Annotated in this window: 47 protein-coding genes (1 of these 47 running past the window's edge); 29 read left to right on the top strand and 18 right to left on the bottom strand. The window is 37.5% G+C overall.

Features of this window, described 5'->3' with window-relative positions; all coding sequences use genetic code 11:
- The first annotated feature begins 299 nt into the window (after positions 1-299).
- Entirely contained in the window at positions 300-1,343 is a 1,044-nt protein-coding gene (locus tag QNJ50_RS06915; protein ID WP_300633507.1) for a D-glucuronyl C5-epimerase family protein, read from the top strand.
- A gap of 40 nt (positions 1,344-1,383) precedes the next feature.
- On the opposite strand, the gene QNJ50_RS06920 is transcribed toward QNJ50_RS06915, so the two are convergent.
- The 5 genes from QNJ50_RS06920 to QNJ50_RS06940 form a co-directional block, all read right to left on the bottom strand.
- The gene (locus QNJ50_RS06920; RefSeq protein WP_300633509.1) at positions 1,384-2,571 is read right to left on the bottom strand and encodes a glycosyltransferase; all 1,188 of its coding nucleotides are present in this window, start codon (positions 2,569-2,571) and stop codon (positions 1,384-1,386) included.
- Between the two features lie 70 nt (positions 2,572-2,641).
- Entirely contained in the window at positions 2,642-3,091 is a 450-nt protein-coding gene (locus QNJ50_RS06925) for a hypothetical protein (protein WP_300633511.1), read from the bottom strand.
- An 18-nt stretch (positions 3,092-3,109) separates the two neighbouring features.
- Positions 3,110-3,676, bottom strand: coding sequence for a hypothetical protein (locus tag QNJ50_RS06930; protein WP_300633513.1), 567 nt, complete (start codon positions 3,674-3,676; stop codon positions 3,110-3,112).
- Positions 3,677-4,297: 621 nt separating this feature from the next.
- Positions 4,298-7,117 (bottom strand): glycosyltransferase, encoded by a 2,820-nt coding sequence (locus QNJ50_RS06935; protein ID WP_300633515.1) that lies wholly within the window; start codon positions 7,115-7,117, stop codon positions 4,298-4,300.
- Between the two features lie 32 nt (positions 7,118-7,149).
- The gene (locus tag QNJ50_RS06940) at positions 7,150-8,988 is read right to left on the bottom strand and encodes a polysaccharide ABC transporter ATP-binding protein (RefSeq protein ID WP_300633517.1); all 1,839 of its coding nucleotides are present in this window, start codon (positions 8,986-8,988) and stop codon (positions 7,150-7,152) included.
- Between the two features lie 39 nt (positions 8,989-9,027).
- Between QNJ50_RS06940 and asnB the strand changes: the two genes are divergently transcribed.
- The 5 genes from asnB (at position 9,028) to QNJ50_RS06965 (ending at position 15,921) form a co-directional block, all read left to right on the top strand.
- Positions 9,028-10,962, top strand: coding sequence for an asparagine synthase (glutamine-hydrolyzing) (asnB, locus tag QNJ50_RS06945; RefSeq protein ID WP_300633519.1), 1,935 nt, complete (start codon positions 9,028-9,030; stop codon positions 10,960-10,962).
- 19 nt (positions 10,963-10,981) lie between these two features.
- Positions 10,982-12,103 carry a glycosyltransferase family 4 protein gene (locus QNJ50_RS06950; RefSeq protein WP_300633521.1) on the top strand — a complete coding sequence of 374 codons (1,122 nt, stop codon included), beginning with the start codon at positions 10,982-10,984 and terminating at the stop codon, positions 12,101-12,103.
- Positions 12,100-13,185, top strand: a complete 1,086-nt coding sequence (gene wecB, locus QNJ50_RS06955; protein ID WP_300633523.1) for a UDP-N-acetylglucosamine 2-epimerase (non-hydrolyzing) — start codon at positions 12,100-12,102, stop codon at positions 13,183-13,185. Before QNJ50_RS06950 ends, wecB begins: the two co-directional genes overlap by 4 nt.
- Before the next feature lie 411 nt (positions 13,186-13,596).
- Positions 13,597-14,583, top strand: a complete 987-nt coding sequence (locus tag QNJ50_RS06960) for a GDP-mannose 4,6-dehydratase (RefSeq protein ID WP_300633525.1) — start codon at positions 13,597-13,599, stop codon at positions 14,581-14,583.
- Positions 14,584-14,832: 249 nt separating this feature from the next.
- Positions 14,833-15,921, top strand: a complete 1,089-nt coding sequence (locus QNJ50_RS06965) for a glycosyltransferase family 1 protein (RefSeq protein ID WP_300633527.1) — start codon at positions 14,833-14,835, stop codon at positions 15,919-15,921.
- 194 nt (positions 15,922-16,115) lie between these two features.
- On the opposite strand, the gene pyk is transcribed toward QNJ50_RS06965, so the two are convergent.
- A complete protein-coding gene (pyk, locus tag QNJ50_RS06970; RefSeq protein ID WP_300633529.1) occupies positions 16,116-17,885 on the bottom strand; it encodes a pyruvate kinase in 1,770 nt (589 codons plus the stop codon).
- Between the two features lie 355 nt (positions 17,886-18,240).
- On the opposite strand from pyk, the gene crtR reads away from it, so the two are divergent.
- A complete protein-coding gene (crtR, locus tag QNJ50_RS06975) occupies positions 18,241-19,134 on the top strand; it encodes a beta-carotene hydroxylase (protein ID WP_300633531.1) in 894 nt (297 codons plus the stop codon).
- 519 nt (positions 19,135-19,653) lie between these two features.
- On the opposite strand, the gene QNJ50_RS06980 is transcribed toward crtR, so the two are convergent.
- From QNJ50_RS06980 to QNJ50_RS06995, 4 genes are all read right to left on the bottom strand, one after another.
- Complete coding sequence (locus QNJ50_RS06980; protein ID WP_027842462.1) at positions 19,654-19,941, bottom strand: hypothetical protein; 288 nt, start codon at positions 19,939-19,941, stop codon at positions 19,654-19,656.
- 191 nt (positions 19,942-20,132) lie between these two features.
- Complete coding sequence (gene aroH / locus QNJ50_RS06985; RefSeq protein WP_300633535.1) at positions 20,133-20,513, bottom strand: chorismate mutase; 381 nt, start codon at positions 20,511-20,513, stop codon at positions 20,133-20,135.
- Positions 20,514-20,783: 270 nt separating this feature from the next.
- On the bottom strand, positions 20,784-21,605 hold the full coding sequence (sppA, locus tag QNJ50_RS06990; protein WP_300633537.1) for a signal peptide peptidase SppA: 822 nt from the start codon (positions 21,603-21,605) through the stop codon (positions 20,784-20,786).
- 662 nt (positions 21,606-22,267) lie between these two features.
- A complete protein-coding gene (locus tag QNJ50_RS06995) occupies positions 22,268-22,564 on the bottom strand; it encodes a hypothetical protein (RefSeq protein WP_300633613.1) in 297 nt (98 codons plus the stop codon).
- A 530-nt stretch (positions 22,565-23,094) separates the two neighbouring features.
- On the opposite strand from QNJ50_RS06995, the gene QNJ50_RS07000 reads away from it, so the two are divergent.
- The 4 genes from QNJ50_RS07000 to plsY all read left to right on the top strand — a co-directional run bounded on the left by QNJ50_RS07000 (position 23,095) and on the right by plsY (position 27,203).
- Positions 23,095-23,892 (top strand): MlaE family lipid ABC transporter permease subunit, encoded by a 798-nt coding sequence (locus QNJ50_RS07000; RefSeq protein ID WP_027845410.1) that lies wholly within the window; start codon positions 23,095-23,097, stop codon positions 23,890-23,892.
- A 549-nt stretch (positions 23,893-24,441) separates the two neighbouring features.
- Positions 24,442-24,840 (top strand): DUF3119 family protein, encoded by a 399-nt coding sequence (locus QNJ50_RS07005; protein ID WP_300633540.1) that lies wholly within the window; start codon positions 24,442-24,444, stop codon positions 24,838-24,840.
- A 245-nt stretch (positions 24,841-25,085) separates the two neighbouring features.
- The gene (locus tag QNJ50_RS07010; RefSeq protein ID WP_300633542.1) at positions 25,086-26,354 is read left to right on the top strand and encodes a DUF3086 domain-containing protein; all 1,269 of its coding nucleotides are present in this window, start codon (positions 25,086-25,088) and stop codon (positions 26,352-26,354) included.
- 156 nt (positions 26,355-26,510) lie between these two features.
- A complete protein-coding gene (gene plsY / locus QNJ50_RS07015; protein ID WP_300633544.1) occupies positions 26,511-27,203 on the top strand; it encodes a glycerol-3-phosphate 1-O-acyltransferase PlsY in 693 nt (230 codons plus the stop codon).
- A 61-nt stretch (positions 27,204-27,264) separates the two neighbouring features.
- Here the strand turns inward: plsY and QNJ50_RS07020 are convergent, their stop codons facing one another.
- Complete coding sequence (locus QNJ50_RS07020) at positions 27,265-27,990, bottom strand: metallophosphoesterase (protein ID WP_300633546.1); 726 nt, start codon at positions 27,988-27,990, stop codon at positions 27,265-27,267.
- A 518-nt stretch (positions 27,991-28,508) separates the two neighbouring features.
- Here QNJ50_RS07020 and der point away from each other — a divergent pair.
- On the top strand, positions 28,509-29,870 hold the full coding sequence (gene der / locus QNJ50_RS07025) for a ribosome biogenesis GTPase Der (RefSeq protein WP_300633548.1): 1,362 nt from the start codon (positions 28,509-28,511) through the stop codon (positions 29,868-29,870).
- Between the two features lie 23 nt (positions 29,871-29,893).
- The gene (locus QNJ50_RS07030; RefSeq protein WP_300633550.1) at positions 29,894-30,892 is read left to right on the top strand and encodes an energy-coupling factor transporter transmembrane protein EcfT; all 999 of its coding nucleotides are present in this window, start codon (positions 29,894-29,896) and stop codon (positions 30,890-30,892) included.
- A 306-nt stretch (positions 30,893-31,198) separates the two neighbouring features.
- On the opposite strand, the gene QNJ50_RS07035 is transcribed toward QNJ50_RS07030, so the two are convergent.
- Entirely contained in the window at positions 31,199-32,413 is a 1,215-nt protein-coding gene (locus QNJ50_RS07035; RefSeq protein ID WP_300633551.1) for a serine/threonine-protein kinase, read from the bottom strand.
- 1,006 nt (positions 32,414-33,419) lie between these two features.
- Between QNJ50_RS07035 and QNJ50_RS07040 the strand changes: the two genes are divergently transcribed.
- From QNJ50_RS07040 to QNJ50_RS07075, 8 genes are all read left to right on the top strand, one after another.
- Positions 33,420-35,228 (top strand): chorismate-binding protein, encoded by a 1,809-nt coding sequence (locus QNJ50_RS07040; RefSeq protein WP_300633552.1) that lies wholly within the window; start codon positions 33,420-33,422, stop codon positions 35,226-35,228.
- 46 nt (positions 35,229-35,274) lie between these two features.
- Positions 35,275-35,754, top strand: a complete 480-nt coding sequence (gene acpS, locus QNJ50_RS07045) for a holo-ACP synthase (RefSeq protein WP_300633554.1) — start codon at positions 35,275-35,277, stop codon at positions 35,752-35,754.
- A gap of 148 nt (positions 35,755-35,902) precedes the next feature.
- A complete protein-coding gene (pipX, locus tag QNJ50_RS07050; protein WP_300633556.1) occupies positions 35,903-36,181 on the top strand; it encodes a transcriptional coactivator PipX in 279 nt (92 codons plus the stop codon).
- Positions 36,178-36,849, top strand: a complete 672-nt coding sequence (locus tag QNJ50_RS07055) for a YggS family pyridoxal phosphate-dependent enzyme (RefSeq protein ID WP_300633558.1) — start codon at positions 36,178-36,180, stop codon at positions 36,847-36,849. Before pipX ends, QNJ50_RS07055 begins: the two co-directional genes overlap by 4 nt.
- A gap of 469 nt (positions 36,850-37,318) precedes the next feature.
- Complete coding sequence (locus QNJ50_RS07060) at positions 37,319-37,930, top strand: cell division protein SepF (protein WP_300633560.1); 612 nt, start codon at positions 37,319-37,321, stop codon at positions 37,928-37,930.
- 229 nt (positions 37,931-38,159) lie between these two features.
- The gene (gene proC / locus QNJ50_RS07065) at positions 38,160-38,975 is read left to right on the top strand and encodes a pyrroline-5-carboxylate reductase (RefSeq protein ID WP_300633562.1); all 816 of its coding nucleotides are present in this window, start codon (positions 38,160-38,162) and stop codon (positions 38,973-38,975) included.
- Between the two features lie 435 nt (positions 38,976-39,410).
- A complete protein-coding gene (locus QNJ50_RS07070; protein WP_300633564.1) occupies positions 39,411-42,092 on the top strand; it encodes an RNA helicase in 2,682 nt (893 codons plus the stop codon).
- Between the two features lie 300 nt (positions 42,093-42,392).
- Positions 42,393-43,181 carry a class II aldolase/adducin family protein gene (locus QNJ50_RS07075; protein WP_300633566.1) on the top strand — a complete coding sequence of 263 codons (789 nt, stop codon included), beginning with the start codon at positions 42,393-42,395 and terminating at the stop codon, positions 43,179-43,181.
- Positions 43,182-43,493: 312 nt separating this feature from the next.
- On the opposite strand, the gene QNJ50_RS07080 is transcribed toward QNJ50_RS07075, so the two are convergent.
- From QNJ50_RS07080 to QNJ50_RS07090, 3 genes are all read right to left on the bottom strand, one after another.
- Positions 43,494-43,865, bottom strand: coding sequence for a hypothetical protein (locus tag QNJ50_RS07080; protein WP_300633568.1), 372 nt, complete (start codon positions 43,863-43,865; stop codon positions 43,494-43,496).
- Between the two features lie 570 nt (positions 43,866-44,435).
- On the bottom strand, positions 44,436-46,730 hold the full coding sequence (locus tag QNJ50_RS07085; RefSeq protein WP_300633570.1) for a glycosyltransferase: 2,295 nt from the start codon (positions 46,728-46,730) through the stop codon (positions 44,436-44,438).
- A gap of 1 nt (position 46,731) precedes the next feature.
- Positions 46,732-47,784, bottom strand: a complete 1,053-nt coding sequence (locus QNJ50_RS07090; protein ID WP_300633572.1) for a DMT family transporter — start codon at positions 47,782-47,784, stop codon at positions 46,732-46,734.
- 341 nt (positions 47,785-48,125) lie between these two features.
- On the opposite strand from QNJ50_RS07090, the gene QNJ50_RS07095 reads away from it, so the two are divergent.
- The 4 genes from QNJ50_RS07095 to QNJ50_RS07110 all read left to right on the top strand — a co-directional run bounded on the left by QNJ50_RS07095 (position 48,126) and on the right by QNJ50_RS07110 (position 51,851).
- On the top strand, positions 48,126-48,611 hold the full coding sequence (locus QNJ50_RS07095; RefSeq protein WP_300633574.1) for a DM13 domain-containing protein: 486 nt from the start codon (positions 48,126-48,128) through the stop codon (positions 48,609-48,611).
- A gap of 406 nt (positions 48,612-49,017) precedes the next feature.
- Positions 49,018-49,773 carry a DUF4079 domain-containing protein gene (locus tag QNJ50_RS07100; protein WP_300633576.1) on the top strand — a complete coding sequence of 252 codons (756 nt, stop codon included), beginning with the start codon at positions 49,018-49,020 and terminating at the stop codon, positions 49,771-49,773.
- Positions 49,774-50,153: 380 nt separating this feature from the next.
- Complete coding sequence (locus tag QNJ50_RS07105; protein ID WP_300633578.1) at positions 50,154-51,578, top strand: HAMP domain-containing sensor histidine kinase; 1,425 nt, start codon at positions 50,154-50,156, stop codon at positions 51,576-51,578.
- A 54-nt stretch (positions 51,579-51,632) separates the two neighbouring features.
- Positions 51,633-51,851 (top strand): hypothetical protein, encoded by a 219-nt coding sequence (locus QNJ50_RS07110; RefSeq protein WP_300633580.1) that lies wholly within the window; start codon positions 51,633-51,635, stop codon positions 51,849-51,851.
- A 205-nt stretch (positions 51,852-52,056) separates the two neighbouring features.
- Here QNJ50_RS07110 and QNJ50_RS07115 read toward each other — a convergent pair whose 3' ends face one another.
- A complete protein-coding gene (locus QNJ50_RS07115) occupies positions 52,057-52,182 on the bottom strand; it encodes a hypothetical protein (RefSeq protein ID WP_300633582.1) in 126 nt (41 codons plus the stop codon).
- 631 nt (positions 52,183-52,813) lie between these two features.
- Between QNJ50_RS07115 and ltrA the strand changes: the two genes are divergently transcribed.
- Both ltrA and QNJ50_RS07125 read left to right on the top strand, forming a co-directional pair.
- Positions 52,814-54,547 (top strand): group II intron reverse transcriptase/maturase, encoded by a 1,734-nt coding sequence (ltrA, locus tag QNJ50_RS07120; protein WP_300633584.1) that lies wholly within the window; start codon positions 52,814-52,816, stop codon positions 54,545-54,547.
- A gap of 145 nt (positions 54,548-54,692) precedes the next feature.
- Positions 54,693-54,875, top strand: a complete 183-nt coding sequence (locus QNJ50_RS07125; protein ID WP_300633586.1) for a hypothetical protein — start codon at positions 54,693-54,695, stop codon at positions 54,873-54,875.
- Between the two features lie 82 nt (positions 54,876-54,957).
- On the opposite strand, the gene QNJ50_RS07130 is transcribed toward QNJ50_RS07125, so the two are convergent.
- The gene (locus QNJ50_RS07130) at positions 54,958-55,347 is read right to left on the bottom strand and encodes a 6-carboxytetrahydropterin synthase (RefSeq protein ID WP_300633588.1); all 390 of its coding nucleotides are present in this window, start codon (positions 55,345-55,347) and stop codon (positions 54,958-54,960) included.
- Between the two features lie 184 nt (positions 55,348-55,531).
- Between QNJ50_RS07130 and QNJ50_RS07135 the strand changes: the two genes are divergently transcribed.
- Both QNJ50_RS07135 and QNJ50_RS07140 read left to right on the top strand, forming a co-directional pair.
- Positions 55,532-56,407: a redoxin domain-containing protein gene (locus tag QNJ50_RS07135; RefSeq protein ID WP_300633589.1), complete on the top strand. Its 876-nt coding sequence runs from the start codon at positions 55,532-55,534 to the stop codon at positions 56,405-56,407.
- A gap of 298 nt (positions 56,408-56,705) precedes the next feature.
- Positions 56,706-56,993 (top strand): Mo-dependent nitrogenase C-terminal domain-containing protein, encoded by a 288-nt coding sequence (locus tag QNJ50_RS07140; RefSeq protein WP_300633590.1) that lies wholly within the window; start codon positions 56,706-56,708, stop codon positions 56,991-56,993.
- Here the strand turns inward: QNJ50_RS07140 and QNJ50_RS07145 are convergent.
- Positions 56,990-57,671: the 3' portion of a GAF domain-containing sensor histidine kinase gene (locus QNJ50_RS07145; protein WP_300633592.1), read on the bottom strand. The gene runs 578 nt beyond the window's last position; 682 of the gene's 1,260 nt are visible here — the last part of the coding sequence; its start codon lies beyond the right edge, outside the window; its stop codon occupies positions 56,990-56,992. The genes QNJ50_RS07140 and QNJ50_RS07145 overlap by 4 nt on opposite strands.

Here is a 57,671-nt window from a genome sequence, read left to right on the forward strand (position 1 = left end):
GGTTGAGTGTAGTACACCTCGTAGAGACGTAAAATTTTACGTCTCTACATTTGGGAATTAGAAAATGTATTTGATTCAAATGAAAACCGCTATATTTTTTCCAAAACAGGTAGGTTATTTCTGCGCAAGTCCTAAAAGAACTGCACCCTTTTTTTATATAAACAAGTATATGAAATTTACTAAACTAGATGATTGCCAATACTACTTTGTACCAGTTGCATAAGTCCTAATATAGATAAATTATGTCCAAGAACCATATAAAAAAAAATAAAATTATAGTTTTTACACTATTTATTTTTGTGATACTAAACGTACAATTATTTATTTGCCAAAAGCAATTATTGTTTGAACAAAAGTTAGAAAAGCTTTCTAAGCATTTAGAATATATTGATAGCTTAAGTACTATTCCTAGCTTAGATAAATTAGAATGGGCTACTTATAATACATTCAAATTTAAGCTGAAAAGGTACAGAATTGATCTGAATGCTTTTAACGAAACAGGAGGAGTTCCTAGGAACTGGAAAATTCCTGTACATAATTTGAATGATTCTTTGGAGTCAATCCTACCCTACAATTTGCCAGACAATTACATAAAAAAATACAAACAATTATTCTCACCCTGGACATTTAAAGTTAATGCTATGGCTTTAGCAAATGTCCAAACATCAAATCAAGCAGAGTATGATGCTTTAGTCAAACTTAAGGATAAACTTATTGATAGACTCCTAGAGTTTACAGTTTTACAATCTCAGGCAAGATATATTATCTATAAATTCGATTTTCCAATTAGTGATACTGATAGTGTTTTATTAAAACCGTGGGTAAGTGGATTCGCTCAAGGTGTTACTCTTTCTGGCTTATACCATCTATATCAGCGTTTTGGAGATGAAAGATGTCTGAAAATAGCAGATGAAATTTTTGCTACCTTCACTCAATATCGGAATAAGCAAAATAATAAATTTTGGGTAACTGAAATTGATGAGTCAGGATATATTTGGATTGAAGAATATCCTCTAAATAGCGAACCACAGCCGAAAGTTTTAAATGGGCATATTCATGGAATTCTTGGTGTATACGATTATTATAGAATGCGACCTGACAACAAGGATGTTCTGACATTTCTTCAGGGAGCAATAACTACTGTTCATCGCTATGTTAACCAATATCGAAAACCGGGTCATATTAACTTATATGATTTGCGGTTTAAGAAATCTGACTACGGGCCTCAACGCACTATTTTACAGCAGAAATATTTATTCGATATTACTGGGCAGCCCTACTTTTTAAAAATGAGTGAATCTTTCAAGAAGGACTTTGCCAGGGCAAGTAATAATCCTAATTAAAAGGGCAAGTTTATTATATGATTTAAATAAAAATTTATACTTATTTGGGGATATCAGCATATATGGCTAATAGCTTTTCACTTTCTTTTTCCCAGTTTAATTCCTGACTAGCGTCATGACACATTTTTTTTAACTTCTCTAACTTTGAAAAACTACAAATTAGTTGATATACGACCTTAGCAAAAGTATTTGGAGAACTCATATCAGCAACTTCAATTGCACCATACTTGTCTTTAATCATACGAAAGAAAGGCAAATCATCTGCAATAACGGGAACTCCAGCTAATATATATTCAAAAAGTTTATTTGGTGAACAATAAAGATGGTTATCATCAATAGCTTTATAAGGTATTACACCTAGATCTGCACCAGCAGAGTAGTTCAGCATTTCATTACTCGGGACTTGTCCTAAAAAGAAAACCCTTTCTGCTACTCCTTCTGTAATGGCTATCTCTCGGAGATTTTTTTCATATTCACCGTAACCAATGATAGCCAAACAAGTATTTTCAGGAAACCATTTAACTCCCTTCACTAAAGTTTCAATATTACGCTCGGGAGATATCCATCCTTGATAAAGGACTATTTTTTCGTAATTAGCTGGAATATTTCCTTTATGTCTGAGTTTTTGGTTAGCACTTTCAGGAGCAAAATCTTCAGGTAATTCAGTACAATTCATAATTACTTGTGGCGATGCTATTTTATATCGTTCAGCCATCAAGCGAGCAATAAAAGAATTGACAGTAATTACTACATCAGGATGCTTAATGTACTTTTTCTCTAATGAAAAATATAGTTTTTGTAATTTAATGGGTAAAATATTTTGAGCATAATACAGTTCATGAGCATCATAAATCAGTGGTACTTTCCGTGCTTTAGATGCATAAAAGCCAGCTTTAAGACAAGGTAAATCATGAACGTGATAAACATCAGCCTCAAATTCCAAAACCTTAGAGATGATGAATTTATCGAAAGGAGATATTTCAAAAAATTTTCTTGCTAAAAACATGTAAGTTTTATTAACTAGCATCCGCAGACGATCATTAGCAGGAAGTTTGGCTCTGATTTTTTTTAATCTCTCATCATCCCAATCATAGGAATAGCGATGAATCTCAATTCCATCTTGTTCAAAATGCTCCTCAAAAGGAGTTTCAAAGCCTGCCAATAAAGTAACTTTATGACCTGCTTTTACTAATGTTTTAGCTTCTAAGATTATACGCCTGTCTATCATATAGCAATCGGGCGTAAGCATAATAATATTCATTGATAATTATGATAATTTACTTTTGTTTTGATTTTTTTTAATTATCCAATAAGTTCAGGGCAGAATTTTCCAATAAGTTCATATTGAGTTCTGAACGTACTATCTGTCCCCCTGATTCTGCCCCTAGATGGGGAAGTACATTGTGATAAACAATATATTTACCTTTGTCTGGTAGAAGATGAAATCCATAACGAATAGTATTCCATTTTTTCTCCCAATCCCTATCCACCATCACTGGATTATTTTTGCTAGGAACAAATGTTCCATCTCCTTGGTCGCAATATAATAAAGTCTGGTGTCTTCTAGAATGAGTAGTACTTTCCACTAGCAAACAAATATGTTTATCTATATTCAAGCCTGAGAGAGTGTAAAAACCCCTACCAGGCGGTTTTGAGACAATTGTTGAAGAAGCTGACCAATCTTTTCCATTACGAGAAGTAGTTTTTTGAATAATAGTTTTTCCATTTTGAACAATGGTGTAAAACATTGCATATGTCTTATCTGGTTACAGCATAACTAATGGATCAAGTCCTGCTCCTTCTATCGCGACACCACCATATTTCCAAGTTTTACCATCTGGAGAAGAAGCCCATAGAATGTTATCGTAGGGTTTCGCTCGCTTAAAAGCACAACTGAAGTACATTAAAAACGAATTACTTTTTGTTTGATCTTGTACTACGAAAGGAAATGCCTGATTACCTTGACAATTTTTAGGCAAATTTTTGACATCAAATACCCATCCATGTCTTTCAAAATTTGAGCCATCATCACTAGTTGCAAGAAAAATCCGCCACTTCTGATCATCCCCATAAGCAGAGTAGTACATTAAATATTCTTCATCTACTTTTATGACAGAAGGATATTCCACATGTCTAGATTCTTCGCTATCTGGAATCAAACCTAAAATAGGATTAGAAGTAGGATTTACTAATAATTCTGCTGTTCTAGGCTTTTGTGATTTTTTATATGAAAAAATATTCCCAAAAATTAATGAGAAAATACTCCCGAAAATTGCTAGAGATATTATTGCTACCGAAACTTGTAAAATAAATCGCTTTTTATTGGTTTTCATAGTTACTCATAATATACAATTTTTAAAATTAAATTTATTGTTTAGTGCCAATATCATTTAGTCAAGATAAAATTAAAAACAAAGACATTTTAGCCCAAGGCAGATACGTCATGCAGAAAGGAGATTAGTATAAATGAGTAACTTACTATAAATCCGACCTTAAATCTAAAAATTATGTCAAAGTATAAAATCAAAAAAAAGATAAGTAAGTAGGCACAAATAAAATTAACTATGTTACAGAATGTAAAAATATCAAAACCCTTGTGATTGATTAACTTTGCTTTGCTCAGTTCGCAATGACACAGGTACAAATTTTTCCGCCTACCTAACCTACTTAATACCAAAAAATATATGAAAAATATCAATACCTTTGCCAAAATAAGAGCCTACAAAAATCTTGGCAAAACTGGCGAAATTACCCAATATTATCAGGGTTTAGCTTAAAGATACTCTCGACCCTCAAAACCTTTATACTGTAGGCAATACGTTAAAAATAACCTTGTGAAAAAACTTGAAGGAATTTTTAGGGTTTATTGTTTTGCCGAATCTCGGAAAAATAAGGGCTCGTACATCAACTCATCCTCGTAAATTGGTGAAGGTAATTGAAATATAAAAAATTATTTATAGATTTTGGTACAGCTGACTCAGTTGCATTGCTAAACGTTCAAAACTATAATTTTCTACTGCAAACTGTCGAATATCATGGGCTGGGTATTTTTCAAGATTATTGCCAACTTTTTCTATTGCCATTGCTAAAGCGAGGGGATTTTCGTTTTCACAAAGCTCACCGAGATATGCTTGAGTGATTATGCTTTCTGGCCCACCACAGCGTGTACTTACAACAGGTTTACCGCTAGCAAGTGCCTCTACTACTACTACACCAAAAGTTTCTGAACGGCTAGGTAATACTAAAATATCGCATTCTTCTTGCATCAGTCTCGCTACTTCTTGACGCGGTTGCCAATTGAGAAGTTGAATTTCTTTTGTAAATCCATTGTTTGTAATCCAATCCTCTATTTTTTTCTTTAATTCTCCCCCTCCGACAATTTTTAACTCTGCATTAATTCTATCTTTGCGTAAAAATTTAAATGCCTCTAATAAACAGAATGGATTTTTATTACTATCTAAAGAAATAACACTTAATAACTTAATATGATTACGATTAACAGCATCATCATTGCTTTCTTGAGAATGAAACATATTTATGTCAACACCATTAGGAAGACATAATAATTTGTGATGAGTACTTGTAGGTATAGAACTTTTTACTTGACTAGCAAGAGTAGGACTAACACAAATCACTTGATCAGCAGATGCAAGAGATTTAACAGTAATTTGACATACTATCGGCTTATTTGTTAAAAATCTAAATGGACCTGTATGTTCTGTAATTACCAGAGGTAATTGATATTTACTCGATAAATATAATCCTGCAAAGCCATCTAGATAACCTGTGTGAGCATGAACTAAATCAAAGTTAAAATCACGTCGGATACGTTTCGCAACTTTAGCTATTGCATTTCTATAGGAAAATCCGTGCAGATGGAAGGGAACGAAAGGCTGACCGACGATATAAGGAATAAATAAGGTTGGAATTCCTTCATGCAAAAACCAATTACTTGCATCTACAGCTGCTTGGTATTTTTGTATTGCGCTAGCAAAGCGCAAAGGATTTTTGGTGTTAATCCAGAATGGCTGACAAGACACTACCCGAACATCCAAGCCTTCAAATTCTCGCAGAGCCTTTACTTGTTCAGCGACAAAACACCCCAAGTTAGCTTGATTTTGACAAGGGAACATATGAGAAAGCACCAATACTCGGTTAACACTCCTTTTTCTGCTTTGAAAGAAAAAAAGTTCATGTTTTGAGGCTTGAGTATAGGCATTTTCTGCTTTAGTTCTGTTCAACTCTGTAGATTCTAAAAGACTTGATAAATTTTTCATAAGTTCTTCTTTTGCATGCAGAAGTTCTTCTTTTGCATGCAGAAGTTCTTCTTGTACCTGTTGATAATCCAAAATAGATACAGGCATAAAATTCAAGTCATAAAATGGCGTTAAGTTATCAGCCCATAACCATTCAGGTTTAGGATAGTAACCAGAATCTTTAGTAAATAATCCCCAAGAACGTTGATAAGGCAATTGATGATTGCGGAAAATGTTATGTCCTACTTCTAGATGTACAAATGGAAGCAGATTATCCGTTAACGATATGTACTGCAGTGATTTAATCTGAATGTTTCGACTATATATGAGGCTAACTGCTGCACCAAAAATATTGACGTTCCAAGGTTTATCAATAATTATTTCTATATTGTCACTACTGATAGAGTGAATATCCGCCAATAATATAATTTTATCTCTTAAATCATCGTGAGCTAGTACTTTGATACTAGAGCTAGAATCAGACAGATGTGAAGTAAGTTGAACTAAGATTTTATCCCCAGCATTAGGGATCGTAGGAAAGTAAACTTGAATAGAACTTTGCTTTGACTGTACTTCTGTGTCTGTTTCATCGGTGTTTTGGTTTATGATATGTTTTGACCAAAAACATCCTTCAACAAAACCAGTCTTAACTTGCTGCCAAGAATTATTTAAATCTAAAAATAGAGGAGAAAGATATTCTTCTTTTGCCACATTTTTAGAATGTTGTGTAGAATTTAATGCTACGTCTTTACGCTTGTATAAAACAATAATTTCTGACCTATTAATATGTCGATTAAGTAGTGATGTATTTTTAAAGAAGCGTTCACTCTTGAGCTTGCCTAATATCTTCTGACTAACAGGAGAAGAATGATTGGTTACTGTGATACTGCCACAATTAGGACAAACACAATTTTCTGATTCTGAATATATCTGGATCTCGTGCTGTAGTTGCAAAGTAGGGTCTAATGGTGGTCTGGTAATATCTCCTGAATATCTAACTTCAATAACTTCCCATTCTTGAGGACATAAATCAATTAAATCACCTTCCCGAAAGGAACGTTGATGATGATTGATGTGATACACATATCCACAATCAGCACATTTTGCAAAAGATTTTTCTATTTGTTCGGCATGAGGAACTGTAATTAAAACAAACTTTTCAGCTACTCTAAACAGTTCATAAACACCTTTTAAATATACTTCTTCAGGAAGATGTTCTATAACATCATTAGCCATTACCAAATCAAAAGATTTTTGGGTAAATGGAATATCGGTGATAGAACCTATACTATGCTCTTTTATCACACTTTTTAATGCTTCTTCGCTAGAATCTAAACCTACAACACGCATCTCGTTAGGCAAAGCATTAGTTACAAAGCCATCACCACAGCCTACATCTAAAATACTAGCTATATTTTCTGGTATAAGACTCAATATATCTGCTAATACTTGAATCTGGTACGCTTCTGGTTCTTTATTCCAAAGATTTGCTTGATTATAGTACTTTAGTTCAAACATAAACAGAAATTCATTGCATAAAAATTTTATATTTACTCAGTCTCAAGCTTGGCTTCGATTGGCTGACGACAGATTCCGTAGTCTATGGATTCCGTTTCATTAGAGTTTATAACCTGAAAATGGGTACAACGGTCAAGCACGTGATAAGCTTCTGGCTCAACACCATGACGAGGATACCATTTAAAAATTGCAGTACTGGCAACATAAGAGCCTTTACCTAACATTAAGCTGTTTCCTTGAAAAATTATTTTTCCTTTACCTTTAACAACTTCTGTCCCTAGTTCTTTAGCAGACACTAACCACTGGGAAGCTGTTATACCAGAAGGTAAATAAATACAAAAGACAAAAGCGGGGTTATGTATATTAATTTGAGCAAAGTATTCTACAACTACTTGAAATGGTTCTAAGCATTTAATAATTTTGGTACTTTCTTTCAAAGAATTTAATATTTCAATTTTGGTAATTATTATCTCTTTTTGTGAACCATATTCATCTATTTCTTGTAGTTGGTTATCTTGCTGATTTTTTTGCTCATGCGAATTAAAATTAGCGAATGATTTTGGTTGTTCTATTTGATATTCTTTTTCAATAATTAGTGAAGAATCAAATAAAAAAGAGTTTATTTTTTGTTCCGAATTTAATATACCTAAACGATAATATTTGTTTTCCTGTTCGATAAAAACTTCAGTAGCTACACAATTTTCTTCACAATCAGCTCTTATCTCTAATTTTAAAGACGCTGGATCGACTAAATAAGATTTGGGTATAGAAAACTGGAAGGGCGCATGAGCATATTTACCTTGACAGTTACTATAATCACGTTGATAACCAAAATTATCTTTACTTGGTTCTCCCCAATCCATATACCCAGGCTCATTTATAATGTAATGATTTTGGTTATAATCATTATCCATTGGAGCGCCGACATTAATTTCTCCAACTTTATCGTCTCCATAATATAGAACTAGAGAACGGATTTTATGTACACCTATTGGATGTCCTCCATCTATACCAACTAATCTAAATAAAAATGTTTGATATAAATCTTGTTTACTATCAATCTTAATCGCTTGTTTTTTTGATAGTTTAAGGTCTCTAGCTTTAAGTCTAATTTCTTCTTCTTGTCTGACTGCTGCTCCATACTGCTTGATTACATTCAAGGGTTCCCCATCCGCTTTTAAAACACCTCTATGAAACCAAATTACCCGGTTACATAAAGCCTGAACTGAACCTAGATCGTGGCTAACAAATAAAACCGTTGCACCGGATTCTTCTGTTAGCTTTTTCATCCGCTCCACACATTTACCAGCAAAATAAGCATCCCCTGCTCCGAGAACTTCATCAATAATCAAAATTTCTGGTTCAACAACAGTCGCTACGGTAAAAGCTAACCTAGCATACATCCCCGCCGAATAAGTTTTGATTGGTTGTTCAATAAATTCATCAAGTTCAGAAAAATCAATAATTTCTTCTTCTTTTTCTTCAATTTCTCGAGGAGATAACCCTTGATAAGCAAGAGACGCTTGAATATTTTGTCTACCTGTAAATTCTGGATGAAATCCCGTACCTAATTCCATCAAAGCTTGTACTCTACCGTTAACTTTTACGCTCCCTTCGGTAGGTAGAACGTTTCCTGTGATTATTTTCAAAAGTGTACTTTTACCAGCACCATTACGCCCAATTATCCCCAAACGCTCTCCCTTTTTAACTTTTAGGTTGAGTCCTCGCAATGCCCAAAATTCTTGATAATATTTTTTACGCCAGAACAAGTAATGATTTATTCCAAAGGCGTCTAAAACTTTGTCTGCTGGACGGCGATAAAGCCTGTACATTTTACCCAAATCATTGATTGTAATCGCCGGTTCTGTCATATTCAAACACTAATACTCCAGTTCAAAGTAGAAGATAGCATGTGCGGATTTGCAGGAATAATAGGATTTAATCCTTTAGAAATCAATTCACTGGTTCTACAGAATGTTAGCGATACTCTCAAAAATCGCGGTCCTGATGATTTAGGGTTTTTGAGTTGGTCTGATGCTTTACCAGTGGAAATACTACAATATCCTAAAACGATTCAAGGCAAACAAATTACTCTGATTCATCGCCGTCTGTCTATTATCGACCTCAGTATAGCAGGTAGACAACCGATGAGAACGGATGATGGACGATATCATATAGTTTTCAATGGGGAAATCTACAATTACCTTGAACTCCAAACTCAGCTAAAAGCACTCGGACATCAATTTAGTTCCCACTCAGATACAGAGGTGTTACTAGCTGCTTATAGTGAATGGGGTTCTAAAACTTTAAGCTATTTGGTAGGTATGTTTGCTTTCGCCATTCTTGATACCTGGGAGCAGAAAATATTTCTGGCTCGTGATTTTTTTGGCATCAAGCCCCTTTACTATACTTATTGGGAAGGTGGACTGGCCTTCGCATCGGAAATAAAAGCATTGCTACAACTACCTGGTGTTAGTCGTCAGGTAAATCCCCGAAGACTTTATGATTACCTGCATTCCGGACTGACTGACTATGGGGGAGAAACTTTATTTGCTGATATCCGACAATTACCTCCAGCTCATTTTTTAAAAGTATCTCTCGATACACTCGAACACCCACAAATAGAGCGCTACTGGCAAATCGAATTTAGCGATCGCACAGAGCTTTCATTTTCAGAAGCCGCTAGCGAATTGCGACAGTTGTTTCTACAAAATATTAGATTGCATTTACGCAGTGATGTTCCCGTTGGAGCAGCTCTGTCAGGGGGTATAGATTCTTCTGCTATTGTGATGGCAATGCGCCACCTCCAAGGTGAAAACCTCGAACTTCACACATTCAGCTATATTGCAGAAGATTCAGGACTCAGTGAAGAAAAATGGGTGGATATCGTAGCACAACAGGCGGCAGCAATTAAACATAAAGTGCAACCCCTACCTGGAGAACTGGTAGCGGACTTAAATCGACTGATTGACTTGCAAGATGAACCCTTTAGTAGTACAAGCATGTATGCTCAATATCGAGTCTTCGAGATGGCAAAAGCTGCTGGAATTAAGGTTATGCTTGATGGACAAGGAGCAGATGAAATTTTGGGTGGTTACCGACCTTATATTGGAGTACGATTGGCTTCCCTAGTACGTCAAGGAAAATGGAAAAATGCTAGCCAACTCCTGCAAAAAGCATCAAGACTACCAGGGAGCAGTCAAAAGAGTCTGCTCATGCGAACTGCCAGATTCCTGTTACCACCAAGCCTGCAAGCACCCCTCAGGCAGTTGATTAAAAAAGATATTTCGCCTTCCTGGCTAAATGCTAACTGGTTCACCCTAAATGGAGTAGCTCTACATCCTTTATCTCACCCTCACTCCAGCGAAGAATTATTACGCGAACAGCTCTATTACGCTTGCGTAGAAAACAGCTTACCGATGCTCCTGCGTTACGAAGACCGTAACTCTATGGCACACTCAATTGAAAGTAGGGTTCCCTTCCTCACACCAGCATTGGTCAACTTTGTTTTTTCCTTGCCAGAGGAATTTATTATCGCCAATGACGGAACTTCCAAAGCAATATTTCGCCAAGCCATGCGAGGCATTGTCCCAGACCCAATCTTAGATCGCAAAGACAAAATTGGCTTTGCTACTCCAGAACAGCAGTGGCTGACGACTCTACGTCCTTGGGTAGAACAAGTGCTACAAAGTGATGTTGCTTCTGAGATACCCGCATTAAACTTGAAACAAATAAAGGCACAATGTTATGCCATTTTAGAGGGGCGTGCTTCATTTGACTTTTACCTGTGGCGCTGGATGAATTTAATTCAGTGGGCAGAAAACTTCAATGTTGTATTTGAGTAATCAATAATATTTATAGTTTATGCGAATAGTACATATCTCCACGATTCATCGAGCGTTGGATATACGTATTTTTTACAAAGAGTGCAGAAGTCTCGCCAAAAACGGGTATGAAGTTCACTTATTAATTCCAAATCCATCCCATACCGAGTTAGAAGGAGTTTTTTTTCATGCTATTGATAAAGTTACTACTATTCCACGTCTTCAGCGAACCTGGCGACGCCTCAATAGTGCTTACCAACTAGCTGTGTCTTTAAATGCTGATATTTATCACTTTCACGATCCTGAACTAATTCCAGTCGGAATTCTTTTGAAGCGTCTTGGTGCTAAAGTCATTTATGATGTTCACGAAAACACAGCTTGGGAAGCAATTTCGTTACACAAGCGTTACCCTGTGGTAGGCTGGCTCAAATTTGGAATTTGGACTTTCCTCGAAAGTCTAGCCAAGGTCATGTTGGATGCTTTTATTTGCGTTACTCCGGCAATTGGGCAGAAATTTCCACCAACAAAAACTTTTGTAGTTTATAACTTCCCGTTGACAGAGGAATTCCAAGACTTCAACCATAACATTTCTTACTGTGAAAGACCGAACAATATTGCCTATGTAGGTGGTATTACTAAAATCCGTGCCATTCGAGAAATGGTATGTGCAATGGAACTGCTAGCACCAAGCTTGAGAACAAAGCTGATGCTAATTGGGGAATTTTCATCTCCTGAGCTTCAAACCGAGGTTGAGCAACTCCTTGGGTGGGAACAAGTAAAATTTTTTGGTTGGCAATCCCGTAGTGATGTGGTTCAATACTTGGCAAAAGCTAGGTTGGGTCTGGTAATTTTTCATCCAGAGCGAGACCATTTAGAAGCCTTGCCAAATAAATTGTTTGAATATATGGCTGCGGGTTTGCCAGTCATCGCATCTAATTTCCCTCTTTGGCGAGAAATTGTCCAGCAGATTGATTGCGGTCTATTGGTCAATCCTTTAAAGCCAAAGGAAATTGCTCAAGCGATTCAGTATCTTTTAGAACATCCAGAAGAAGCTGAAGCTATGGGGAAACGAGGGTATGAGGCTGTGACATCACAGTATAACTGGGAAACTGAGTCAGAGAAATTACTAAATTTGTACAAACAACTGCAAAAACAAAGATGAAAATTATTACTATTGTTGGCGCTCGACCTCAATTTATTAAAGCAGCGGTTGTTTCTCGAAAATTACAATCCACTCCTAATGTTCAAGAGGTATTAGTTCATACAGGTCAGCACTACGATGGTAATATGTCCGATGTCTTTTTCCAGGAGTTGGATATCCAACCGCCAGACTACCATCTGGGTATAGGTTCTTACACCCATGGAGCCCAAACAGGAAAAATGCTCGAAGCAATCGAACAGGTAATATTACAAGAAAAACCTGACTGGGTAATAGTATACGGAGATACTAATTCTACTTTAGCTGGAGCGATCGCAGCAGTTAAGCTCCATATCCCTGTGGCTCATGTAGAAGCTGGTTTGCGTTCCTTTAATCGACGGATGCCTGAGGAAATCAACCGAGTATTGACAGACCATAGTTCTGACCTGTTATTTGCTCCCACCAATGCTGCTGTGAAAAATTTGCATGCTGAGGGCATCAGCGAGGAGAAAGTTCACTTGGTGGGGGACGTGATGTATGATGCTGCTCTTTACTACGGAGCTAAGGCTGCTCAGAATAGCTCTATTTTGGACCGTCAGAAGTTAACACCCCAGAGCTATATATTAGCAACAATTCACAGAGCAGAGAATACTGACTATTCATCTCGACTGCAAGCAATCTTTGGTGGATTGGTAGCAGTTGCAGAGAAAATACCAGTGGTTTTACCATTGCATCCTCGCACCCGTAGTGCTTTGTCGCGAGAAGGTCTACTAAACGATGTTACGCGATCACTCAGACTAATAGAACCGGTCGGATACTTAGACATGGTAATGTTAGAGAAAAATGCCAAGCTTGTGGCGACTGACTCCGGTGGCGTTCAAAAAGAAGCATTTTTCCACCGAGTGCCTTGTATTACTCTACGAGAAGAAACAGAGTGGGTAGAATTAGTTGAGTCTGGTTGGAACCAATTATTACCACCAGTTTCCACAGTGGCAGTAACTAACATCATATTAAACAGTCTAATAAGCAAGTCTAACAAGGAAGAAACTGTTGGACTTTACGGAGGAGGACTAGCAGGGGAAGAAATTGTTAAACAACTCTTATGAGAAAATTTAGACAACAATTTATGTAACGATAATTAGCATTTTTCTGCTTAAGAAAAGCCTCAAAGCTTTATATGTCAATACTTTTAGCTCGGACTGATTATTGCTTTTATACATCTGGATTATAACTAACGCCGTGCTATGCTAAGAGCGATTTTTTAAGCTTCAAGGGTACATTCTTTACCACGACTGTATTTGAGGGTTTTTACGTCTTATTTTTTGTCCAATTCCTACTATTTCAACGAAATTGTGTGAAATAAAAAAACTATCAAAATAAACAGTCTAGTTTGAGCCTAATCTTTAGTGGGGTTATCTTGGTAGTCTGGCAAAATAAGGTCTTTTAAGTTAATTAAAATTATTAGCAGCACTTAAACTTGCCTTACATACCAACGAATTACCAGAATAAATAAATTTATGACTCAAAAAGCCCTAATTACTGGATTAACAGGACAAGATGGTTCCTATCTAGCCGAGCTTCTCCTCTCCAAAGGTTATGAAGTTTTTGGACTAGTTCGTCGCACCAGTACCAGTAGTTTAGAACGAATCAATCACCTTTCAGGCAAGATTAAAATTATATCTGGTGACTTGCTAGATCAATTTTCACTGATGGATGCGATTTCTGAAATACAGCCTAATGAAATTTATAACCTCGCTTCCCAGAGCTATGTTCCTCTTTCTTGGAAACAACCATCTTTAACCGCTGAATATACTGCAATTGGAGTATCCCGCCTTCTTGAGTCTATCCGCCGTTGTAAATCAGACACCAGATTTTATCAAGCTTCCAGTAGTGAAGTTTTTGGTCAACCTGATAATTCTCCCCAAACAGAACTTACGGCTTTTCGTCCCCGCAATCCTTATGGTGTAGCTAAAGCTTACGCCCATTGGATGACCATTAATTATAGAGAGCATTATGATCTTTACGCATGCTGTGGCATAACTTATACACATGAATCCGTACGCCGCGGCACTGAATTTGTTTTTCGTAAAATCACCCACACCGCTGCACAGATAAAACTTGGTTTGGCAACAGAACTTAAATTGGGCAACTTGGATGCCAGACGTGATTGGTGTTATGCGGAAGATGCCGTTTATGCAATGTGGCTAATGTTACAACAAGAACGACCCGATGACTATATTATTGCTAGTGGCGAGACCCATTCTGTTAAAGAATTAGTCCAGTGTGCTTTTGAGTATCTTGGCTTAGACTGGCAAAATTATGTTTCTGTCGCTCCAGAGTTTTACCGTCCAGATGAAAGTATACAACTAGTTGGTTGCATAGATAAAATCAAAACTCAGCTTGACTGGAAACCACAGTATTCTTTTGAAGATATGGTAAAACTTATGGTTGACTACGATCTGAAAAGCTTAAGTAATAGGTGTAAATTACCAGTACCATACTGAACAGTTACAATTGATGCGACTCTAATTGCAGCTAAAGCGAGCGGAGTTCGCTTGGATGACCAATCGCTTTTGTTAAGTCATCGGTGATAACATAAACAGTAATTATTTTTTTGGATATTATCCTCCAATTTTTGTTCCTGATGATTGTATTATGAATAGCTCTCTAATCAGCCAGCGCTATGCGCTGGCGAAAATTAATTAGCAAGTTTGGTTATTTAATTTATATAATTAGCGACACAGGTAAAAGGTATGGGTAAAATATTAATTAATTTATCTATTGTATTTTCCCAACCTACAGGTATTAGTAATTACGCGACTAATCTAGTTCCTTATTTACAATCTTTACAGCCTACCCTACTGACGGCAAAAGATTATTCTTATCCCGACTTTAATTGCTATTCTATTCCCAATAACTTAACTCCTGCTCAAGGTAAAAAAGGTCATTTGTCTCGCTTGTGGTGGACACAATTTCAACTACCAAAAATCTGTAAAAATCTCAAGCCACAGTTATTATTTTCCCCACTTCCAGAAGCGCCACTTTACAATAGGTTTCCCTATGTAGTCACAGTTCATGATGTAATCCCCTTGCGTTTCCCCAAACGCTTTTCCCCCCTAACACCTTATCATCGTTACTATATTCCCGAAGTACTCAAACAAGCTGAGCATGTAATTTGTAATTCGATGGCGACTGCTAGAGATATTACTGATTTTTTGAAAATATCAGCTAATAAAATTACTCCTATTCCCTTAGCTTACGATGCTAATTGCTTTCAACGCCACAAAAGTGGCAATGTACACCATAATAAAAAGTATTTCATATATATTGGACAACACAAAACTCACAAAAATGTCCATCGTTTAATTAAAGCTTTTGCAGGATTAGCTCATAAAAAAGATTATCAATTATGGATAGCTGGTTCTAGAGATAAGCGCTATACTCCCCAATTACAACAGCTAGCGACAGAATTGGGAGTTGGGGAACAGGTAAAGTTTTTCGACTATGTGAGTGCAAAAGAATTACCAAATATGATTAGTCAAGCTGTTGCTTTGGTATTTCCCAGTCTTTGGGAAGGTTTTGGCTTTCCAGTACTAGAAGCAATGGCTTGTGGAACTCCGGTTATTACATCTAATATCTCCTCATTACCTGAGGTTGCTGGTGATGCAGCAATTTTAATCGATCCTTATAACCACAATGAAATTACAGCAGCTATGGAAACCTTAGCCAGCGATCGCCAGTTACGCTCTCACCTCTCCCAAAAAGGTTTAGAACAAGCTAGTAAGTTTACTTGGGAAAAAACTGGAAAAGCAACAGCAGAGATTTTATCTCGGTTTATTTAATTGGGGATTGGGGATTGGGGATTGGGGATTGGAGATTGGGAGCAATATCAGAAAATCTTCGAAAAACACAGAATTCCCTAAATATGCAAGTTACTAACTACCTATGACCAAGTCGCCAGTCACCAGTCACCATATGACGCTTACGCGTCACGCCTTGCTAACACTGCGGTCGCAGTGCGGGTGCACCCCATCCCCTAAGCATTCCCAACTGCACCAGAGAATACAGTTCCTCGCTGTACGTCCATAGTGAGAATTGCTCCATCTCTAATTGTTTTAGTAGCATTTTTGACGCCAACAATCACAGGCACTCCGAGACGCAAACCAATAATTGCAGCGTGAGAGTTAAGACTTGCATCTTCAGTAATAATACCACTAGCTTTACGAATTGCTTCAACAAAATCAGCGCTGGTAGATTTAGCAACTAAAATTTCTCCAGGATTAAAGTTACTAACATCCATTCCAGTAGTTGCAACTCGAGCGCGACCACTTACAGAACCCTGTCCCAGTCCAATTCCTTGACCGAGAACTGCTGTTACAACTTCCACTTTGATTAAGTCAGTTGAACCAGATACTCCTTGGAGGGTTCCGGCAGTCATCACTACTAAATCCCCCTCACAAGCAAGCTGATTTTCTAAAGCTACGTTTATTGCTGCTTGGAATGTTTGACCAGCGGAAGGTAATTCCAGCACTAATAGTGGTTTAACACCCCATACCAACTGTAGTCGGCGAGCAACATTAACGTGGGGTGTAACGGCTAAAATTGGCGTTTTGGGGCGAAATTTAGAAACGTTACGAGCGGTTGCCCCACTTTGGGTTAAAGTCATAATTGCTGCAGCACCCAATTGCTCGGAAATTTGACCTACAGCTTGTGATATGGCGTTGGGAATTGAACGTCTAGAATCTCGAGCTTGACGAGCGTTGACATTACTTGCTTCTTCCTGCTCTATCCGTTCGGCAATTCGCGCCATAGTCGCCACGGCTTCTACAGGGAATTGACCGACAGCAGTTTCATTGGAAAGCATCACAGCATCGGTTCCATCCAGAATTGCATTTGCTACATCTGAAACTTCTGCACGGGTGGGGCGAGGGTTACTTACCATGCTATCTAACATTTGGGTAGCTGTAATAATTGGTATTCCCAAACGATTGGCTGTAGCAATTAAACGCTTTTGTAATACGGGAACGTCCTCTGCTGGTAATTCTACCCCTAGGTCACCCCTGGCAACCATTACACCGTCGCATAAAGCCAAAACTGCATCCATTTGTTCGATCGCTTCATGCTTTTCAATTTTGGCGATTACTGGAACCTGTTTCCCTGTGGAAGAAATCAGTTCTTTGATTTCGATCATGTCCTGGGGATTGCGAACAAAAGAAAGGGCTACCCAATCCACACCTTGATCGAGACCAAAAATTAAATCCTCACGGTCTTTATCGGTCATTGCTTTAACCGACAAATAAACACCCGGGAAATTAACACCTTTGTTGTTGGAAAGTTTACCAGGCACAGTGACACTACAATGTAAGTCGCCTTTATCGCGGTTAATTTCCTCCACCAACATTTCAACTTTTCCGTCATCCAGAAGAATTTTGGAACCAACAGGAACTTCTTCGGCGAGATAATCATAGGTCACACAGCTTATTTCCTGGGTACCCACCACCGGACGATTGGTAAGAGTAAAGCGATCGCCTTTTTGTAAAACTATAGAACCATTTTCAAACTTGCCAAGGCGGATTTTGGGACCCTGTAAATCTTGGAGAATGGCGACTGGCTGATTTAACTCAAATGCTGTCTGTCTAATTGTGCGAATATTACGCTGATGGTCGGCATGACTACCATGGGAAAAATTTAATCGCAGTGTAGTTGCACCTGCTTCAATAATTGCCCGCAAAACTTCAGGACTACTTGTAGCAGGACCAATAGTGGCAACTATTTTTGTTCGACGTAGAGAATCTTTCAATTGCATAAAGACTGAATTTAGGAATCTATCTCGGGAATTATCGTAAATTAAAAGCTACTTCTTTTCAGTTGTTGGCGAATCAATCATGGAATTTCACATGGAATTTCAACAGACGTATGAGTGCTCCGAATTTACTCATAGATGCTGCTAATACACCAAAAAGAGCCTTAAACTACAACGGAAATCATAGTTTCTTAAATACTTAAGCACTTGAAGCTTTTAGCTTTCTAATGTCGTCTGGGATCATACCTTTATTGGACACCTAATGTGTCAAGCTGGAAATAAATCTTGGTACACAAATCTTTATTATGCGCCAGTCCGTGTCGTATACTCGCAATATTTGATGATTAAGGAGTTCGAAATGTTGACCTCGGAGGCACACAAGCCGCTGACAGCGCCGCCAAGGGAATTTTTAGCACCTCCGGGCGATCTAAACCCAACTGTTCTGATGTTTGTTGGGGCGGTGTTAATAGTAGCTTTATCTGTTTGTGGTTATTGGGTTTGGCAAATACCAAATTGGGTGTGCTTTTTGATGAATGTTGTTGCTTTGCATATTGCAGGCACCGTAATTCATGATGCATGTCACAAATCTGCTCATAGCAACCGGGCAATTAATGCAATATTAGGGCATAGTAGTGCTTTAATGCTTGCTTTTGCCTTTCCAGTATTTACCCGCGTTCACCTACAGCACCACGCTCACGTTAACGACCCGGAAAAAGATCCCGACCATTACGTTTCTACTGGTGGTCCATTATGGCTCATTGCTGTGCGTTTTTTCTATCATGAAATTTTCTTCTTTAAACACAAACTGTGGCGTGATCGAGAACTTATGGAATGGTTTTTCAGTCGTTTGTTCGTGGTCACAATTGTTCTCGTTTCCATTCACTACCACTTTTTAAGTTATATCCTAGATTTCTGGTTTGTACCTTCTGGTGTGGTGGGATTAGCATTGGGGTTATTTTTTGATTATTTACCCCATCGTCCTTTCACGGAACGCAATCGCTGGAAAAATGCTCGTGTTTATGCTAGTCCAATTCTCAACATCCTAATTTTGGGACAGAATTATCACTTAGTCCATCATTTATGGCCTTCTATACCCTGGTATAAATACCAACCTGCATACTACATGATGAAACCCCTACTTGATGAAAAAGGATCCCATCAATCTTTGGGATTATTACAGAAGAAAGACTTTTTCGGCTTTCTATATGACATTTTCCTAGGTATCCGTTTCCACCATGCTCAGGAAAAATAGCAGGTAGAAAAGATTGGGGATTGGACATTTTTCCATCCCCCATTATCGGTCTATTAAAATTTGAATATTTCTGAAAACAAATTATCGAAAATTGAATAAATTTCACTTTTTGCTGGGGTGGTGATTCTAAATTACCTCAGCAATTAACAATTAAACATAGCCAAAATTCAGGATTTTTTTGAAACATAAATTGTGTAGAGATGTTAAGAACAACATCTCTACAGCCTTAAAATGTCTATTAGTAGTTAATCAACTACCCTATCGAGTGCATAGCAGATGAATTTCCAACAATTACAATAATTACAATTACAAACAGGTGAAACCTTCGCTCGCTAGTCCTCAGAATCTACATGAAACAGATTGAGGAAGTGGGTTTCACCTATTTGATAAAAACAAGGTTTGCTAATTCCTGATGTCGTAATTACTTAGCATAGATTGTTTGCACCTCATTACTGGGAAATATCTCCAACTATTGTTGGGAATGCTGCAGATTATTGTTTTGAGATAGCAATTTGTTTTTTAGATATTAGTCGAAAGGCTTAAAGCCTGAATTAGCTCTATCTCTTTAGAAAAATTGAGCTTATCTAAGGATTCTGTAAAAAACACAAAACCTTTGTAAGCTGTTGCATATTTGTAGATTTTTGTGAACAAACCTTCCGCAGTCATGATTACCAGCGGAGCCTCACTCTTAGAGAGAATGGTGATAAAATCTTCACACTTTACATGAACACCTGTTCCTCGGTCAGTGAATATTTGTCCGCCAAATGCGGTGGGTTGAGCATTATTGCCATCACCGTCAAGCTTCATATTTTCTTAAGTATTTTCACATAGAACATAAGCTCATTCTACAATTGGGGTTATGTAGTTGAATGTTATGTCCGTAACCGCTATCTTCAGACTTGGTTAAATTTTCCCCAACTGCAGTGTTTATAAAAAATTTATATTAGATTTCCTTCGCAGAAAATTTCTACGTTGAAAAAAAATTATTCTTAGATTAATTAATTAACAACAGCTTTGCTCCAGTCAGGACGCAAATTAGCAGCATCACGCAAGTAAATATGTTGAACGCTTGAAGGGTCGGACAAGTAAGCATGAACTAAAAGTCGAATACAATATTTCAAACTTTGGGGTACATACATTTGTTGAACATCCAGCATGGGAACACAATCCCAGTGGGGACGAGAACGGGCGATCGCTGCGGGAAAAGCTGCATCCAAATCGCGTGTTACCGAGAAAGTAACGCTAACCATGTCAGCTGGATGCAAATGATTACGTTTTTCTAACTCATCTAGTAATTCTGTTATTGATTCTCGCATGGCTTCAACTGTGTTTTCAGAAACAGTTGTTGCACCACGAATCGCCTGTATTCGCCACTCCACAAAAAAAAATCCTCCAATTAATTTGCTTTTAGCTGTCAGTTAATGCGCAATACTTACAGTACGCTTACGCTAGACCGCGAACGCTTTGCTAACAGTTTATGGCTAAAGCCATACCCTTACGGGCTACAGGTATTAGTTTATGGTCCACGCCACGCCTTTACAGGCTAAAGTTGTTAGGTATCAGTTACATGTTTGTTTTTAACTGTTCACTGTATGGCTAAGACTACGCCCCGCTAACACTGTTAACTGTTAACTGATAACTGTTCGTCATCAAGGTCTGTATAACCACAGTGGAAGACCGTTGGTAGAAATTTCAAAATCCAACCAATCTATTCCAGTTCCAATTTTACTCTTTGCTTGACGATTTCCCGGTAAAATACGACTCAAAAGGGGCTTACGTTCCTCAAAAGTATAAACAGGTGTTTTTTCCGGATCTAGACCTACTAATTCTGCAGCCCAACGACGAGCATCTTCTTCTGCTCCAAGTTTATCTACAATACCCAGTTCCAAAGCCTGCTGTCCAGTAAAAATCCGCCCATCAGCAAAAGTTTTAACTGTTTCTGGTTCTAAATTACGTCCTTCAGCAACCGTTTGCACAAATTGTTGATAACTGGTGTCTATGAGTTCCTGCAAAATACCTTGTTCTGGTTCGGTCAGTTCTCGATCAAATGCCAAGATATCTTTGTAAGGACCAGATTTAATAACTTTGAAAGAAACGCCAACTTTATCCAGCAATCTTTCTAGGTTATTCCCACGTAAAATTACACCTATACTGCCTGTAATTGTTCCTGGATTTGCCATGATGTATTCTGCACCCATACCAATGTAAACACCGCCAGATGCAGAAATGTTGCCAAAAGAAGCAACTATTTTCAATTTATCGCGCAAACGCTTTAGAGCACTATAAATTTCTTGAGAATCTCCTACGGTACCTCCAGGGGAGTCGATCCGTAGTAACAAAGCCGGAAACTTTTTTTCTTCCACTGTTTTGAGTGCTTCTAACACTCTCTTGCGGGTAGCTCCGGCGATCGCACCGTTAATTTCAATTCTGGCAATTTGTTTGCGAAACCTAGGCTTAAAAGGCCAAATCATGAGTAGTCAAAAAAAAACACTATAAACTGAATGTTAAGCTTCAAATGGCAGTAAGCTTCAAATGAAAATATAATCAAGCATCGGGAAGGAAGAAGTCTGCAAATTTTTGCCGTACGGTGATGTTGTCACTTTATATTATTTGTATTTACTTACTTAAAGACTTCTTGGTTTTTTATGAATGAAATTATAGCTTATCTTGTAGTGAGTTATTTAGTTTTACTGTTAATTGATTTTCATTAACCCTTAAAACAGCATAATTTTATAGCTTTTGATTATAGCTTTTGATTACAGCTTTTAACTATTTATGCTGTGATTTACTGACACATCTTTCCGACGTATCGTTATCTACAGACAAGATAATATCTTCATTTCCCTAGTCAAGTTTAATTCCACTTGCATCTATGACAAACAATCAATAGCACATTGTCGATGAAAATTTGTAGTTGAAAGTTGCTTTTTGAATTATTTACTTAAGTGTTTAAGTAATTAAAACTTCAGTAATTAAAACTTCAAATTCCAATTGCAAAATTTCTAGGCTTTGATTGACAAGTATTTTTGACATCCTGGAAACATTTGAAATTTAAATATATTACTCCTTTGCTAGTCAACTATAGGGTCATGATTGGTAAATGACTCTTAATTAAGATGCTTTTTGCAAATCTTTAAGAGTTCAGACGTAAAATTTGACATCGGTAAAAAGCATAGGCATCAAATAGGACTCCCACAAAACAACAGGTCAAACAGATAACCAACACCCCTTGTAATGGTGTTCCGTTACCAAAAACCATGAGAAATTGTGAGATATCTTGGGAAATTACTTGTGTTAGCTCTTGTAGACCAGGGAAATAACTGACTAAAATAATTACAGCCCAGAGGCTACCAACAAATAACATTGGCACAACAAAGCTGAAAATCATAGACAGTAGCAGCGAACGGATAAAGTTAGCAAGAATGTTCATCACTATACAGGCTCCGTGAAGTTCCAAAAATAAGACCTGCTTTTTCAATATCTACAATAAGGTAGATTGACCTTCATGGGGCGTTTTTTCAAAAATCTTAAGTTTTCATTAAAAAACAACAAAGTTCACATTTCATTTAAATCGCCAATATACAGGGCTATCTTTTAGATGTAAACCTTTACTTACAAGCTTCTGCAGGGTTTATGAGAGAATGGAGTAAGATTGTGCATCCCAAGCTGACTTTCTGAGAGAAAGTTTAAACTTAGTAACTTTTACCAGTTAAAGACTAAGAGAAGTTACAAAATTTCGGAATAGGGATTCGGTTAAATTGTCTTCCTGTTTACAAAGCAAAAATTTGGGAAATTGTTCGGATGAAGATAACCACACTCATTGTGATGTAGCTGAACAGTCCCAGAATACTGGAAAATCGTCACAAATACTTAAGTAGAAATAATCTATTAACTCAATCTATAAACTCATAACTCATATTTCGCTATGATTACGGCAGTTACTGAGTTAGCTTGTGAACGTTGAGCCAGATAAAAACCAAATCCAGTTTAGGAATGTGGAGTCAGCGACTGCTGTCATCAATTTTTTTGGGCGGACAAGTATTTGTTCATCTTTTGAAGGGCAAAATACATCGACGTAACACTTTAGAACAAATGGCTGCGGTGGGACCAGATTCCCTATTCATAGCTTTGTTGACCGCTGTATTTGTCGGTGCTGTGTTTACCGTTCAAGTCGCACGGGAGTTTATCGCTTTTGGTGCAGGGAACATCGTCGGTGGAGTTTTATCAGTCGCATTGACGCGGGAACTTTCCCCTGTACTCACAGCAGTGATATTAGCCGGAAGAGTTGGTTCAGCATTTGCGGCGGAAATTGGCACTATGCGGGTAACCGAACAAATAGATGCTTTACTAATTCTCAAAACCGATCCGGTGGATTATCTGGTAATTCCCCGAGTTCTTGCTTGTTGCTTAATGTTACCTATTTTGACCCTGTTATCTTTAGTGACAGGAATGACTGGGGGATTGATTATAGCGACCAATCTTTATAATCTATCAGACACTTCATTTTTAGATTCAGCACGTAATTTTCTTAGTTTTTGGGACATTATCAGCGCCATGGTGAAGGCATTTTGTTTTGGTACTTTTATTGCCGTTATTGGTTGTAATTGGGGCTTGACAACTACTGGTGGAGCGAAAGGTGTGGGAGAATCTACCACAACTGCAGTTGTAACTTCTTTGTTAGTGATTTTTATTAGTAACTTCTTCCTTACTTGGGTCATGTTCCAAGGTGCTGGAAGTGCTTTATTACAAGGATTTTAGTTTTACGACTGTATATGGCTTATCAGGCTATGTCATAGTATTTTCTTTGAAGGAAATAGTGATAAGGAAATGAGCTTATTACCCTTCACTGCCAATGAAGGAAAAAATGTTCGGTAAATCAGACTTGTCCATTTACTGGAATCAATGTACTGGAACCATGGATATTTACCTTTGGTGAAAATCTTCATCAAGCAAGAAAATAGGAAACAAAAATTTTCTGATTTCTAAAAAATTGTCCCAAATTTTCCTGATTTCTGTTCCAAATTTCCTAAATTTTTATGGCTAATCCAATATTACCTACGTGAATTATTTATGAGAAATGATTTTTTGGGAAAAGTAAAACTCCGGGGAAAGAAACAATTGCCTAGCAAATAAATTATTTCTTTCCAATCAAGAGGATTATCTACAAAAACTTTTTCTTTTCTTCCCACACTCTCCTTTGTCATTCAATTAGGTAAATTTCTACTCGGATAGGAAGAGTATTTGGGAAGCTTGCTCTTAAATTTTAAAATAAGAGAAATGTTACTTTAAGATTCAGGGTGGAAAACTGTGACCACTTCACCAAGTACAAATGCGCTGTCAACTGTCGAATTAAATCCTAATTATAGGATTCCTCTAGTATTAGTATTAATTGGTGCTCTACTAGTGATAGTACAACCCTTATTAGCAGGAATAATTGCACTTTTTGGTGTATTTTTGATGTTTCAAGCAGTTACTCTGCGTTTGCGATTTACTGCTACAGATTTAGATATTTACAGAGGAGAAAAATTAATCCGCCGTTTTCCATACAGTGAATGGCAACACTGGGAAATTTTTTGGTCACAAATTCCAATACTATTTTATTTCAAAGAAACCAAAAGTATTCACTTTTTACCAATTATATTTGACCCCAAAACTCTTAAAACCTGTTTGGAGCAGCACTACCCAAGAAATAAGAATTTGGGATAGTCTCCATGGCTGCATTGTCTGTCAATTTTTGTGAAAATAACTAAAATTTACTCAAATAGGGAAAAAGAATTGGATGAGCATTAGTAAATGCTGTTCTTTTTCTCTTTACATATAAACTGCTAGCAATTATAAACTGTAATTCATAGCATCAATAGTGACTGGGTTATTTATCAGACTATGTTACAAACAACAAATTACAGAGAAAGGAAAATTAATTATTAGAGGATGTAAAATTTATTATTTCTATGAATCAAGAAGAATTTGAAAATCAAAAATCAATTGAAGAAAGTTCAGAGGGACTTGAAGAGGAACCACAAGCAGAGTCAGTAAATCCTCAAGAAGATTCTATACCAAAAGCAAATACTGAGAATCTAATATCAAGCAATGCCCCAGAAGTAGCAGAAAACTCTTTTGCACTCAACGTCAAACCGCAAACTGTAAAATCCCAAGATGATACTTCGGTTTTGGAATCTGGGGATAAATCTCAAAAACTTGTCAATAATATTTCATTTATGTCTGTAGATTCAGAATCAACTAAAGTAAGCGAATTACAACGCCAAGAAAAAGCACTGCGGACGGAAATAGCAAATCTTCAAGCTACTCAACAAATACTTTCCCAACAGGTGCAGGAAACCCAAACCAAAATGGGACGAGTAGTACAGGAAGCCCTGGAAGAGCTGGAAAAACGCAAGCAAACTTTGCAAATTGCTGTAGAGAAATTAGAAAAACGTCAAGAACGCATTCATAAGGAAATGCGCAGTACATTTGCTGGTGCTTCCCAGGATTTAGCTATTCGAGTCCAAGGTTTCAAAGATTACTTAACCGGTAGTTTACAGGACTTGGCTGCGGCTGCTGAACAGTTAGAATTATCCCCTATTCGCGAACCAAAAGAAAAACCACAAGTTATTCAAAGTCGTCCCCGTGAGATAGAAGAACCTGAATCGGATACACCACAATTTACCCAACAGCGTTTTCAGGATACGACAAAAAAAATTCGTGGGTTCATCGATCAATACCGCACAAAACCAGATTACTACGGTCCGCCATGGCAATTACGTCGTACTTTTGAACCAGTTCACGCCGAACGCGCATCTAAATGGTTCTTCGAACAAGGTGGAAGGGGTGCATTACGTACCCTGGGTAGCAGATTACAAAATACTTTGGTGACCTCGGCGATTATTTCCATACTTTATCGGCTATATGGCGATCGCGTCCGTACTTTAATACTGGCTGATAGTCCAGAACGCTTGGGTGAATGGCGACGCGGTTTACAAGATTGTTTGGGGGTTGGTCGTCCTGACTTTGGTCCAGACCGAGGGGTTGCATTATTTGAAACCCCAGAAGCAGTTGCTCAAAAAGCAGAGCGTTTAGTCAAAGCTAGATTACTACCATTAATTGTCATTGATGATTCGGAGGAAGAAATCAGTCTTGGGTTGTTGGAATTTCCGTTGTGGTTAGCTTTTGCTCCTGACCCAAAAATGATGAGAAACTCCTACTATGACGATGATTTTTAAGCAGTAATGGAGATTAGAAACTGGATTTTCCCACTTTCTAGCTCCCAATTTCTGGCTACTAATTTCTAGTTCTCAATTTCTCACTCTCAATTCTCAATTCCTAAATACCAATTCCTAATTTTTCATTTCCTGTTTTTGACTCAAAATTATTTAGTTATGAATATTTGGTTAACTTTATGCTTCTGTGTATTAGTCGTAGCTTACTTATTAGGCTCGATTCCCACTGGCTACCTTACGGCTAAATTATTAAAAGGAATTGATATTCGAGAATTTGGTTCTGGTTCTACCGGTGCGACTAATGTCTTAAGAACTTTAGGTAAGGGACCAGGAGCATCCGTACTATTTATTGATAGTCTTAAAGGGGTAGTGGCTATTCTTATTGCTCACGAGTTATTTAATTTTGCTACTGCTCAAGATTTACTTCCAGAGACGATTAATGTAGATATTTGGCTGTCCTCAATGATTGCTTTAACTGCATTTTTTGCCATTTTAGGACACAGTAAATCAATATTTTTAGGTTTTAGTGGTGGTAAATCTGTTGCGACCAGTATTGGTATTTTATTCGCCATGAATTGGCAAGTTGCTTTAATTTGTGTTGGTGTATTTGGAATTGCGATCGCAATTTCTCGGTTTGTTTCTTTAAGTTCAATTTCTGGTGCTTTAGCTGCTCCTGTATCGATGGTAATTTTGAACCAACCTTTGCCTTATATTATTTTCGGTGTAATCGGTAGTTTATACGTCGTTTGGCGACATAAAAGTAATATTGGACGCTTAATTGCTGGAACTGAATCAAAATTAGGACAAAAGGTTGATGTGGATGTAGAACAAACTGTAAATCCAGCTAGTTAGATTGATTTGCTGTGGTAAATATCACATGTTTATCGCAAGACATAAGGTAAGTGACAAGATATTACTGACCTGCAACTAAATCAAACACAGTAATCTCAGGACGTGAACCAAAGCGAATATGCAAGCTGGTCATACCAATACCGCGATTGGTATAAACATTCATGTTACCTACCCGATTTAAACCTTCATAATATTTTTTGCTTAAAGTGGGGAGAACTGGAGGTTTAAAAAATGGTAAGCGTACTTGTCCTGCATGGGAATGTCCTGATAACTGCAAATCGAACTTACCCGTAGCAGCATTGATATCAGCAAAGTCTGGTTCGTGTACCAAAATTATTGCTGCACCTCCAGGTGGTAATTGTTTTAAAACTAAATCTAAACGTGCTGTACCCATTAGTACATCATCAATGCCAGCAATATTTAATATTGAGTTATCTCGCTTGATACTATAAACACGATTTCTCAGTTCAAGAATGTTATTTGCTCGTAATGCTTCCCTAATCCCTTGGGGATTTGCTAAATAATCGTGATTTCCCAATACTGCAACAGTTTTATCTTTGGATTTGAGAACCTTCAAGCTATTTTGAAAGTGGGGGATAAATTTTTGCTGATATTCCGTCACAAAATCACCAGTCATAGCAATTAGGTCTGGTTTTTGCTGATTCACCAAATGGAAAATACGCCGCAAACGTCTTTCAGTCATAAATTTATCAGTGTGCAAATCGCTAACTTGCACAATCCGATAGTTATTAAATTCTGAAGCTAAATGTGGAAGTTTTAGCTGCACTCGATGAATATCAATCCAGTTTGGCTCAATCGTTTTTGCGTATAATAAAATACAGCAAATCAATGAGAAGCATAACCCTAAAAATTGCTTAAGTGAAATTTGGAAGCTTCTGTGACCCAGTCTCATTACTCTCCAATTTAGCAATTTCCGTATTTTCAAGACTAAATTCCAATAAAGGTAACACCAAATTCTAGGTACTGATCAAGGATTTGTCACTCGACATTGATTACCTTATGAGAAAAAATAATTACCTGTTTTGGAAAAAACTTGCGATCGCAACATATGGATTTGCTGCTACTATTTTTAAATCATTAATTAACTTTGAAAATCGTTTGCACTAAAATTAATATGTCTCCACATTCCTTGTCACAGAGTTTTTGGCTGCAAATAGTTTTTGGCTAGTTTTTGGCTATAGATATTTAATGCTCAGATTAAGGACAAAGAACGAAGAGTTAACTATCCATATTAATTAATAAACCCAGATAAAATAAAAGTTTACAGGATTATAAGTCCGAGTTATGAGTCTTCCGATTGTTGCAATTATTGGACGCCCAAATGTGGGCAAATCGACCCTAGTTAATCGTTTAGCAGGACAAAAAGCTGCTATTGTACACGATCAACCAGGAGTAACTCGCGATCGCACCTATTTACCTTCCTATTGGGGCGATCGTGAATTTGTGGTTGTGGATACAGGTGGTTTGGTATTTAATGATGATACAGAATTTCTCCCCCTGATTCGTCAGCAGGCGATGACAGCTTTGACAGAAGCCAGTGCTGCAATTTTTGTTGTAGATGGTCGTACAGGTCCAATTGGTGCAGATGAAGAAATAGCTTCATGGTTGCGCCAACAAAAGGTTCCCGTATTATTAGCTGTAAATAAATGCGAATCCCCCGATCAAGGTTTAATTCAAGCAGCAGAATTTTGGAATTTGGGATTGGGTGAGCCTTATGCTATTTCCGCAATTCATGGTAATGGTACCGGCGATCTGCTAGATGAACTTATTAAGCATTTACCCACAGTAGAGGAACTACCGGAAGATAATGAGATAAAAGTTGCCATTGTCGGACGTCCGAATGTAGGTAAATCCAGTTTATTAAATGCTTTTGTCGGCGAAGAACGGGCAATCGTAAGTCCGATTTCCGGAACTACCCGCGATGCAATTGATACCTGTGTCGTCAGAGGAGAACAAACTTACCGACTGATTGATACAGCAGGAATTCGTAAAAAGAAACATATTGAATACGGTACGGAGTTTTTCAGTATCAATCGTGCTTTTAAAGCAATTCGCCGTTGTGATGTCGCGCTGATGGTAATAGACGCTGTTGATGGTGTTACCGAGCAAGACCAAAAATTAGCCGGAAGAATTATTGATGAAGGTCGGGCTTGTGTAATTGTTATTAACAAATGGGATGCAATCGAAAAAGATTCCTACACAATCTACGATTACCAAAAAATTCTTGAAGGAAGACTTCATTTTTCTGAATGGGCACCTACAATTTTTGTTAGTGCGTTGACTGGACAACGGGTAGGCAAAATATTAAATTTGGTAGACAGTGCAGCCCTGGAGCATAAACGTCGAATCAGTACTTCTGTCGTCAACGATGTTTTAGAAGAGGCTATTACTTGGCACTCACCACCAGTTAGTCGCGGAGGAAGACAAGGTAAAATTTATTATGGTACCCAGGTTAGTAGTCAACCGCCAACAATTGCACTATTTGTTAATGAAGCTAAGCGTTTTGGGGATAACTACCGCCGGTATATTGAAAGACAATTCCGCCAACAATTAGGATTTAAGGGTACCCCTATTCGTTTGCTGTGGAGAAGTAAAAAAGCTCGGGATGTTGAGACTAGTAATGTTAATAGAGCAGCCCGCGTTTAGTTTAAATGATTAATTAATATTAAATGGATTTACTGCGCTCCCTACCCATAGGTCTTTACTTAGAACAACCACATACTTGGTTACATAAACTCGACCCAAGAGTTAAGTTTGGTTGGTTGATGAGTTTTCTGACGACTTATATTTTTGCTAATAACCAGTGGCGTATACTACTGGTTGTTTTATTGATTTTGGCAACTCTAACAGCGGGAATTCCCCGCAGAGTATGGCGTCAGCAAATGGGCTGGTTATTAACAATTTGCTTTCTAGTTTTATTAATTGCTTCCATTACTCCTGACGCCTTGGGGGTAAAATATCAGCCACGTTTACCTACTGACCGACAAGAGTTATACCCCGAATCTAAGCCACAAAATCCAAACATTGTTGAAAACAAAGTATCCCCTTCCCCTGGAATAAGTCCAAATCCAACTTCAATTTCTAGTAATAGTGTGGACTACGAACAAAGTTACCATTATGTACTGTTAGAAATTGGACCTATATTTGGGCTTGGACCGATAAGAGTAACTCGTTATTCTTTTGATCTAGCTATACGTTTAAGTACTATTTTCTTTACCATTATATATGGAACTAATTTATACTTATTAACTACTGCAACAGAGGAAATTACAGCAGCTATTGAAAGTTTGAGCCGACCCCTACGAAAACTGAATATACCAGTTACAGAAATAACTCTAACTTTAACCTTATCTTTACGCTTTATTCCTTTAGTACTCGAAGAAATTCAAAATTTAGCTCGTTCTGTTGTCACTAGGGCAATTAATTGGCGTAAGTTGGGCTGGAAGGGTGCAGTCAAAGTGTGGCTGATGGTAATAGAAAAACTTTTAGATAACTTACTCATGCGTGCGGAACAAATGGCTGGAGCAATGGTCGCGAGAGGTTTTACTAGCCCCAACCAGCATCGAGTACAGTGGCACGAATTACGTTTAAAACCTTGGGATTGGGTAGCGCTAGTTGCTTTAATAATTTTCTGGGGAATACGTTTTCAAATCGGCGCTCAAGTCTGAGGAGTAAGAAGTAATGATTAAGAAGTAATGGGTAATGGGTAATGGGTAATTGGTGTTAGTGCAGCGTAGGATAAGCAATTGGGAATGGGTAAGAAGCAATGAGCAATATTTTTTTCTGTTTGCTTTAGAATCACTCAATTATTAATTTAATAAACCTGCATTGTTCTCCATCCCAAATGTCTATAAACCTGCAGAAAAACTCTATATGAGAGATATTACTGCTTAACCATTACTTCTTACTCATTACTTATTACTTCTTACTTATTACTTCTTACTTATTACTCATTACTTCTTACTTCTTACTTCTTACTCATCACTTTGGTAAGGGCTAATTTGTTCAATAAAATTATCTTCTGGAATATCTATATCTTCTGTTTCCACAATCCTCAAGTTAAAATTATGAGATTTGATTTCTAGTACTTCTTGCATATTTTGGAATTTTGTGTTTTCTAGATCTCTTTGCCGAAGATCTAGATGTCTAATACGGTTATACCTACTTTGGGAAGGAATGGGAGGGATAATGATCCGGCGATTGAGATCTATCTTTTCTCGTTCTCTCAAATTTGATCTGCAGCGAGACATAAAACCATTACTCATACTTGAAATTAAACTAAGGCTAATTGGTAACATAAATAAACCAATCGGTTTTAAGACATCTCCTCTATCAGCAATCTCAACTTTGCTCAAATCATTCATTTTAGGATTCAGCAAAGCAACAAAAGCTTCATCTGCATTTGAGTAACGATCTTGAGATACTGGTTCCACCATTTTTTCTAACCAACTGATGAAACGAGGGTTAAGATTTGGAAGTAGATATTTAACATTAACCCGATGATTATCGTCAATTAATTCACCAATAAAAGAAGATGGAGTTCTTGTCAGCAAGCAAATTAAGGTCATTCCCAAACTATAAAGATCAGAAGCTGTACTTAGAGGGCGACAAAACATTTGCTCTGGTGGCATAAATCCTAATGTACCCTTAACAATGCTATGTGAAGTCGAGCTTTGACCATCAATTTTTGCCAAACCAAAATCAACTAAATAAACATTGAGTTTATCGTCTACTAAAATGTTTTCTGGCTTTATATCTCGGTGAATAATTGGTGGAACGTGATGTTGTAAATAAATTAATATTTCTAATATTGAAATCGCAATTTGCCGGATTTCCTCAAGTTTGAAATATCGTGGCTGTGCTAGCGAAAGAGCATTTTTATATTCTTGTACTATACAAAAACCAGATTCAGTTTCAAAAGAGTCTATATATTTGGGAATACTAGGGTGATTTAACTGTTGAAGAAACTTAATTTCGCTCTCTAGGGCTTCATAATCTGACCAACTATTTCCGTCAACAGCAAACTGAAATTGCTTGATTGCAACAAACTGCTTTGTATTAATGTCAGTCGCTTGATAGGTAGCTCGTCCTCCATTCAGGTTATTTCCTAACTTGCGTTCAACAATATAACCCTGTTGGGAAAAGTCTGGAAAAAATCTACTATTACCCTCGAGATTGAAATATTCCATAGCTAGTTATCTAACTTGTTGTGTGTAGGATTGCGATTCAGGTATTTGTTGCTAAAGTCTTACTTTTTTCCGCGGATTGATAAACTCTGTCGGCTCGTGCTTCAAATCTTTTCCTTTGAATTGAGCCACTAACAGTAAAACTTCATCAAAATTAGTCTTAGTCTGGTTTTAATAATCTCTGATTCTCGTGTCATAAATTACCATATCAAAGGCAAATTGAAATTATTTAAAGCATTTACTAGTTTAGATCCCTTTTCAATTACTGTATATATTCTTAACTCCTAATTGATAGCTGTTAATGAATTTTCATGTTGCTTAACTTGCATAAAGTTATTGATTTTATAGTTGTAATTTCAAGTTTTCTTCATTTATTGTTTAGTATAAAAAATATTGTATCCTTCCAACTGATGAAGCAAACCATTTTCTGTTGTTTTAACTAATTTTAGGGGTAAATTTAATCTTGGTTTAGTAAATCATTTCTACTAATACCAGAAAATATGTGTTAGCAATTTATACTCTTGCTTAAGCTTCCTTAAGGTCGTAAATATTGCGAGAAAATGCTAATAAAAAAATAGAGTATATTTTATTATATAAAATTTAAATTATGTTTTATTATGTTAAGTATTGGCAATAAATATAAATAAACAAAGCCCATAATATGATTTTCTTTAGTTGTACTATTGGCAGTTATGAAAATTTATTACTGTTACTAAAACTGAAACATATTTAATCAAAACAATAAAAGCTTCACATTGTACCAAAACTTACTAATTTTATAAGTAAATTTTTATTCTTAAGTCTTAATAAAAATTACTGTGTTCTAAGTTATATGAATTGGAACATGTTCTATATCGGGCGATTGAACGCCAACTATACACAAGCCAAATTAAACCTTTCCCACTTTGTTAGCGCAAAAAAGATTTTTACTTTTTGCTAACGAAAAACTGAGAAAAGTAATATTTGTTTATATACCCAATCTGGGATAATTAGTTGTACGAAAAATAAAATGACAAAGCTTTGGTATTGGCGATCGCTTCCGCTTGAAAATCGCACTGGTAGTTATATTTTTGCGAGTTTGTTTTTTCCCGCCTCAAATTCACATTCAGATTTAAAGTCAGACTCAAATTTAAACTTAGCTCCAAATTCAAACCCACACTCTAATCTAAACTCCTGTATCGCAACTCTTTTGGAGAGTCCTTATCCTACCCCAAGCGAAAATCCTCAACTTGCACGGTATTCGATATGTGCGGGTATTCCGCGGATAATTGATGGGCATATGCAAGTTTGGACTCCAGAATTAGGGGAGATTTTGCCCTTCTTAGAAAATCTATTACGACAGACAGAAACCGAACCTCATAATTCTGCTAATTCTTCTTGTTTGTCTCCCCCCTCCCACTTACCATTCACTGGTGGTTGGCTTGGTTGGCTCGGGTATGACTTAGCCTGGGAAATTGAGAAACTACCAATGTCCAAAACAGATTCTTTACCTTTTCCTGTTGCATTTTGGTACGAACCTGAATGTTTTGCTGTTTTAGATCATCAAGAACAAGAACTGTGGCTAGCAGCTAGCAGCATAGATAAGCTTGATAAATTGGAAAAAAAGCTTAAGAATTACACGGGGGACGGAAGAGATGAAGGGAAGACAGAAGAAAAGAAAAAGGAAAAGAATAGCTCTTTTTCTTCACCATTCCCATATGAAGAAGTAGATACTTACCTGTCTACCTTTGCTAAGAGGTCACCATACCCCAATTCACCATACCCCAATCCCAAATCCCCCTTACCACATTTCTTCTGCTCCCAATCCGAATATGAAGCTGCTGTCAAGCAAGCTCAACAATATATTCGGGCTGGTGATATCTTTCAAGCTAATCTTTCACTGCGATTTGCAACATTAACTGCTGCATCTGGCTGGGAAATTTATCTTGCGTTGCAGAAAATTAATCCTTCTCCTTTTGCTAGCTATTGGCGAACACCTTGGGGGGAAATTGCTAGCTGTTCCCCGGAAAGGTTAGTCAAGCTATTTCCTAGAGGAGAAGCGGAAACTAGACCAATTGCTGGGACGCGATCGCGCGGGGAAACCCCCGAAAAAGATCGAATCCAAGCACGGGATCTAGTTAGTAACACAAAAGAGATAGCAGAACACATCATGCTTGTAGATCTGGAACGTAACGACCTTGGACGAGTTTGTAAATGGGGGAGTGTAGTAGTCGATGAATTTTTAAAAATAGAACGCTATAGTCACGTAATGCATCTTGTCAGCAACATCAAAGGTAGCTTAAAATCTGAAAGCAACGCGGTTGATTTGATTCGTGCCATGTTTCCTGGTGGTACAATTACCGGTTGCCCAAAGGTTCGCTGCATGTCCATCATTGAAGAATTAGAAACGGTTCGACGCAGTTTATTCTATGGTTCCTGCGGTTATCTGGATCGACGAGGTTATTTAGATTTAAATATTTTGATCCGCACTCTGCTCTTAGCCCCTTACGATAAAGTAAGAGATTTACAGCAGAAGGAAACAAAAAAAAAGCATAAATCAGACAAGTTGCTCAACTCTCCCCCAGTGTCTAGTTCCCAGTTAAAGACTTCAGATCCCCTTGATGCATCAGTCAATACATTCTACTATTGTGAAAGTTCTCCATGGGGAGTCTACGAGCATCAACCCTCTGAGCACCTACATTCAAAAATAAACGTTGTTTGGGGACAGGTTGGAGCAGGAATTGTGGCAGACAGTGATCCTCGTAGGGAATGGGATGAATCTCTGCATAAAGCACAAGCGCAGCTAGCAGCACTTAAGTTGCTCAACGATGGATCGTGAACTATTTTGAATTGCGCATCCATCATTAGGTTATTTATTGAAAAAAATGATTCGATTGGGAACTGATATTGTTTATATTCCACGTATTCAGGCGGCTGTTGAGCGCTTCGGCGATCGCTTTTTACAGCGTGTGTATACTCCCATTGAGCAGCAACATTGCGGTTACTATTCCCAAAATCTTGCAAATCCCTCTTTTGAAAGGCTAGCAGGACGTTGGGCTGCTAAAGAAGCTGTAGTTAAAGCCCTGGGAACCGGATGGCGTGGTGTCAGCTACACCGATGTGGAAATTGGCTGGGCTAAAAGTGGTAAGCCATCAGTTACTTTACACGATCGAGCAGCAGCAGTTGCTGCAACACTGAGAGAACAAAAATCAGCAAAGAATGATCTTTCTGTGCTGGATTTTCTCGATTTGGAAAAGCCGCCAACGAGTTCTTTGAGAACCATGGATTCCTCCAATTTCTGGCAACTAAGTTTAAGCCACGATCGCAATTATGCTATTGCAACTGCTATATTTGTCTACTTTTGAGGTTTTTCAACCTCCCAAATTTAGTGGTCTTCGAACACTGGACTATCAAAGCTTGGAAAGATATTCTAGCAAATTGAAGCCGCTATTGTCTGCATCGAAAGCATTTAACTGTTTGCATCTTAATATCTACTCATACCTTCTGTATTAAATGAACCCAGAAAACTCAGAAACATACATAAATCATCCAACTTGGGGTTTGCTCTATAGGATCTGTATGGTAGATGATAACCAAGAGCTATTTACTACACTGTACGCTCAAAGACTCTTTTTTCTAGTAACAAACGACACTAAAGGCTTGAAATTTAAGCCCATAGGTCGTACAGAAGCAAGAATGTTATTGGAAAATAGATTACGAAGTCTGCGACGTGCAGGACACCCCCGAGAGTACGATAGCTTGCACAGTATTTTCCAACGTACGTTCCAATGAGCAGTTCGATTAGCGAACGAGTAGCTATAATTCGCTCTACACTTCCTCAAGGTGTGAAGTTAATTGCTGTAACCAAAAAAGTTCCTAGCGACAAAATCCGTCTCGCTTACGAGGCGGGTATTAGGGATTTTGCAGAAAGTCGCATTCAAGAAGCTATGGGGAAAAGAGCTGACTTGGAAGATTTATCCGATATTACTTGGCATTTTATCGGACATGTCCAAAGCAATAAGGCGAAAAAAATTATCTCTAATTTTCAGTGGATTCACTCTCTCGATAGTTTAAAGCTTGCTCAACGACTAGATAGACTAGCATCAGAACTAGAAATAAATCCTTTAGTTTGTTTACAAGTTAAAATTCTTCCCGATCCGAATAAATCCGGCTGGAATATAGATGAACTAAGAGGTGATTTACCCGCCCTTGCTCTTTGCAAAAGATTACAATTTCAAGGTTTAATGACAATTCCGCCTCTGGGATTAAACGATCTTGAGATTTTAGATGTATTCAAAAGAACCAAGGAGTTAGCGACAGAAATTCGAGATCGGAACTGGCAAAATTTCAAGATGTCAGATTTATCGATGGGAATGTCTGGCGACTATAAGATAGCATTACAAGCTGATACAACAATGGTTCGACTTGGAACGATTTTGTTTGGAGAACGCCCTCTGTAAGCATTTAAGAGAGGACATTTTGGAAGAATATTTGCGGGGATCGCTGATTCATAGGGAAAGGCGAGCCCCGCATTTAGTCGTAAATATCAACAGATATTTTCGGTAAAAACCACATGTAAGCTGACAAAAGGATAATATTTTACTCGTAAAAAGCTGTAATCTCGTGGTTTAATAGATGACAAAAGTTTTGAAAATAACAAAAACTAATCCTTTTGAAATAAGGGGAACAAGCAACTTTTCTTACAGCACTAATTAGTATATAATCTTGTCTCAATTATTGCGTCTGCCTATAAGGTTAAAACGTTAACAAACGTCAAGAACCTCAATAAAAAGTAATTTATGTTACAAAAGGCGCTAAAATGCCATAGTTGTCTACTATATAGATTAAGTAAAATTTGAAACTATCATCTTTGCTTAGTAATCAGTAGATAGAACGTAGATAAAGATTTCGCACCCTGGAGTTGGAACTATGAATAATATATTTACCAGACTGAGAGATTTTGTAGGTCTAAATGAGCCTGTAGATTATTACTACGAAGAAGAAGAAATAGATCCAAGTGCTTACGAGAATATATACCGAGAGCAAAATCCTCCAAACCCCCAGCCTGCAACAGTAGAGGAAGCTCCAGCACAAAATCGACGTTGGCGTGAATCAGTGCCTACAATGAATAGTGATGTAGCAACAGCAACAGCTTCTAAAACTATGAGTAATGTTATTGGTATGCCAGGAGCACTAAACGGAATTTCTGAAGTATTAGTTATTGAACCACGGACTTTTGAAGAGATGCCCCAAGCAATTCAAGCTTTGCGGGAGCGGAAGTCAGTTGTATTAAATTTAACTATAATGGATCCAGACCAAGCGCAGCGAGCAGTAGATTTTGTTGCCGGTGGTACCTACGCATTAGATGGCCACCAAGAACGGATCGGAGAAAGTATATTTTTATTTACACCTAGTTGCGTACAAGTAAGTACCCAAGCAGGAGTACTTCATGAAGTACCTCAGCACCCACCTCGTCCTTCACGTCCAGCACCTTCAACAAATCAAGCTTGGGGTAATGATGCTGCTCGAATGGCACAATAGAAGTTCAAATTTTTAAGGTATCAGATTTGGATTTGTCAAAATTTGGATTTGTCAAAACTTTGGATTTGTCAAAACTTGAATTTGTCAAAATTTACCAGTGAAAATTGCTGTTAATGAAAATTTTTGAGACTAAAAATTGAAGATTTAAGATTTTAGATTTTGGATTAGATATCATAATTAGTCTAGAATCTAAAATCTGAAATCCAAGATTAACTTGAGGAAAATTGACTTGTCTGTCAAATTTGGCTTAATCGGTTGCGGGATAATGGGAGAAGCGCTATTATCCCGCCTTATTGTAAGCAATATCTATCAAGCTGAGGAAATTATTGTCAGCGAACCAGTGCTTAAGCGTTGCCAAGATTTGGAAAAGCAATATGGTGTCATAACTTGTAATAATAATCAGGAATTATTAAAAAAAGCCAAAGAAGTTGTTTTGTTGGCTGTTAAGCCCCAAGTATTCAGCGCCATATCTCAGGAGTTGTGGGAATTAGCAAGTCCCAACTGCTCTCCAACTATTATTTCTGTGATGGCGGGTATAAGATTGTCTCAGTTGGAACAAGCATTCCCTGGTTGCCCCGTGATAAGAGCAATGCCAAACACCCCAGCTACAGTGGGAGCAGGAATTACAGCGATCTGTCCCGGTTCTTATGCCGATACAAACTCTCTTAAAGTTGCACAGACACTTTTAAACGCCGTGGGCGAAGTTGTAGAAGTTCCTGAAAATTTGATGGATGCTGTTACTGGACTTTCTGGTAGTGGTCCAGCTTATGTTGCTCTGTTTGTAGAAGCTCTGACTGATGGAGGAGTTGCGGTTGGTTTACCAAGAGCAATCGCTTACAAACTTGCTTTGCAAACAGTTCTGGGTAGCGCTACATTATTAGCAGAAACTAAAATTCATCCAGCACAGCTAAAAGATAGGGTTACCAGTCCCGGTGGGACGACTATTGCTGGTGTAACTCATTTAGAGAATGCTGCTTTTCGTTCTGCTGCGATCGGAGCTGTTAAATCAGCGACGGAACGATCTAGAGAACTGGGAAATGGATAATAGGTAATGAAAAATGAAGAATGGAGAATGGGAAAATGAGCAAAAATATTTTCCAAAAAATATTAAGTAATATCTTTTCTGGTTGCGCGTGGTACTTGTAAAATAGCAGATTTGTAGTAAGACAAATTTGTCGTCAAGCAAGTAATGGAGCAGAAGCTTGAGAGTCTCTGGTTAGAAATTTTCACTGAAAAGCTTTCTGAAAAGTTTGATGGGCGAGTTTCTACATGAGAGTCTAATGGTGAAAATCTTGGATTTAAGTTCGAGGATTTAAGTTTGAGGGTTTAAATTTGAGGGTTTAAATTTGATAATTTTCACAACAAGCATTGAGATATACTTACATTCTTCATTTTTGAACGGTAAGATTTTATCCGTAATCACAGTTGTTGACAACATGGTGGTTAATATAGTAAACAGTCTGGTTGAAATTTTAATTGTGTGAATTATCCTGCCCTGTCTGGTGAAATCGACCTAAATTCGATATTTCCCTTTGAATTAGATGAATTTCAAAGGGAAGCGATCGCATCATTAAATGCTGGACATTCGGTGGTTGTCTGTGCACCTACGGGTTCTGGAAAAACTCTTGTGGGTGAGTATGCTATCTACCGCGCTCTGGCACATTCGAAGCGAGTATTTTATACTACACCTCTGAAAGCTCTATCAAATCAAAAGTTAAGAGATTTTCGAGAAGAATTTGGTTTTGATTCTGTTGGTTTGTTAACTGGGGATGCTTCTATCAATCGAGATGCACCTATTTTGGTTATGACCACAGAAATCTTCCGTAATATGCTCTATGGGACGCCAATTGGTCAAGTCGGTATATCTTTGGTGGATGTAGAAGCTGTGGTACTTGATGAGTGCCATTATATGAATGACCGACAGCGGGGAACCGTATGGGAAGAATCAATTATTTACTGTCCCCGCAACGTTCAATTGGTCGCACTTTCAGCAACGGTTGCAAATAGTGACGAACTGACCCACTGGTTAAATCAAGTTCACGGTCCAACGGATTTAATATATTCTGATTTTCGACCGGTACCGCTAGAATTTCATTTTGGCAACGTTAAAGGGGTTTTTCCTTTACTCAACGAGTCGAAAACTAAAATTAATCCCCGCTTGTCAAAAAGAGGTAAAAGAGGTCGGGGTGAACGAGGTCGGGGCGGTAGACCCGAAGCCCCAAGCATCAGCTATGTACTAAGTCAACTCAAAGCGCGGGATATGCTCCCGGCAATTTACTTTATTTTCAGTCGTCGGGGATGTGATAAAGCTGTAGCAGAAGTTGGCGATCTGTGGCTCGTCGATGCTGAAGAGTCTCAGATATTACGCCGACAAATTGATGACTTTTTAACCCGTAATCCAGAAGCCGGACGTGCGGGACAAATCGCTCCTTTGTACCGAGGAATTGCTGCTCACCATGCTGGGATTTTACCGGCTTGGAAAGTTTTGGTTGAAGAATTATTCCAACAGGGTTTAATTAAAGTTGTTTTTGCCACTGAAACTTTAGCAGCTGGAATCAATATGCCGGCGCGGACAACGGTTATTTCTACTTTGTCTAAGCGTACCGATACGGGACACAGATTGTTAAATGCTTCTGAATTCCTGCAAATGGCTGGTAGAGCCGGTCGCCGGGGAATGGATGAAAGGGGTCATGTTGTAACTCTGCAAACTCCTTTTGAAGGTGCGAAAGAAGCCGCTTATTTAGCTACTTCTAAGTCAGATCCCCTGGTTAGTCAATTTACGCCCAGTTATGGAATGGTTTTGAATCTGTTACAAACCCATTCTTTAGGAGAAGCAAAGGAACTGGTAGAACGTAGTTTTGGGCAATATTTTGCTAACATGCATCTTCGTCCCCAATACGAATATATAGCTGAAATGGAAAGGCAATTAGCCCATATCCAAGAACAAATTGCGATGGTGGGGGACGAGGAATTAGCAAAATATGAGAAATTACGTCAACGGCTACGAGTCGAGCAAAAGTTACTAAAAACTTTGCAAGAACAAGCACAGCAAACCCGACGAGAAGAAATAAAAATGATGTTGGGTTTTGCCGTAAGTGGCACACTTTTAAGTCTCAAAGGTAAGTATATTCTCGTATCTCGACCGATAACTGCAGTCCTAGTTGGTAAAACTCCTGGTTCTGGTCGCGCTCCTTACCTGATTTGTTTAGGACAGGATAATCGTTGGTATGTAGCGACCAATGCTGATGTGTTGGATTTGTATGGCGAGCTACCACGAATTGATTTAGCTCCGGACTTTTTACCACCAGCCCACATGCAAGCCGAACCAGGGCGTTCTATTGACGGTAATGAAGACTCTGCTAAAGTCGCCAGTCAAATCCCCGAACCCGATCCGGCTTTACATCAAGCCCCAGAAGTCAAGGAACAAATGGTTCGTCTTGCAGAAGTAAAAGAACAGATCGAAGCTCATCCCCTTTACCAAGCTGGGAATACAGGTAACTTGTATAAACAACGAGCCCGTGCTGTTGAACTGAAAGAAGAAATTGAAGAATTGCGATCGCAGTTAGAACAACAATCCCAACATCATTGGGAAGAGTTTGTTAACTTGATTGAAATTCTCCAACAGTTTAACTGTATAGAAAATTTAGTCCCAACCAATTTGGGACAAATGGCTGCAGCTATTCGGGGTGAGAATGAATTGTGGTTGGGTTTGGCGCTCCAAAGTGGCAAATTAGATGACATCGATCCCCAACACTTAGCAGCGATCGCAGCGGCTCTAGTGACTGAAAACCCTCGTCCTGACAGTTCAGTTAATTACAAAATCTCAGAGGAGGTTGATGAAGCTTGGTCGCAACTACAAAAAATTCGTCGCTCCGTATTAAAAGTGCAATATCGCCATGGTGTGGCGCTACCAGTTGGCTTAGAAAATCGTTATATCAACTTAATTTCCATTGTTGAACAGTGGGCTTTGGGAATTGAGTGGACGGAACTATGTGACAATACGAGCTTGGATGAAGGTGATATTGTCAGGATTTTACGTCGGTCTTTAGATTTGTTGTCACAAATTCCCCATGTACCCCATATATCGGATAAGTTGCGGAGTAACGCTTATCGTGCAATGCAGTTAATTGATAGATTCCCAGTTAATGAAATTGTGGAATAGTTATCTACTTAGATAATTACCCCACGGGAATGGTTAATGGGTAATTAGTCAAATTTTTGTGTGGATTATGGCTTGATAATATAAATTCTCCTTCTTGGAAAATAGTTCTTAGAAGGAGAAAGTATTTTTGGGGTATTTTTTAGTATTTTGTAAAGATATTTATAAATAAATAGCGCGATCGCAATTACACATATAACTTAATGATTTATGCCGGTTATCGACACCCTTTATATTATAAGTATTCAATTTAATTCACGTGTTTACGTGAATTAGAAATATAAAAAATCAGGAATTTTCAAAATGTCATACAGCACAAAAGATAAATCAACACCCAATCTAGAACCGCTAAAAACACCCACGTTTGAAAGTACAGAGGACGAACGCATTCACCGCAAACAAAGATTAGCAGTTGCATTTCGCTTATTTGCTCATTACGGTTTTGATGAAGGTATTGCTGGACACATTACAGCTAGAGATCCTGAATATACCGATTGTTTTTGGGTTAACCCACTGGGAATGTACTTTGGTCAAATTCGAGCTTCAGATCTACTACTTGTCAATCATAAGGGCGAGGTTGTAAAAGGAAACAAACCTGTAAATACAGCAGCTTTCGTGATTCATTCCCAAATCCACCAAGCTCGACCAGATGTTAATGCGGCTGCTCACGCTCATTCGCTGTATGGGAAAACTTGGTCAACCCTTGGGCGTTTGCTTGACCCTTTAACCCAAGATGCTTGCGCTTTTTATGAAGACCATGCTTTGTTTGATGACTACACTGGAGTGGTCTTAAAAACGGAGGAAGGCGAACGTATTGGTAATACCCTTGGAGAAAAAAAAGCAATAATACTACGCAATCACGGTTTACTAACTGTTGGTCATTCAGTAGACGAAGCTGCATGGTGGTTTATAACAATGGATCGTTCCTGTCATACCCAACTCATGGCTGAAGCCTCAGGAAAACCAATAGTTATCGATGCAGAAACAGCTCGTTTGACTCATAGCCAAGTTGGCTCTCATTTCATCGGATGGTTTAGCTTTCAATCCTTATATGACATGATTGTGTCTCAAGAACCAGAGGTGCTTGATTAGCATTGTTCTTGTTTCAAGTGATTGTCATGCATGCTAGCAAAACTCTTGTGGATGATAAATGCCGCGTGTAAATACAGTTATTGTCTTAGTCTGTTTTGCACTTAAAACATCTAAAGTGCTTGATTAACTTTGAAAAAACAACATACTGATTAAAAAAATTAGTGCGTCAGACCGTCGGTCATAACGCACGCTAAAAATACCTAATTTTTTATGTGTCTTTTTGACACTATTTTTATTACCAAAGACTTTATCGCTTGGGTTTAATACCAACGAAAATCAAATCCTATAATTAAAGATACTAGAATTTAAACTTTAGAATATAACCGGTTCTTGACCGCGCATAGCTCTTAAAGCGTTGAGACAAGAAGGACAGTCACAACCAAATAATGCGATCGCGCTATCACTTTCTTCATCCGTGAATTTAATCTCTATAATATCATCAGTTACGGATTTTACTGGGTCGGCTTTTGCTACAGTGATGGGACGCTTAACTTTTGGTACTTGAGAAACTCGAGTACAAATCAATTTATACCCGCCATGGGGATTCATGACACAGCTTTTATCCCCTTGAGTTTGAACTTGTGTCTCAGCTGCCGAAACGGGATTAACTAGTGCTACTAAGGAAATAAAAGAAGCGAAGATGGTCGGGCTGGAAAGTAAAGTAAGTATAAATTTTTTGTTCATTACTTTTCTTATAACAGATAGCTGAACGCCAAGACTATCCGATAAACTATATACTGGTCAAGTGAAAGTTTATCCGGAATATTGACTAGATTATTTAATAAACTCAAAGGAGGTATAATTACCTATTTTTACTCTTTCAAGTAAAATTTATATACTTTAGTCACATATTGACTAATCTGAAGTTAATAAGTTCCCCTGAGCAAAACAAACAGAAATGATTAATTGCTTTTTTATCCAAGGGAATAATCCACATCAAGAAGTCTACCAGAAATAGATCGTTGGGGAATGGATGAGCACAGATTGTTGGATGTATATTTGATTAGATAATATCCAAGGCAATTCACTGCCCAATTTTGCTTGGACCTTTGTTTTCTGGATTTGTTTTCTGGATTTGTTTTTCTTAGATTTATTTGGTTGGAATTTTAACTTTATATTTGGTCTTAGATTATTTTGCTTAATATCTTAGGAAAAAATTGCGATCGTTACTACTGTAAGGATTGGATTACACAAAAAGTTTAATCGTGTTTATCTAAATTTCATGAAGTCACTAATTTAGGTGATGAGATCGGACTAAGTTTTAGAGACAACTGTCGCACTCACATCCAATCTTCTTTGGAATAAAATACGCGGTTTAATCAGAATTTTGAACAATATCAACAGAGATTCCCATTCACCAGGGGTACACCGACCTTTCCACTGACCGGGACGACAGAATAACATTTTTACTAAACTGCGGTGTTGTTCAACGCTAACTAAGGGAAATTTAACTCTTACCGTAGGAAACTCATCTCTCGATCCGGTTTGGATGATTTGGGAGTCAAGTTGTAAATTTTCTTCAGCAATCTCTAGATTCATTAATTCCACTTGGGCTAAATCTATGGAAGGTTTTTGAGTTAAAGCAATTTCTGCACCCACCTCAGAAATCATGGTGGTTACTCCCCAAATATCTTGAGCTTGATGATTTTGCTGATTTTGATGTTTGAAGCTTAAACGTACTACTCTGCGTAGATCAAACCATTCATAAAGATCTGGTTTTGGAGCATCCCATAAGATTAGTAACGAAATACTCAACAGCAAAAGATTATATCCACTCCAAATCCAACCGAGATTCAAACCTTTGAAATGTTGTATTAATTCTGGTGTATTACTATTTTGCCAGAGTAATGACAAACACATTCCTAGATTTCGCCATAAACTAATAGCCGTAGCAATAAACAAAGTTATTAAGGGAAATGCTAGACCCCAATTAAAAATGTAGCGATTGTTAGCTGTTCCTTTGGGAGTAACTTTAAACCCTTTAGAAAATGGGTTAAGCATTACCTGAATAACCGTTAGCGCTAAAGGAAAAACCAGTACTAAACTGTAAACTTCAGAAAGAATTGCAGAACGCGAGCGATGATTTAACCAAGAAAATGCTGTTAATTGTACTAAATAAAAGGGTAAAAAGTAATATACTATTTCTTCTAAGGTTGCTTTAATTGGAATCACACCTAAAAAGGAGTAAGCTAACGGCATCATTAAAAATCCGATTCGAGAAATTACAGCAAACCAGTTAAGCAAACCTTCAAAATGAGCTATCCTTTGTATTGGTTTTAATCCACGAATTGTTAATGGATTAGATTTAATAAAAAATGCTTGGAGAGTACCTCTAGCCCAACGTATACGCTGAGTTGCATGAGCAGCTATATTTTCTGCAGCTAAACCAGCACTTAGTTTTTCATTTAAATAAATTAACCGGTAACCTCTCGCAGATAAATTAATTCCAGTGAAATAATCTTCACTCAAAGATTCAGTAACAAAACCACCAGTTTCTTGCAATGCACTGCGTCTTATGACAAAAGAAGTTCCAGCACAAACTACACTACCCGCTCCATCTTTAATTGGTTGAATTTGACGATAAAATATTTCTTCATCTGGGGTCACGACATTTTCTAAACCAAGGTTATAAGCGATGGGGTCAGCGTTATAAAAACTTTGAGGGGTCTGTACTAAGGCGATTTTTTCATCTTGGAAAAAACCAACGGTACGCTGGAGAAAGTTTGTGGTTGGGATAAAATCTGCATCAAACACAACAATTAATTCACCATCAGTTTTTGTCAGTGCATGATTTAAATTACCTGCTTTTGCATGACTATTATCGGGTCTGGTAATGTACTCACATCCTAACTCTGTAGCTAAAGCTTTCATTTGGGGACGTCGAGTATCATCAAGGAGATAAATTGTTTTATTTGGGTAATCTAGAGACTGACAACCAATTATGGTACGTCGAAGAATAAATGTTGGTTCGTTATAGGTAGGAATAAAAATATCAACTGATGGGATAAATTTTTCTTCAATAACAGCAATTGAATTAAGATCTGCTTCTCGACGCCGATCTTTGCTATTCAACATTAAAAATAACTGGATGCTCGTACTAGTAAGTACTAAAATTTCCAAGAAAAATAATCCCAAGCTGAATACACCATTCAGTGGGTCTACAAGATTAAGGGTAGATAAGGAACGCCAAAAAATATAACGAGCTGCTAAAACTAGTAAAATTCCAATTACTAGTCTTCGATTCCAAACACGTGGTTGAGGATAAATCTTCTTAATTCCCAAAACTATTAGTAATAAAGCCACAGTTGGGAACAATAAATATTTTCCTGCAACCATTGGTACCTCCAACCATAGAGGAGGATTTTCTTGTAAAAAGTTAATTTCAGCAAAAATGGCATTAATTCTATTTTCACCGCTAAACCAGGCAAAAACAATAACTGCAGATAAAATAAAAGTGACTAATAAAACTAATGTTGCCTTTCTAGGTTTAAAATAATATTTATGAGCTAGATAGTTTTTACGCTTTTTATTGACGTGTGTGAGTTTCATTTTACATTCCTTTAAATCCAGGTTTATCAATTATTTCTAATCGAACTTCTTCAGTTTTTTTGATTTGCAATCTAGACTGGCGTCGGATACCGATTTGATTGAGAAATATTCCAAATAAAACGATACTTCCGCCAATATATTGGGCAAGGGTTGGAGCTTCTCCTAAAATTAAATAAGCTGCTAATATACCTGCTACTGGTGTAAAAGAACTAACTAAAGAAACATCAGATGGTGTAGAATTTTTCAAGCCACTAAACCAAGCAAGTTGTCCTAAAACAACAATTACGGCAGCATAAATTAGCATCCATTGCCATAGGAAGGGTGAAAAAATATCCATAAAATGCTGGGGGCTAAAGAAGTATATTGCTGTGACAAAAAAGACAACTGTTGCGATCGCAGTTCGGAATACACTAAAAATTCCTAAAGGTATTTGCTGTAGTTTTGCTTGACTGACAATTGTGGAGATCGCTAGAGCAAAAGCAGCAACAGCAGTCATTATTTCTCCAACACCGACAGAGATAAAATTCTCCGGACTCATCATGTTTTCCCACATACCTTGAAGAAAAACTGTGGTAAATACTCCAAATAGAGAAATAATTGCACCAGTAATTGTCCAAATATCAACTCTGGCTCTGAGTAATAAAATAGATAAAACTAATGCTAAGGGTGTTTCAATCCGCCCAATTAACACTACATTTGTCACCATTGTTCGAGAAAGAGCCTCAAAAATTAATCCTGGTGCAACGGCTCCGGATAAAATAGCAACAACAGTCATGCTCAGCCAATTTTGAACAGAAACTTGTTTACAATTACTAATAGTTAGTTGTCGTCGATAAACAAGAATTAATAATAATAAAGCACAAATATTACCAGCAAATAAAACATTACAAGAAGAAATTGGATTTCTCCCATCAACAAGATTTTGGGCTCCGAGTTCAGTTAATTGACGAGTAATTGCGTTCGCAGCACCAAATATTAACACTGCAATCCATAAATAAATTTTTCCTGGGGTACCACCGATAAAATTCGAGACTTGGGAAATTATTCTGCTCATGATTTGTTTGAATTATTCTAATCATGGGTATTCTAAGATGATTTCAATGGCTAATAATTAATTTCCACAAAAATATGTAAAATGTAGAACAGAGAAAATATACATATATGTGCGAGAAAAACTGATACGATTGCTAGTTATATATTTCAGGCATCTATGTTAGCCAAAGCACGTTTAAATATGTAGTATAAAATTAGCCGCGAAGCCGTACATTAAAATGAGATTAAAAATCAATCTCAGAATTGGTAAAAATTTTTAGCAACTTCTCAGCCTATATTAATTTTGCTATAGCTACAAAGCTTTAAAGTGTAATCATGAACCGATGTGAGGACACTAAACAAATGAAGCTTAAATCCTTAGTTTTAGTAGGTTTTGCAACTTTATTAACAGTTGGATGCTCTGCGCAAGAAGCATCTCAAAAACCAGAAACTGAAGTAGCAAATCAAGCTCAGACCCAAAAAACAGTCGCAGCAAACACTTCTACTTCCGCTGTTGATACTATATCTGGAACATTTAAATCTGCAGAACATCCAACCCAGGGTGAAGTTAAAGTGGTAACAGAAAATGGCAAAAAATACCTGGAGTTCGATGGGAATTTCAAGACAGATAGCGGTCCAGACCTGTTTGTAATTTTACATCGCAACGATACATTACCAATTACTGGTATTAAGGAGAAAGATTACGTCAGTATTGCACCATTGAAAAATACTAGCGGAACTCAACGTTATGAAATACCGGTAAATATAGATCTTTCAGAATTTAAATCAGTTGCAGTTTGGTGTCGACAGTTCAATGCAACTTTTGGTTATGCACCTTTTAAAGTCTAATCTAAACTATATTTATTTCTTATCGATTTAGTCTTTTAATAACAGCGATCAGTTGCTAATTTAAACTCAAAAGTTAACTATCTATCAATCTAAATTTTCTTCAAAGCAGGGTACATCTTTAATTAAGAGCTTAGAATCGGCTTTTTCGTAATATGTTGTGAAATGTAAAGTTTTTGTTTACTTCGCTTACTTACAAGTTTCTATATATAGTATTTTTCTTTTATTCCAAGTTTTGAAGTTCTAAATAAAGTTCTAAATTTGGAATTAGGAATTGAAAATTCAGAATTGTAGCTTTTAAGCTCTGTAGTTATAAAAAAATTTATACAGAATCAATAAAAGTACATTTTTTCAGTTCACAATCGACCAGAATACAAAAATTACATAGGGGTTTGGACAAAATATCAGCATGGAACTTACAGATTTTATTTCTCTCATACATCCTGCTCTTGCAGTAATTTTCGTATTTCCACTTATTGGTAATGTTTCTAATTTTGCATGGCAAGCTCGCCAGCGCCGCTTACAAACAGCAGACAAGAAAAAGAGTAAAATACCCGCTGTCGCTGGTCCAGAACACAGACGTTTTGGTAATTGGTTAACAGGTTCTGTTGTCGGACTGACTTTGATTGGTTTAGCCTACCCAATTTTTGCAGACAATATTATTAAAAATAAATTGTGGGTTAAAGCACCATTCCAAGCAATATTTATTGTCTTAATGTTTGTTGCAACTATTACTTCTTTAGTCTTTTTATATAAAGCCAAGCAGCCATTATGGCGAGGGATTTTTGCAACTTTAACTGGTGCGGGTTTAGTAATTCTTGGCTCTCAAGATGGTGTATTTCGGCGTACTAATGAATGGTACTGGTCACACTATTACTATGGAATTGCAGCAGCACTGTTAATGGTTTTTTCTCTAGCAATTGTGCCAGAAATTTATCGCGATCGCAAAAATCGCTGGCGGATAATTCATACTATTCTAAATACATTTGCATTACTGCTGTTTATTGGTCAGGGTATGACAGGAGCAAGGGACTTATTAGAAATTCCTTTGAGTTGGCAAAAACCTTATGTTTTTCAGTGTGATTTTCAAAATAAAACATGTTTGCCAAATGATCCACCTAATCAGCAGTCAATGCTGAATATTAACAGTAATAGCAATTACTAGATTTGCTTTGGCATATTTTATTTGCTCCTCACAAACCTTCAGAGACGTTATATACAACGTCTCTATCAATTAATAATAATTCCAAGAAAATCTCACATAAAGTCAACCATTAACTTGCCAAATAAAGTAGTTAAAAACTTGAGAGATTATCTGATTAATTTTAGATAAATTATAATAACATTTACTGACATTGAGTACAATTTAAGTTAAGAAGGATGCACTACAAATAACATTAATTAATTAAACATGAGCTTATAAGTATTATGAGATTGATTAATTTTTTGGGATTATCACAAGTATTAACAATAAATATATATCTCAAAATCAATATATATCTCAAAACTCAAGCTCAATAGCAAAATAATAGTAGCAGCAAAATAGTGAAAAATTTTAGTAAACTCTGGAGAACAATTGATTCATCTTCTTTACGTTTTCGGTTAACAGCTGGGATCGCAATTCTATCGACTGTAGCTTTGGGAGGTCTGGCTGGTTTAACTAGTTGGAGAATGCAGCAAATCTTGGTTGAATCTCACAAAGATAACGTTCAAGAAATTAATAACAATATCCCACGCGATATAGAAACTTATGGGGAAATGCAAATGTTGTCTCAAAAAGAAGCATTGCAAAAAGCAGTTGATAAGTCAACTATTAATAATACATTGATATGGGTTATCAATTCTGATGATAAAGTTATTGCACAGTCAAAATCTTTGGATAAGTTTTCAAAGCTAAAGCAATCTCAGTTAACTGGTCTAAAAAACGCACCTTTATTACCAGAAATCCGTCAGTTAAGCGATCGTTACTTTATATGGTGTGGAACTCCTCTGAAAGATAGTAGAGGAAAATCGTTGGGTAATTTATTTGTGATGCATGATATTACTCGCGATCAAACAATGTTTGTTACACTTGTGCAAAATCTTTCTGTTGCAAGTGCGATCGTAATTATTGCAATTTCAACGATTATTGCATTTTATATTAGACATTCTCTCAAACCTTTGCGTCAGTTAAGTCATATGACAGAGGTGATTTCTGTCGAAGATTTAGGTAAAGGACATCTATATTTGGACAATGCACCCAGTGAAGTGAGGGAATTAGCTAAAACTTGTAATATGATGCTTTCACGTCTTTCCGATTCTTGGGAAAAAGAAAGACAATTTGTGAGTAATATTTCCCATGAGTTACGTACTCCACTGGCGATTGTTCACGGATATTTGCAAAGTGTATTACGACGCAAGCAGAATTTAACTGAAACCCAAAAAGAAGCTTTAGAAACTGCTGCTTCTGAAGCAGAAACCACTATTCGTTTATTGGAAGATTTATTAGAGTTAGCGCGTGCTGATAGCGGTCATTTGCATTTGAAAATTCAATCTTGTGTGTTAAATGACATTATTGTTGAAGTGGTAGGAATGGCGCGTCAACACAGTGATAGAGAAATTAATATTAGGGCTGAGGATACTATCATTGAAGTTAAAACAGACTATAGCCGTCTCAAACAAATATTATTGAATTTAATTGATAATGCGGTTAAGTATTCTCCCGAAAGTCAGCCAATTACTGTAAGTCTTTCAAAACAAGAACAAGAAGCAATCATCCAGGTTTGCGACCAAGGTTATGGTATTCCTTTACAACATCAATCGCGGATTTTTGAACGCTTTTATCGAGTAGATGAAGCACGTAATCGGGCTGGTGGAACTGGTTTAGGTTTATCTATTGTTAAGACTTTGGTGGAGCAGATGGGTGGTAATATTAGTGTGCGCTCTAAGCAGGATGAAGGAAGTACTTTTACAGTTAGTTTGCCGGTTTAGATTTTCCGTTGATGTTCTCCTTCAGTAAAATTAAAATAAATTTTAGTTCGTATTATGTCTGTCAAATTATTTAATCAGACGTCATCTACGAAATCAAAAGATTTGTTTGAAAAAATATTGGATTATCAAGCTCGTAGAAACGTAGACTGCATCGCTTCTAAAACTGACAATATTATTGCGATCGTCGCCGTTGACATCTTCAATCTGATACGAAAACTCTTCAAAGCTCGATCGTTCTCTACTAATAGTAAAGTTCTCTTCTTTAGTGTTTAATTTTACATTTATATATTGATAACTTATTAAGTTTAGTGTATTCTTAACAGCGTGTTGAGCGTTTTTGCACGCGTGCAGGGCACAAACGACACCACTTCCCAGAACCTTGAAAACCCTATAACTTCGTTGACTGGTGTCGATAGCTTATGGAGCAAGGTTTCCAGGTTGCAAAATCGACTAATTTTTAGAAGTTTTTTAACGTTTTTCAGACTGGTGTCGATTGGGGTATGCCAAACCCGCTCACAGTAAGACTTCCAAGAGTGAACTCTTTCCGATCACATCTCCCCGCAAGGGGATGGAAACCCCCAATGGGCGATGGAACGACTGCCATAATATTTGCTTTCCGATCACATCTCCCCGCAAGGGGATGGGTGCGACTGTCAGTCGCACATGAGAGCGAGTAGCTCAGAACTACTCCTGGTTAATGTCTGAACCAGTACCCGCCCGAAGGGGCACCACGGGTAACTATGGTGTCTCAGAGCTAGAGGGAAATGCGTAAAATCTACGAGCCGTATTGTGGAGGTAATGCTAGGGTAAAACCATTTATGGGTTAACGAAAGTGAACCTTTGACGAGGCACCGTGATGAGGAATTACCGAAATCGGCTGAAACGGTAAATGAGGTTAGATATTCCGCCCTGTCCTCGGAATATAGGACATCGAACAACCTCCGGTGTATAGAAGGAACCCAGAATGGTTGTATCTCTTGTGTGTGATATGAAGGAACCCCAATGGGGTCTTACAACTAGAATCCACGTTGTAAGTAGAGATATGGGCTATCCAGCTTGAATTCCCCAGTGGGTGTAAGACGCTACAAGAAGCGAAAGCTGCCACGCCCAACGGTAAACAGGAAATCATAACTGGGTAGATAGGTCAAATGACCAATCCGAAAGGATGCTGACGTGTAGCGAGTGAATCCCTTGGATTCTATGGTAAAGAAACCAAACTTTTTGGGAAAAGTTGGATGCAATCTGGAATTGTGAACGTAACCAAAAGGACTACGGACTGGAACAGCATTGAGTGGAAAAATGTTAACCGCGTAGTCAGGCGACTTAGACAAAGAATTTTCAAGGCGACCAGAAACGGTGACTTGAAGAGGGTTCGCAACCTTCAGAAACTACTAATGCGTAGCTACTCTAATATTGTACTTTCTATTAGACGAGTCACACAAATCAATTCAGGCAAGAAAACTGCTGGTGTGGATAAATTACTAGTTTTAACACCAAAAGCAAGGGGAACATTGGCAGATATTCTAGCAATGCGCCTAGCTTGGAAAGTATTACCAGTAAAACGAGTTTATATCCGTAAATCCAACGGGAAACAACGCCCCCTCGGAATTCCATGCATCATCGATAGGTGTTTACAAGCTATTGTTAAAAATGCTCTGGAACCCTATTGGGAAGCTAGATTCGAGCGTACATCCTACGGCTTCCGCCCTGGGAGAGGGGTACATGATGCGATAGAAAGAATACATTCAATGTCCAAAGCTAACTCAACAAAAACTTGGGTGGTGGATGCAGATATTGAAGGTTGTTTTGATAATATTGCACACTACCCTTTACTTAAAGCCATTGGTAACTTTCCTGCAAGGAAGTTAATTCAAAAATGGTTAAAGGCAGGATACGTAGATAAGGGCGTTTTTCACGATACAGCCAAAGGAGTACCTCAAGGCGGGATAATTAGCCCGCTTCTTGCAAATATTGCTTTGCATGGTATGGAATCAGCTCTCAATATTAGATACAGCAAACACGGTCATACTATCGGCAGTCGCGGTATCTGTAGATACGCTGATGATTTGGTAGTTTTCTGCAAGAGTCAGGAAGACGCTTTGAGAGCGGTTGATGATTTGTCCTGCTGGATGAAAACTAGGGGTTTGGCTTTATCTAAGTCTAAAACCAAAATTGTTCATCTAACTCAGGGTTTTAACTTCCTAGGCTTTAACATCAGATGGTACCAAGACAAAAATACCAAATTAGGTCGGAAAGTACTTATTAAGCCTAGTAAAGAATCTTTGCAGAATGTACGTAACAATATCAGACAAGTTTGGCTGGAGAATAAAAGCAATAATGTGAATTATTTGATAGGCAAACTCAACCCGATTATTCGCGGTGTCGCTAATTATTATCGTACAGTGGTTTCCTCACAGATATTTCACAAGTTAGACAGATGGATGTATGTGAGAGAAAAGAGGTACGCCAAAAGAATGCATCCAAAGAAAAGTTCCGGGTGGCGTAAATCTAAATACTGGGGACGACTAAACCTAGACAGAAATGATAACTGGGTGTTCGGAGATAAACCAACAGGTCAGTTTCTTTTCAAATTTAGTTGGTTCAATATTAAGAGGCACACTTTAGTCAAAGGTGATGGTTCTTATGATAACCCAGAATTGAGGGAATACTGGGAGTTGAGAAGAAAACGAAAATCTCACAACCTAATTCCTTCTTACCAAAAACTTGCTCAAAAGCAAGGATACAAGTGTCCAGTCTGTGGGGAATCATTATTTAATGATGAACCCATAGAAAAACATCACAAAATACCTCGCTCTGAGGGTGGTAAAGATTCTTACGCTAATTTAGAATTGATGCATTACTTCTGTCATCGACAAGTACACTCAGTAGGGCTTAAGCGTGAAGAGGAGGTGCTTGTGCAGAATAACCATGAATCGAATACAGTTTTTGGAAGCGTTAGGATTGGCTAAAGCCGGATGCAGGGTAACTTGCTTGTCCGGTTTGTCGGGGGGAAAGGGGTAGCGATATCCCCGCCCCACCCATTAAACATTTCTCAGATTTCTGTATACATACTCTCTTGCATCTTTCTTTCCGATCACATCTCCCCGCAAGGGGATGAATGCAAAAGTTTGTCGCTGTGTGGAAGGTGGGTATTTTGCAACGGATGGGTTAACTCTTTGGGTAATTATGGGAAAAACGGATGTCTATGTGTTTTATCCGCTATTAATGCTTTTATTTTTTGATAATCCAATCCTATCCGTTGTTAATATTTCCCGCATCATTGGAATAACAACCTGATATTTCTATTATCCAAATTTTTTAGTTTTTTCAGGTAACTCTTAGCCGATCCTCAGTTACCAAAAATATTGTTGAAAAATATTTAATCATCTTCATACTCAGCCCAAGAATTAGGGGTTTCCGAAACTGAAACCTTGAGTTTCACATCCGCAGGTAAAATTTTCTTAGTTTGATCGTAAATATATTTAGCAATCATCTCGGCAGTAGTTTCATACTCCGGAGGCATGACTTCATTTAAAAGACAGTGGTCGAGTCCGCCTTTGCTGACATCTTTTTTCGCCCAGCGCAGCGTCCTAAAATCAGCAACCATTACCGGATGAGGACAGTATTCTGAAGTGTGTAGCTCGGATGCAGTAGCTTCCATTTTTACAGTGTAATTATGTCCGTGCATCCTACCGCAAGGCCCATCATAATCTTTAATATAGTGGGCACTACTAAAGGAAAATTCTGTTACTAGTTTCCATTTGGGCATTACGATTCACCTCCTAGGCAATGAAATGGTAAGCAACCATTGTATGCCCATTTTCATTTTATCTCAGTCTATATTGACCAAAAATAATAGCGTTGCCGAAAAATAAAATTTTATAACCGACAACTTTAGCTCATAAGGACGTGACGTTAGCCATAAACTGGTAATAGCAATTCTGAAATTTAGAATGGTGCGTTACGCTTACGCTAACAGCACCCTACTGATAATCGTGACTGTAAATCTCAAAATTGGCGATAAATTTCCTGACTTCCAATTACCAAGTCATACAGAAGAAGAAATCCAACTCTCCCAGTTAACTCAATCAAGCATAATGGATAAGCATCTGGGGTTTTTTGATGGTTATCCATTAATTGTTGTTTTCTATCGCGGTTTCTTCTGTCCCCGTGACCTCCAGCAAATGCGTCAATTGGTGCAGTTTCAAGACGAGCTAAAAGTTAATTATTGTCGATTAACCAGCATAAGTGTAGATCCACCCATTGTCCAAGCAGCTTTTCGCGCTGGATTGGGTGCAGAATGGACTTTTTTATCCGATCGCAAACGGGAAGCGATCGCACAACTCAACATAATTGATGAAACGGAAGGGGAATATGCAAACTGCGCTCAACCCTACACCTTTGTACTGCGACCGGACTTAACAATTCACAAAATATATAACGGTTGGTTCTTTATTGGAAGACCGACTTTAGAGGAACTCCGTTTAAATCTGCGGGAAATCATGGAAACCTTCAGTAATTATCGTTATGAAGCTTATAACACCCCTGAGGTCAAAAAAATTCGCATTCCCCAACAAGAATGGGGAGATGATTTACCTGTAGTCGGTGCAAATGGATCTCAAGTCGGACATGGTGTAGTGAGGGAATTTAACTTACAAACCGGAAATGGAACGATTCTTCAAGATGATGGTGAAATTATATTTTTTAACTTCACTGCAATTCCTGGTAAAGGTTATCGCACGATTCAAGCAGGTACTCAGGTGATATTTGAGGTTGTTAATAGTAGGCTTGGCTTAACAGCACGAAACATCCAAAAGCCTACGCCGTGAAGGTTTGATGAATTTGCTACTAGTTCCGAAAAAATATCCGGAGTCACGTCAGTAGGAGATGTAGTTATATATCAAGGAAAGATTCCAACTTAGAACCACTAATCAACAAATCACAACTGCATAACTTTAGGCAATCAAACCTATATATAACTAGAAAGCGAAAAACATCTAATCTGAAAATCAGTCTCAAAGTCAGAGTTAAATAAATTGCCCTCTGAAGGCTGATAACTAAGAACGAAGTAATTCATCACTAACAAATATTAACTCTAAAACTCCCACACTGGGGAGAAGAATTATTATGACTGCTTTTACACAAATTTGCCAAAAACATGACTTACTTTATCCCGTTCGTCAATGGTTAGAATCTATCGATATCCATAATCCTACACTTGCACATTTCCTATGTAAAATAGTTCCTTCACAATGTCCATTTGAAAGAGATGTAGTACTTTTTGGTCGCAAACTATTTCATATCCCACCAATGTGTAAGTTAAATCCTCTTTACGAACAAGTAGTAACTTTACGCTTTAAAGCTCTATGTTACCTTGCAGATGAATGTGGAGAAGATGTTACAGCTTATTGTTAGGAAGAAGTGGGTAATTTAATACTTATAATTGTTCCTAACTCTGCGGCTGAAATAATTGATAATTCTCCATTATGTGCTTCTATTATACGTTTAACTATTGCAAGTCCCAGTCCAGTCCCAGAGGATTTTGTCGAGAAGAAAGGTTGAGTTAGTTTGGGCAAAACCTCTGCAGGTATTGCCTCTCCACCATTATGAATCCTAATATATACTTGTTGATCTTGAGTTTGGTACTCTATTTGTAATTTAACAGTATCCCCAACATTAATTGCTTCATAAGCATTACGCACTAAATTTATTAATACTTGTTTAATTTTATCTTCATCTCCCATAATCTTTACGACTGAATTGGCAGGTAAAAACTCAAGTTTTCTCCCTTCCGCTTCTGGCATTATTTGTAGCGCTACTAATAAATTCGTAATTAGTTGGTTAATATCAATTGGTATAAGTTCTAAGTTTTGAGGCTTAGCGTAAAGTAATATTTCTTTTAATAATCTTTCTAATCTATCTGCTTCTTCTAAAGCTAAACATAATCTTACTTGAGCAGGTTCTGATAAATCTAACTTTTTAAAAAAATTCAAACCCATTTTCATGGTTGTAAATGGATTACGAATTTCATGAATAATACCTGAAGCAAATTCACCAATCGCAGCTAATCTTTCTTTTTCGACAAGCTTCGCT

This window comes from Mastigocoleus sp. MO_188.B34 (assembly GCF_030065675.1).
Taxonomy (GTDB): domain Bacteria; phylum Cyanobacteriota; class Cyanobacteriia; order Cyanobacteriales; family Nostocaceae; genus Mastigocoleus.

Bases quoted from the DNA above. Each gene is read 5' to 3' on its own strand.
- QNJ50_RS07095 (WP_300633574.1), top strand. From the start codon at position 48,126: ATGAAGCTTAAATCCTTAGTTTTAGTAGGTTTTGCAACTTTATTAACA.
- QNJ50_RS07115 (WP_300633582.1), bottom strand. From the start codon at position 52,182: ATGGCAGTCGTTCCATCGCCCATTGGGGGTTTCCATCCCCTTGCGGGG.
- plsY (WP_300633544.1), top strand. From the start codon at position 26,511: ATGAATATTTGGTTAACTTTATGCTTCTGTGTATTAGTCGTAGCTTAC.
- QNJ50_RS06980 (WP_027842462.1), bottom strand. From the start codon at position 19,941: ATGAAGCTTGACGGTGATGGCAATAATGCTCAACCCACCGCATTTGGC.
- sppA (WP_300633537.1), bottom strand. From the start codon at position 21,605: ATGATTTGGCCTTTTAAGCCTAGGTTTCGCAAACAAATTGCCAGAATT.
- QNJ50_RS07135 (WP_300633589.1), top strand. From the start codon at position 55,532: ATGGTGCGTTACGCTTACGCTAACAGCACCCTACTGATAATCGTGACT.
- QNJ50_RS07030 (WP_300633550.1), top strand. From the start codon at position 29,894: ATGGATTTACTGCGCTCCCTACCCATAGGTCTTTACTTAGAACAACCA.
- QNJ50_RS06995 (WP_300633613.1), bottom strand. From the start codon at position 22,564: ATGAACATTCTTGCTAACTTTATCCGTTCGCTGCTACTGTCTATGATT.
- QNJ50_RS07110 (WP_300633580.1), top strand. From the start codon at position 51,633: ATGTCTGTCAAATTATTTAATCAGACGTCATCTACGAAATCAAAAGAT.
- QNJ50_RS07085 (WP_300633570.1), bottom strand. From the start codon at position 46,730: ATGAAACTCACACACGTCAATAAAAAGCGTAAAAACTATCTAGCTCAT.
- QNJ50_RS07125 (WP_300633586.1), top strand. From the start codon at position 54,693: ATGAATGCAAAAGTTTGTCGCTGTGTGGAAGGTGGGTATTTTGCAACG.
- der (WP_300633548.1), top strand. From the start codon at position 28,509: ATGAGTCTTCCGATTGTTGCAATTATTGGACGCCCAAATGTGGGCAAA.
- QNJ50_RS06930 (WP_300633513.1), bottom strand. From the start codon at position 3,676: ATGAAAACCAATAAAAAGCGATTTATTTTACAAGTTTCGGTAGCAATA.
- asnB (WP_300633519.1), top strand. From the start codon at position 9,028: ATGTGCGGATTTGCAGGAATAATAGGATTTAATCCTTTAGAAATCAAT.
- QNJ50_RS06920 (WP_300633509.1), bottom strand. From the start codon at position 2,571: ATGATAGACAGGCGTATAATCTTAGAAGCTAAAACATTAGTAAAAGCA.
- pipX (WP_300633556.1), top strand. From the start codon at position 35,903: ATGAACCCAGAAAACTCAGAAACATACATAAATCATCCAACTTGGGGT.
- QNJ50_RS06965 (WP_300633527.1), top strand. From the start codon at position 14,833: ATGGGTAAAATATTAATTAATTTATCTATTGTATTTTCCCAACCTACA.
- QNJ50_RS07055 (WP_300633558.1), top strand. From the start codon at position 36,178: ATGAGCAGTTCGATTAGCGAACGAGTAGCTATAATTCGCTCTACACTT.
- QNJ50_RS06925 (WP_300633511.1), bottom strand. From the start codon at position 3,091: ATGTTTTACACCATTGTTCAAAATGGAAAAACTATTATTCAAAAAACT.
- QNJ50_RS07060 (WP_300633560.1), top strand. From the start codon at position 37,319: ATGAATAATATATTTACCAGACTGAGAGATTTTGTAGGTCTAAATGAG.
- ltrA (WP_300633584.1), top strand. From the start codon at position 52,814: ATGCAATCTGGAATTGTGAACGTAACCAAAAGGACTACGGACTGGAAC.
- QNJ50_RS07075 (WP_300633566.1), top strand. From the start codon at position 42,393: ATGTCATACAGCACAAAAGATAAATCAACACCCAATCTAGAACCGCTA.
- QNJ50_RS06935 (WP_300633515.1), bottom strand. From the start codon at position 7,117: ATGTTTGAACTAAAGTACTATAATCAAGCAAATCTTTGGAATAAAGAA.
- QNJ50_RS07080 (WP_300633568.1), bottom strand. From the start codon at position 43,865: ATGAACAAAAAATTTATACTTACTTTACTTTCCAGCCCGACCATCTTC.
- crtR (WP_300633531.1), top strand. From the start codon at position 18,241: ATGTTGACCTCGGAGGCACACAAGCCGCTGACAGCGCCGCCAAGGGAA.
- wecB (WP_300633523.1), top strand. From the start codon at position 12,100: ATGAAAATTATTACTATTGTTGGCGCTCGACCTCAATTTATTAAAGCA.
- pyk (WP_300633529.1), bottom strand. From the start codon at position 17,885: ATGCAATTGAAAGATTCTCTACGTCGAACAAAAATAGTTGCCACTATT.
- QNJ50_RS06950 (WP_300633521.1), top strand. From the start codon at position 10,982: ATGCGAATAGTACATATCTCCACGATTCATCGAGCGTTGGATATACGT.
- QNJ50_RS07130 (WP_300633588.1), bottom strand. From the start codon at position 55,347: ATGCCCAAATGGAAACTAGTAACAGAATTTTCCTTTAGTAGTGCCCAC.
- QNJ50_RS07035 (WP_300633551.1), bottom strand. From the start codon at position 32,413: ATGGAATATTTCAATCTCGAGGGTAATAGTAGATTTTTTCCAGACTTT.
- QNJ50_RS07040 (WP_300633552.1), top strand. From the start codon at position 33,420: ATGACAAAGCTTTGGTATTGGCGATCGCTTCCGCTTGAAAATCGCACT.
- QNJ50_RS06940 (WP_300633517.1), bottom strand. From the start codon at position 8,988: ATGACAGAACCGGCGATTACAATCAATGATTTGGGTAAAATGTACAGG.
- QNJ50_RS07140 (WP_300633590.1), top strand. From the start codon at position 56,706: ATGACTGCTTTTACACAAATTTGCCAAAAACATGACTTACTTTATCCC.
- acpS (WP_300633554.1), top strand. From the start codon at position 35,275: ATGATTCGATTGGGAACTGATATTGTTTATATTCCACGTATTCAGGCG.
- QNJ50_RS07100 (WP_300633576.1), top strand. From the start codon at position 49,018: ATGGAACTTACAGATTTTATTTCTCTCATACATCCTGCTCTTGCAGTA.
- QNJ50_RS07010 (WP_300633542.1), top strand. From the start codon at position 25,086: ATGAATCAAGAAGAATTTGAAAATCAAAAATCAATTGAAGAAAGTTCA.
- QNJ50_RS06960 (WP_300633525.1), top strand. From the start codon at position 13,597: ATGACTCAAAAAGCCCTAATTACTGGATTAACAGGACAAGATGGTTCC.
- QNJ50_RS07090 (WP_300633572.1), bottom strand. From the start codon at position 47,784: ATGAGCAGAATAATTTCCCAAGTCTCGAATTTTATCGGTGGTACCCCA.